This is a genomic window from Nevskia sp. (assembly GCF_051860985.1).
Classification (GTDB): domain Bacteria; phylum Pseudomonadota; class Gammaproteobacteria; order Nevskiales; family Nevskiaceae; genus Nevskia.
Window position 1 is genome coordinate 117437 of sequence record NZ_JBIMKV010000011.1, and the last position, 45510, is coordinate 162946.

Genomic DNA, 45510 nt, shown 5'->3' on the forward strand with positions numbered 1-45510 from the left:
TGGTGATGTCGACGTTCGAACCCTCCAGCGCGCCGCTCTGGATCAGTCCGAAGTTCGAGGTGTTGGCCGAGCCGCGAATCACCGGACCCGAGCTGTAGGTCTCGCCCCAGGAGGTGTCGCCGAGCTGCTGCAGTCCCTGCGGATTGGCGAAGTTGGCCATCGCCAGCTTGCCGAGCCGGGTGGCCTGGCCGTTGGTGAAGCGCGCCTGGACGATGCCTTCCTGGGTGACCTCGATGCCGCTGAGGCGGCCGGTGGCATAGCCATCCTGGGTCAGGCTGTTGACCGAGAAACTGTTGCCGTACTGCGTGCTGTTGCTCAGGTCGACCGTCATCGTCACCGGGCTGGAGCCGGTCGCAGTCGCGTAGGCCGGCAGCGTGATGCGGCCATCGGTCGGCGTGCTCAGCGAGCCATCGGCGTTGAAGGTCACCGTCGTGCCGGTGCCGACATCGGTGCCGTCGATCCGCGTGTGCACGGTCCACTCGTTGGCGGTGGTGCCGGACTTCACGAAGTACAGGTTGGCCGGGTGGCCCGTGCCCAGCGAGTCGTAGATGGTCACCGACGTGGTGTTGTTGTAGCTGGTCGGATCGCTGGCCGAGAACGGCGTGGTGGCCGGGGCCGTGGCCTCCGCCGGCAGGTTGACGCCGGTGTTGAGCAGCGTGGTCGCGTTCGGCGGATTGTCCGAGGTCGACAGCTGGATATCGGACAGGCTGGCGGTATCGAAGGCGGTGCCGCCGGCGACCGGCGGATATGCCTGAAGCCGCGCGCCGGAGCCGTTGACGATGAAGCCGTTGCGGTCGGTGCCGAACTGGCCGGAGCGCGTGTAGCTGACCGCGCCGTCCTTGGCCAGCGTGAACCAGCCGGTGCCGCTGACCGCCAGGTCCAGCGAATTATTGGTGACGCTGATCGCGCCCTGGGTGAACTGCTGCGCGACCTTGGCGACGCGCACGCCGCCGCCGACGGCGGTATCGGTCACGCCGTAGGCATTGGACAGGAAGAAATCGGCGAACTGCGAACGCGATTCCTTGAAGCCGACGGTGTTGGCGTTGGCGATGTTGTTCGAGGTCACCGCGAGATCGGCGGACGCGGCATTCAGGCCGGTCAGGGCAATGTTGAAGGACATGTCAGCGGACTCCGGTCGAGGCGGCGGGAACAGCGTGGGCGGCGGCGCGCAGCGGCGCGGTCAGCGATTCGACCAGCTCCGACAGCTCGGCGCGGCGCCGGCGGCGGCCGACCTGCGGGATGTCGAACAGGCCGGGAATGCGGTGCGGCGGCGTGAGGCTCGGCCGCGGGCTGTAGAAATTCATGGCGTGGCTCCGGACAGGAAAACGGGGTTCAGATGATCTGGCGGACGTTGCCGAACGGCACCGCGCCGAGGCCGGCCAGGTTCAGGCTCAGGCCGTTGCTGCCGAGCGACACGCTCTGCACCAGCCCGGCGGCCAGCGTGGTGGCCGATTCGCTGGCGCCGTTGCGGGTGATCGTCGCGCGGATGCCGTAGCTGCCCGAAGGCAGGGTGTTGCCGCCGGCATCCTTGCCATCCCAGTTGAAGTAGCTGGTTCCGGCCGGCTGGGCGCCGTAGTCGAGCCGGCGCACGACGGCGCCGCTGGCATCGACGATCTCCACCGCCACCTGCCCGCCGCTGGGGACATCGACGCCGCCGCTCAGGCCGGCTTCGCCATCGAGATAGCCGGTCTTCGACGGATACAGCACGCCGTGGCCGACCAGCCCGGAAGCCTGCAGCGACTGGCTCGAGGTCAGCGACGACGACAGCGAGGTGAAAGAATCCTGCAGGCCCTGGATGCCGGACACCGTCGAGAACTGGGCGATCTGGCCGAGGAACTCGTTGGACTCCAGCGGCTTCAGCGGGTCCTGGTTCTGCAGCTGCGTGGTCATCAGCTTGAGGAAGTCGGCCTGGCCGAGCGACTCAGCCTTCTTGTCGGCGGTCTTCAGGCTCAGGCCGAGATCGGAATAGGGATTGCTGCCAACGGCGGTGGTCATGGCGTTCTCGTGGAATTCGGGGGCGTTCAGCGGCCGAGCGACAGGGTGCGGCTGGCCAGTTCCTTGGCGGTGTTCATCACTTCGACGCTCGACTGGTAGGAGCGCGAGGCGGAAATCATGTTGACCATCTCCTCGACGACGTTGACGTTCGGCGCGTAGACGTAGCCGTCGCCATCGGCCAGTGGATGGCCGGGCTCGTAGCGCTTCTCCGCCGGCGCCTGGCTTTCGACCACGCCGAGCACCTGCACGCCGGGCGTGCCCTCGCCGCCGGCCTCCATCGCGGCCTTGAACATCGGCAGGCGCGCCTTGTAGGCGCCATCGGCGCTGCCGCTGATGGCATCGGCATTGGCCAGGTTGGAGGCGACGGTATTCAGGCGCAGCGATTGCGCACTGAGCGCGGAGCCGGCGATATCGAAGATCCTGAAGCTGGACATGGCGTGGCTCCCCGAAGAAGGACTACTGACCGGTGATCGCGGTCATCAGGCCGCGAATGCGGCCATCGGCGAACTGCAACGAGGCCTGGTAGTGCAGCGCGGCGTCGGCGAACTTGGCCTGCTCCACCTGCACGTCGACGGTGTTGCCGTCGACGCTCGGCTGGGTGGCCACGCGGTAGGCCAGCGCCGCGTTGCCGCCGGCATCCGGCAGGTTGTCGAGCGTCAGCGGGATGTGGCGCGGATCGGTGGTCAGCACGCGCGGCGCACTGCCAGCCGGCAGGTTCCGGGACGCGCTGGACAGCGCGGTGGCGAAATCGATGTCGCGCGCCTTGAAGCCGGGCGTATCGGCATTGGCGATATTGGCCGACAGCACTTCCATGCGCCGCCGCTGCACGTTCATGGCATCGGCGTGGATGCCGAAGATGGGGTCCGTTTGGGCCATGCTGTCCTCCCGCGTTTGCGTTCGGAAGCCTCGTTACAAGCCCTGTGCCAGCGGCGATCGGCGACGGAAAAGTGACGCCGCCGGCTCGGCTTCAGGCAGATTCCAACACCACGGCCTTCAGATGGTCGAGCACGCTGGTGGCCAGTTCGTCGGCGCTGAACTTGGCGATGAAGCGGTCCGCGCCGACCCGTTCGGCCATCGCGCTGTTGAACACACCGGACAGGCTGGTGTGCAGCATCACGTAGAGGTTCTTCATCTTCGGATCGCGGCGGATTTCCGTCGTCAGCCGGTAGCCGTCCATGTCTGGCATCTCGACGTCGGAAATCATCATCAGGAGCGAGTCGGTGATCGGCTCGTCCTTGGCCGCCAGCGCCTGCAGATAGCGCAGCGCCTCGCGGCCATCGTTGACCATCGTGCATTCGATGCCGAGCTGGTTCAGCGTCTTCTCGATCTGGTTGCGGGCAACGCGGGAATCGTCGACCACCAGCACCCTGCGCCGCGACGCGCCGATGCCGGCCGCTTCTTCGCGGATCGACTCCGACAGCGCCGCCTGCACGCCCACGACATCGCTGAGCACCTTCTCGACGTCGATGATCTCGACCAGTTCGTTGTTGTACTGGGTGATCGCGGTCATGTAGCCGCCCTCGCCGGCCCCATCCGGCGGCGGCCGCACGTGCTCGACGTTGACGTGGATGATCCGCTCCACGGCCCGCACCAGGAAGCCCTGCACCGAGCGGTTGTATTCGGTGACGATCACGTGCGCGGCCTGCTCGTCGCTCGGCTGGCCGATGGCCCGGCTGAGGTCGATGACCGGAATCATCCGGCCGCGGATGTCGGCCACGCCCTTCACCAGCGGATGCGAGGACGGCAGCCAGCTCAGCGCCGGCTTGGGGATCACCTCCTGCACCTTGAACACGTTGATGCCAAAGATCTGGCGCTCGTCGAGACGGAACAGCAGCAGCGCAAGGCGGTTGTGTCCGGCGAGCTGGGTGCTGCGATCGATGCTTTCGAGCAATCCGGAGGCCATGTCGGGGTCCAGTGGAGAAGGGGCAGGTGTTCGGCCAGCGCCGCTGCAACTTCGGTTCCCGCCGGGGCTGTGGCTGTCGGCGCCGCAAAAACGGCGCGAATCGGCGTGGCACGCGGCTTGTAGCGCCGGTGGCGATATCCGAATCCACCGTGCTCCCGACCATGAACCGCCGCGCATCATCGAAGGCTTTCTTCATCGCCCTGCTGGCCGCCGGGCTCGGGCTGGCGCTGAACTTCGTCGCCGCCGCCGCGGAAACTGGCATCGAGGCCATCAGCCGGATTCGCGAAGCGGCCGAGCGCCACGTCGCCGCGCAAGTGCTGCCGAGCGCCACGGTCAGCGCCGAGGCCCTTGACAATCGCTTGCGGCTGCCGGCCTGCAGCGGCCCGCTGGAAGCCTCATCCGCCAATCCGGCGGCGCGCGGCGCCTGGAGCATCCTGGTCAGCTGCCGCGATCAGGGCACGCAGCTGTGGGCGGTGTTCGTGCCGGTGAAAGTGGCGGACCTGCGGCCGGTCGTCGTGCTGGCCGGCAGTGTCGCGCCGGGACAGCCGATCGCGGCCGAGCTGCTGCGCATCGAGAAGCGCGACGTCGCCACCTTGTCTGCCGGTTATCTGTCGTCGGTCGACGAAGCCGTCGGCCGCAGCCTGCGTCGGCCGGTCGCCCCCGGCGCAGCGCTGACCCCCGACGCGCTTGCGGTGGTCCGCCTGATCCGCCGGGGCGATCTGGTCACCCTGGTCGGCCGCAGCGGCGGGCTGGAAGTGCGGGCACAGGGCAAGGCGCTGGCCGATGGCGGCAGCGGCGAACGGATCGCAGTCGAAAACCCGTCGTCGCGGCGCGTCGTCCAGGGCGTCGTCCGCGACGGCGGCACCGTCGATGTCGGCATCTAGGACCAGTAAGTTTTTGCCATGAGCGCCGACGCGCCATCGTTAAAGTTCCGCAGTCGGGCGTCGATAGCGGTTCCAAGCAGCGCCGCGTGCGCGTTCGGAGTCCGCCATGAGCATCAAGATCGACCTTCCCGGCAGCAATCCTCTTCGCCCGACCGCGCCGGCGAAATCGTCGGCCGGCGTGTCCGGCACCAGCAGCAGCCAGCCGGTGGCCGCCACCGGCGCCGGCGACCGCGTGCAGCTGACCGGCGATGCCGTCAGCCGTCAGCAGATCGACCAGGCGCTGGCCGCCGTGCCGAAGATCGATGCAAGCCGCGTCGAGCGCCTGAAGTCGGCGCTGGCCAGCGGCAGCTACATCCCCAATCCCGCATCGATCGCCGCCAAGTTCGCGCGCATGGAGTGGGATCTCAACCCCGCGTAAATCCGTCCGAGGTCACGCCATGAACGAATCCAGCCTGACGATTGCAGAAGTGCTCGACGCGCAGATCCGCTGCGCCCGTGAGCTGATCACCGTGCTGGATGACGAACATGCCGCGCTGACCGGCCGCTCGATCGAGGCGCTGGAAGCAGCCTGCGAAGCAAAGGCCGCCGCAGCGCAGACGCTGCAGCGGCTGGGCGATCGCCTGCAGATCCTGTCCGGACCGCGCCGCTCCGGGCCGGAGTTCGAGGCCTGGCTGGCCCGCCATCCTGATGGCGCAGCACTGATCGACGCCTGGCGCGTGCTGATCGGGCTGGCCGGCCAACTGGCCGACGGCAATCGCCGCAACGGCGTGCTGCTGGAAGTGCGCGAGCAGCAGGTCAAGACCGCGCTGGTGGCGCTGTCGCCGGAACCGCCGGCGACCTACGGCCGCAGCGGTTATCGGCCCAACCTGCCGCAGGGGCGCGTCTACAGCCGCGCCTGAATCGCCGGCATCAAAAAAGCCGCCGCGACGTTCGATCGTCGCGGCGGCTTTTTTTCAGCGGCCGTCGTCAGTTGAAGGCCAGCAGCGTGTCGCCGAACTCGACGTGCAGCGGGAACGCCATCGCGCAGGCGGTATGCGCGCAGCGGGCCGGCTCGAACACCGTGCGCGCCAGAATCGCGTCCAGCCCGGCCACCGAGCCCTGCGCCGGCATCATCTGCCAGGACACCTTGGTGACCCGGCCGCGGGCATCGACCTCGACCATCGCTTGCAGTTCGCCGCGCAGGTTCTGCTGGCGCTGCAGCGTCGACAGCTCGCTCGCCAGCGGGCCCAGCCCGCCGGCCGGAAATGGCGGCTCCTCGTGGGCGCGCAGATCGTCGTACTGGTTGCGCACCAGCTCGACCTCGCTGCTCGACAGCTGCGCCCAGCTGCGATCCAGCGGCAGTGCGCGATAGCTGACCGGGGCCACCGGGCTGCCGGTCACCGAGACCGGCTTTAGCATCCGGTAGGCCGATTCATCAGCCAGCGCCGGCCGTGCCAGCACCAGCATCGACAGCGCCGCACTTGCGGCCAGCCACGTGTTGTTTTTCATGTTTGCCGCTCCTCGCCAGATCATCGGGGCAACCGCCGAAGCGCCGCATTCCGGGGCCCGATGGCGAAGATGTAGTCGGCCTTCATCGACGAGTCAACAAACTGAAATATTACTGTCACATTGTTGTGCTAGCGCCGCCGGAAACCGACGCCTGATCGGCCGGCCACGATCGCCGCCAGACACGAAGTTTTCGCGGCAAGCGGCTGAATCGACAAAGGATTCATAACTTCGAACCGACGCAAAAAAGCCCGCTCGAACAGCGAGCGGGCCGAGGCCGGTGCAGCAAGTACCGCCGGCGATTGTGACAGTCGCTGCGCAGCTCAGCCGACGGCAGGACGCCCGACGCAGTCGTAGACGAAGCCTTCGCCGCGGACCCAGGCCGGGTCGTACATGTTGCGGCCGTCGATGATGATCGGCTGCTTGAGCAGCGACTTCAGCCGCGCGAGGTTCGGGCTCTGGAACGCGCGCCATTCGGTGCAGATCACCAGCGCATCGGCGCCGGTAACCGCTTCCAGCGCCGAGCCGACCAGCTTCAGGTCGGCGCGGTCGCCGTAGATCTTCGCGGTTTCGTGCATCGCCACCGGATCGTAGGCCTGCACCCGTCCACCTTCGGCCCAGATCGCTTCCATCAGTACCCGGCTCGGCGCTTCGCGCATGTCGTCGGTCTTCGGCTTGAAGGCCAACCCCCAGACGGCGATGGTCTTGCCGCCGAGCGCGCCGAGATGCTTGACCAGCTTGTTGTGCAAGGTGGTCTTCTGGCGGTTGTTGACCGCTTCCACGGCCTTCAGAATCTTGGCGTCGAACTGCGCGTCGGCCGCGCTCTTGACCAGCGCCTTGACATCCTTCGGGAAACACGAGCCACCGTAGCCGGCCCCCGGGTAGATGAAGTGGAAGCCGATGCGCGGGTCGGCGCCGATGCCGATGCGCACCTTCTCGATGTCGGCACCGATGTTCTCGGCCAGGTTCGCCAGCTCGTTCATGAAGCTGATCTTGGTTGCCAGCATCGCGTTGGCCGCGTACTTGGTCAGTTCGCTGGACTTCACGTCCATCACGATCACGCGGTCGTGATTGCGGTTGAACGGCGCGTACAGAGCCTGCATGGCTTTCGCGGCACGCGGGTTGTCGGCGCCGACGATGATGCGGTCCGGCTTGTTGAAATCGCCGATGGCATCGCCTTCCTTCAGGAACTCGGGGTTGGACACCACGTCGTAATCGAGCGACGTGGCGCGGGCCGCCAGGGTTGCCTTCATCGTCGCCCGGACCTTGTCGGCAGTGCCGACCGGTACCGTCGATTTCGAGATCACCACCCGGTACTCGCTCATGTGGGTGGCGATGGTGTCGGCCACCTTCAGCACGTACTTCAGGTCGGCCGAGCCATCTTCGTTCGGCGGCGTGCCGACCGCGATGAACTGATACAGGCCGTGGGCGACGCCTTCGGCGGCATCGGTGGTGAAGCGCAGGCGGCCTTCGGCGGCGTTCTTCAGCACCAGCTCGGTCAGGCCCGGCTCGTAGATCGGGATGACACCGTTCTTCAGGCCGTCGATCTTGGCCTGGTCGACATCCACGCACAGCACGTCATTGCCGACATCGGCAAAGCAGGCCGCAGTGACCAGGCCGACATAGCCGGAGCCGAAGATGGTGATATTCAAGACACGCGTTTCCTTGCAGTGAAGAGATGAGGGCAGCCCCGCCCATTCCGGGCGGCCGGATGTTACCACCCGTCTTTTGAGCGGCCGTGACCGGGTTGTCGACGATGCATGCTTGAGCGACGATCGTTGACCTGTATTGATCCCTGCCGATGAACACCAACAAGCGAATCCGCGACTGCCGGCTGGCCATGCGCCATGCCCGCGACTACCCGACATGGCGCGAAGCGGCATTGGCCTTCGATGACGCCAGCGGTTTCAACGACTGGAAGCATGAAGACGAATCGCCGGACTACGACTGGCAGCTGATCCGCAGCCGCCTGACCCAGATCCGCCAGTACCGCGACACCCGGCAAGTCGTGAAGCTGATGCGCCACCTGCGCCAGGGCCTGCACTGGAATCTCGGCAACAGCGCCAACGCGGCGCTGTACAGCCACGCCTACATCGGCACCAAGCGGCTGATCGAAACCTATCTGGCGGAAGTTGTCGCGGCGCTGCAGTTCATCGCCGACGGCCAGTTCCCCGAGTTGCCGGCCGATGAAAAGCTGCGCTTCTTCCGCGAAACGACCGCCTCGTTCGGGCGTTCGGCGCTGATGCTGTCAGGCGGTGCGACGCTTGGGCTGTTCCACGTCGGCGTGGTCAAGGCGCTGGTCCGCGAAGACCTGCTGCCGGATGTCATTTCCGGCTCCAGCGCCGGTTCGATCGTCGCCTCGGTGGTCGGCACGCGCGGGCCGGACGAGCTGGAATCGCTGCTCGATCCCGACAACTCCTACTACCACTTCTGGACGCCGCTCGGCTTCGGCGACATGCTGCGCAGCGGCGCGCTGATGGACCAGAAGCAGATTGCGCTCGGCATCGCCCGCAACACCCATGACCTGACGTTCGAGGAAAGCCACGCCCGCTCCGGCCGCATCGTCAACATCACGGTGTCGCCGGCCGGCAGCAACCAGCAGCCGCGCCTGCTGAATTACCTGACCACGCCGTACCTGTACCTGCGCGAAGCGGTACTGGCCTCCAGCGCCGTGCCGCTGCTGTTCCCGCCGGTACAGCTGATGACCAAGGACGAGCACGGCGAGCGGGTGCCGTACATGCCCTCCCTGCGCTGGACCGATGGCTCGCTGAAATCCGACCTGCCCGGCATCCGGCTGCGCCGGCTGCACAACGTCAACCACTTCATCGTCAGCCAGACCAACCCGCACGTGATCCCGTTCCTGCGCGACATGCACCGCGACGGCGGCTTCACCGGCGCGGTGCGCGACGCCGCGTTCGGCGCCATCCGCGGCAGCGCGCAGTCGGTGCTCGGTCTTGGCCGTTTCGGCCTGCCGCTGCCCGGCGTACGCCAGCAGCTCGACAATGCCTCGTCGATCCTCGACCAGGACTATCGCGGCCACATCACGATCCTGCCGAAGGTGACGGTCTGGCGATACGCCCACGTCACCGCCAATCCGAAGCTGGAGGCGGTGACCCGCTTCATCCTCGAAGGCGAGCGCGCAACCTGGAAGCGGATCGCGATGATCCGCAACCAGTCGATGATTTCGCAGACCCTGAACCGCTGCGTGAAACGCCTGGAAGCCGAAGCGCTGCAGCCGAAGCAGCGGCGGTTGAAGATCGTGCCGAAGAGCTGAACGGCCCCGATATCCCGACTTCATTCCGGCGCAAGCCGGAATCCAGAATCCCTCGATAGCCAGTCAATGAGCGGTCTGCCGAGGGAGCACAGGCTGGCCACTGGATCCCGGCTTTCGCCGGGATCACAGGCGCCACGCATCAGCCCCGCAGCGGCCCCAGCACGGCGTCGTTGTCGGCGCCCAGCTTCGGCGCCCGGCCGTTCACGGCGGTGGCGTTGTCGAAGAAGATCGGCAGATTGAAGGCCGGCTTGCCGCTGTCGTCGACGATCATGCCGCGCGCGATCACCTGCTCGTTGTTCAGCACTTCCTCCGGCGTCAGGATCGCCGAGACGCAGGTGTCCTCGTTGGCCATCAGCGCTTCCCACTCGTCACGGCTGCGGCTCTTGAACAGTGCCACCAGCTCGGCCCTCAGCACGTCGCCCTGCTTGCCCGGCACCGGCGGCAGCTTCTTGAGGTCCTCGCGGCCGGCCAGCCGCAGGGTTTCGTGGAAGAACTTCATTTCCAGCGAGCCGACGGCCAGGAACTTGCCGTCCGCGCATTCGTAGACGCCGTAGTTCGGCAGCGCGCCGCTGAGCATGTCGCGGCCCCTCGGCGCCGATTTGCCAAAGGTGCGCAGGCTGTTCAGCGACAGCACCTGCAGTGCCAGCGTGCCGTCCATCATGCCGACGTCGACGAAGCTGCCGACGCCGCTGGCCCGGGCGCCGATGATCGCGGCCAGGATGCCGATCGCGCAGGTCAGCGCGCCGCCAGCCAGATCCGCGACCTGCAGGTTGCCGACGGCGGGCGTGCCTTCGAAACCGGGGGTCATGTCGAGCTCGCCCGAATAGCCCCGGTAGTTCATGTCGTGGCCCGGGCGATCACGATACGGGCCGGTCTGGCCGTAGCCGGTCAGCGCCGCGTAGACGAGCTTCGGGTTGATCGCCTTCAGCACCTCGTAGCCGACACCGAGGCGATCCATCACGCCGGGCCGGAACGATTCGATGACCACGTCGGAATCGGCTACCAGCTTCTTGAACAGCGCCACGTCCTCGGCGAGCTTCAGATCCATGGTCACCGACTTCTTGCCGCGGTTGACCAGCGAGAACAGGTCGGCCGACATGCCGCGCGCGCCGTCGCCGCCCTTGGGGTCTTCGATCTTGATCACCTCGGCGCCCATTTGCGCCAGATACAGCGTGCAGAACGGCCCGGGCAGCAGGCGGGACAGATCGAGCACGCGGATGCCGTGCAGCAGCGGATTCTGGGTCATCGGATTCGGTCGGATGGAGAGCGGAGGGGCCGGGCTGTTCGCCCGCCGTGATTTTACATACAGTCTGGACGGTATCCGTAAACGATGACTCGATGACCGCCCCAGCCCGCCCGCGCCGCACCCAGGCCGAACGCAGCGACCAGATGCGCAAGCGCCTGCTCGAAGCCACCCTGCAAAGCCTTGCCGAGAACGGCTACGCCGGTTCCACGCTCAGCTCGATCGTCCGCCGCGCCGGCGTGTCGCGCGGTGCCCAGGTCCATCACTATCCGAACAAGCAGGCGCTGATGCTCGACGCCGCCGAAGACCTGCTGCGCCGCACCTACCGGCAGCTCGGCGAGATGCTGCTGTCGATCCAGGACGAAGGCGACCGGCTGGCGCGGCTGGTCGATGCCGCCTGGGACCAGGTCTTCTCGACGCCGCTGTTCAATGCCTACAGCGAGCTGCTGATCGCCTCGCTGCGCGATCCCGATCTCGCCGAAGCGCTGAAGGAACGGCTGAAACGCGTGCAGGGCGTCTACGCGCCGGCGGTGGAGCACTACTTCGAGCCCATCAGGGAAACAAGCGCCACCAAGGCCGATATCCACGCGATGTTCCTGCAGCTGAGCTTCTTCCTGGTCGGCCTCGCCACCCAGGCGCATCTGATGGACGACCGCGCCTGGGTGCAATCGCATCTCGACCTCTGGGCGCGGCAGGCGGCATTGATCATGCGTGCGCGAAAGGGCGTCCGGCAGCCGCCGCCGCGGCCGGAAGCGTGGCCGCGCAAGGATGCGCCTGCGCCCCGCTAGAATCCGACCTCCACGACGCGAGCCCGCGTCTCCATTCGAACCGCTTCGCATGAATCCCGCACAGCGCCTGCATGCCCTTGGCCAGAGCCTCTGGCTCGACAACATCACCCGGACGATGGTCGCCGACGGCACGCTCGCCCGGTACATCGACACCATCGCCGTCACCGGCCTGACCTCCAACCCGACGATCTTCGAGCAGGCGATCGCGAAGGGCAGCGCCTATGACAGCGCGATCAAGGCCAAGGCCGCCGCCGGCATCGATCACGAGGCGCTGTTCTTCGATCTGGCGATCGAGGACCTGAGCGCTGCCGCGCAGCTGTTCCGGCCCGAGTTCGAACGCACCCGGGGTGTCGACGGCTGGGTGTCGCTGGAAGTCAGCCCGCTGCTCGCCGACGACACGGCCGGCACCGTCCAGGCGGCGATCGCGCTGCATGCCAAGGCGGCGCAGCCGAACCTCTACATCAAGATTCCCGGCACACCTGCGGGACTCAAGGCCATCGAAGATGCGATCGCTGCTGGCGTGCCGGTCAACGTGACGCTGCTGTTCTCCGCCGATCAGTACGCCGCTGCGGCCGAGGCCTGGCTGCGCGGCGTCGAACGGCGGCTGGCGGCGGGGCTCGACGGCAATGTGTCGTCGGTGGCCTCGGTGTTCGTCAGCCGCTGGGACGGCGCGGTGAAGGATGCGCTGCCGGCCGCCCTGCAGAACCAGCTCGGGCTGGCGATGATGGGCCGCTGCCACCGCGTCTACCGCGAACTGCTGGCCTCGCCGCGCTGGCAGAAGGTCGTCGCGGCCGGTGTCGCACCGCAGCGCCTGCTGTTCGCCAGCACCAGCACCAAGGACCCGGCGTTGCCGGACTGCTACTACGTCGATGCGCTGGCGGCCCCGGACACCGTCAACACCATCCCCGAAAAGACGCTGCTGGCCTATGCCGAACGCGGCAATCCGGGGGCGGTGCTGGCCGATGACGGCGGCACTGCCGAAGCGGCGCTGGCGGCGATCACGGCGGCCGGCATCGACATAGGCGCGCTGGCCGTGAAGCTGCAGCGCGACGGTGCCGCCTCGTTCGTGAAGAGCTGGAACGACCTGCTCGGCTGCCTCGCCGCCAAGGCCTGACCGCGTTTTAGTTCAGCGCCGCCAGCGCCGTGCGGATCTCGGCGCGGCGGCCGTTGTCGGCGTCCTCGCGGCCGACGCGCGGCGCTGCCGCCAGCGCGTGCTCGAGCCTCGCCTTGCCGGCCTCGCGCTCGCCCTGGGCGACCAGCAGCTCGCCGTAGAAGTAGTTCGGATCGATGCCATCCGGATTCAGCTTCAGTGCCTTTTCCAGATAGCTGCGCGCCAGCTTCTTGTCGCCGAAGGCCAGCGGCCAGCCGGGTGCTTTCGCATACAGGCTGCCGAGCGAGGTATAGACCGAACCATCGAGTGCTGCCGGATCGATTTTCTCGGCCGCCTGCAGGTGCTCGCGCGCCTGCTTGATCAGCGATAGCGCGGTCAGGCTGCTGGCGAACTTGGCGTGGCTGGATTCGATGATGCCCTGCCAGATCAGCGGCTCGGCGCGGCCCGGCAGCTCGGCCACGGCTTTCGCGGCCTGCGCTTCCAGCGCCTGGAAGGCCGGCTCGCGGGCCGCGCCTTCCGGTGCGTAGAAGGCCTGCGCCCAGCCGTGCTGGAGCGCGACCACCGACGGCGGCGGCGCATCGGCGCGGCTGCCGCCGGCCAGGGTCAGCAGGACGATCACCAGCGCCAGCGCGCTGACTCGCCAGAACGGGGTGTTGAAGCGGTGAAGGGTCTGCGGGTTCATCGCGACGTCTCCGTGCGGATGGAAAGTGAAACTGCGGAGGGATTCAGATAGGCGCGCATCTGTCGCGCCTGCCGGCCGAGCGCCTTGTCGACCAGGCGCGGCAGCAGCTTGTTGAGCCAGACGAAGAAGCGTTCCGGGCCGCCGAGCACGCGTTCGCGGGTGCCCCGCTCGATCGCCGCGACGATGGCGCGCGCGACCTGCTCCGGGCTGTCCTCGTTCATCCCCGTGGCGGCGGCCATGATCTCGACCGCGCCCTCGTTGAGCGCCGTGCGGGTGTAGCGCGGTGCGACGTAGACGAAGGCAATGCCGTCGTCGGCCAGCTCGCGGCGCAGCGCTTCGGTCAGGCCGCGCAGCGCGAACTTGGTGGCCGAATAGGCGGCGAAGCAGGGAAAGCCGATCGAGCCGAACACCGAGCCGACGTTGACCACCATCGCCCCGCGCCGGCCGCGCAGCAGCGGCAGCGCCGCCTGGATCAGCCGCATCGGCGCCAGCACGTTGGTGCGCCACAGGGTGTCGAGCACGCTGTCCGGCGTTTCCTCGAAATGGCCGAACCAGGACTGGCCGGCGCAGTTGACGACACCATCCAGCGCCCGGCCGCCCTGGCCGGCGGCGGCGACGACCGCCGCGACACCGGAAGCGCCGGACAGGTCGCCAGCGGCGATGCCGACATCGGCCGACGGATGGCGCTGCAGCAGGTCGGCCGCCAATGCGGCCAGCCGCCGTTCGTTGCGGCCGGACAGCACCACGGCGTGGCCGTGGCGGACGAGTTCGCGGGCAACGGCGCTGCCGATACCGCCGGAAGCACCGGTCAGGAGAAAGCGACGGACGGAGTCGGACATGGGCGATGGGCCTCGGAAATGGTGGTGAACAGGTCGCCGTACAGGCGGTAGAAGCGTTTGGCGGCGTGAATCACGGCGCGCTGGTCGTCCGGGCGGTCGAGCTGGTCGACCAGGGCCCGGAAGAAATCGACATGGCCGACATCAAGCGCGCCGTGGCTGCTCAAGTAGGTGAACGCGCGAGCCGGCAGTTCCAGCGCCCGGGCCAGCGCGCCGGCTGCCTCGGTGGCGAGCGCCGTGCTGGTGCCTTCCAGCACGTGGACCATGCCGAGCAGGCCGACCGGATTGCCGCGCTGCACGGTGTCGTAGGCGTAGGCCACCATCATTTCGGTGGCGAATGCCGGCTCGCTGTGGCGGGCGGCATCGGCATCGCCGCCGGCGGCGCGGATGTCGTTGAGCACCCACTCGTGGTGGCCGTATTCCTCTTCGATGTAGTGCACCAGCTTGCCGCGCAGCCATTCGGCATCGCGGCCCAGCCGGGCGCCGGCGGCCATCATCAGCGGCACCGTGTGGCGCACGTGGTGATAGGCCTCGGTCAGGAAGGCGCAGTACATCGGCCGCGTCACGCGGCCGGCCAGCGCATCGGCGAACAGCGGCTGGGCCATCAGGGTCGCCCGTTCGACGGCGGTGTCCGCCATCAGGGTGTCGTAGAAGCTCATGGGGTTTCGGTTTCCTCGTGGAGTGCAGCCAGCCGCGCGCCATAGGCCGCGACGATCGCGGCGCGGCGGGGCCGGCCATTGGCAGTGAGTTGCTGGTTGGCGGTGGAAAACGGCGCGTCGGCACGCAGCCAGCGGCGCACCCGCGCGTAGTCCGGCAGCAGCGCGTTGACGGCGGCGAGCGCGGCGTCGATGGCCGCATCGCTGGCGGTGGAGGCGATCACCGCCGACAGCGACGGCTGGCCGTCGCCGAACACCGCCGCCTGCGGAATCGCGGCGGCCTCGGTCAGTTCGCGCTCGATCCATTCCGGCGACACGTTGCGGCCGAACGCGGTGACGATCAGGTTCTTGCTGCGGCCATCGAGATGCAGGTAACCGTCGGCGTCGAAGTGGCCGAGGTCGCCGGTCGCCACCGGGGCATCGGCGGCGCGCTCAGCTTCGCCGACGTAGCCGAGAAAGCCGCGTCCGCTGACCACCAGTTCGCCGCGATCGCTGACCTGCACGTCCAACCCAGGCAGCGGCCGGCCGACGCTGCCCGGCCGCGCCGCGCCCGGCCGGTTCAGCGCCACCACCGAGCTGCATTCGGACAGGCCGTAGCCCTCGTAGACCGGTAGCCCGAGCGCCACCGCGCGATCGATCAGCCGAGGCGACACCGATGCCCCGCCGACCGCGACCACGCGCAGGCTCGGCGGCGCCGAGGCACCGGCCTCGATGGCCCGGACCAGCGCCAGCAGCTGCTGCGGCACCAGGATCAGCGTGTTTGCCGACGCGGCCTGCAGCTGCGCCAGCAAGGCCTGTGGCTGGAAGCCGCTGGCGCCGGACAGTCCGACGGCGGCCAGCGACGGCAGCCGCGTCTCGGCACCGGCCAGCAGCGGCGCGTACACGCCGCCGATGTTCTCCAGCAGGGTGGCCAGCGGCAGCGCCGCCAGATGGACATCGCCCGGCCCGGCGCCGACGGCGGCGGCCAGCGCCCGCGCCTGGGCCAGCTGGGTCTCGGCATCGAGGCAGACACCCTTCGGCGCGCCGGTCGATCCGGAGGTGTAGGTGATCTTCGCGGTTCCGGCCGGCAAGGTCCGGGTGCTGGCCCACGGCAGGCGGATGCGCTGCAGCCGACCGCAGCCGGCCGGCAGCGGCAGCGCCTCGCGCGGCAGCGACGCCAGCGGCTCGGGCAGCGGCAGCGCCGGGTCGACCAGCAGGCTCGTCACGCCGGCGTCGCGCAGCGCATGGGCAGCCTGCGCGGGGCTGAAGAACAGCGGCAGCGGCACCAGACTGCGGCCGGCGGCCAGCATCGCCAGATCAGCCAGCGCCCAGTGCGGGCCGTTGTCGGCGATCAGCCCGACGGTACCGGTGTCGTCGCGGCAGGCATCGGCCAGCGCGGCGATCGCGCCCGGCAGTTCGCCGTAGCGCAGCGCGCCGCGCTCGCCGCGCAGCGCCACTGCCGCCGGCTGCTGCGCCGCATGGCGGGCCAGCACCTCGAACAGGACGCGGCTCATGGCGCGCCGACCAGGGCCAGCGGCGCCAGCCGCGCCCGCAGCTCGCGCGGCGAGACCGTTTCCTGGCTCAGCAGCCGGCGGCCGGCGCCGATGTCGCCCAGCATCACGGCCGGGTTCATCGCGTAGTACTGGCCCCAGTCGGCGCGCTGGTCTTCCGGCAGGCATTCGATGCGTGCCGTCGCCAGTTCGCACAGCGGCAGGCCGAGCCGGCCGAAGGCATTGCGCAGCGGTGCTGCGCCGGTGAAGGCGATGAACTCGTGTCCTTCGGCCAGCAGCCAGGCGGTGACTGCCGGAATCAGCGCCCGCAGCGCCCCCGGCGTGGCGCCGGCCAGGTTGCCGATCTCGACGATGTGGCCGCGTGCGGCCCGGCGGCCGAAACGGTCCAGCGCGCAGGCTTCGATCGGCTGGTCGAGGTACTGCTCGAGGAACAGCGGCCCGGCATCCGCCACCCGCACGCCGTAGGCGGCGACCAGGGTGTCGCCGGCGTCGATGGCGCCGAACAGCCGGGGCAGGAAGTGCCGCAGCCGGGCGCCGTGGATCTGCTGGTAGCGGCTGGCGATGAAGGCTTCCAGCGTCGGCCGCAGCCGGGCATCGGCTTCGACCAGACGCGGGCCGACGAGGCTGTCGCGAACATAGCGGGGCGATGGCAGTGCGAACCGGTCATCGGCGCTGAAGCGGGCGGTGGAAGACATGGCGGCAGGCGTTCCGGAAAAGGGGCTCGCCTTCTCTTCCGCAATCCGCCGGCCAGCCGCTCGCCGGCCGGAGCAACAGCCATTTACGCCAACATCATCAAGGGTTTATCCGGAATGCTCTGGCCGCCATGACGATCGTTGCCAGCCGACAAGTCTTGCAGCCCTGCAAGAGTTGTCTGCAAGAAATGTAGGATCGCGCCGGCCGCTCAGGGCGGCGGACAGGCCGGCGCCGCACCGGGCGGATGCAGCGCGCCGGCCGGGTCGATCAGCAGGATCACCCGCACGGCGCTGTCGTCCGGGCAGGCGCCGCGATAGCCGATCGCGCCCGGCGTGGCGGCCACGAAGCGGCTGACGGCGGCTTCCGACCCCAGCACGTGCGGCGGCGTCACGCCGAGGAAGTACTGCTGGTTCCAGTAGGCATCGAGCGCTTCCGGCTCGACGCCCAGCACGGCCCGCGAAAAGCGCCGACGCAGCGGCTGGTCGGCCGGCAGGTTGACCGGGATGTAGCGGCGTCCATCGCCATCGACCTGGGTGCGCCGCCGGTAGATGCGGGCCAGGGCGGCGCTGTCGATGCTGGCCTGCTGGCCCGCCTCGGCGATCACCGCGATCCACGGCTCGTCGGCGGCAGCCGTTGCCGCCAGCCCGGCGCTCGCCAGCGCCGCCGCCAGCCACCGCAACGCCGGCGGCATCAGAACAGCACCGCGATCGAGGCACGGAAGCCTTCCGGCAGCCGCGCGGCGTTCTCGACCGCATGGCCGTACTCGGCCTTGATGACGAAGGCCGGATTCGGCCGCCAGGCGACGCCGCCCAGCCACAGGCTCAGGTCGCGCGCCGCGCCACGCTGGTGGAAGCCTTCGTTGCGGCCGATCGCGAACCAGTCACCGACCAGCGGCAGCACCGCCTGCAGGTACCAGCCGCTTTCGTCGCCGGCGCTGGCACCGCCTTTCAGCTCCCGATAGGTGAACTCGCCGCTGATCTCGGCGCGGCCGAGCAGCCACTGGGCATCGACGCCGAGCAGCTGCTTGCGGATCTCGCGGTTGGAGGTCTGCTCGAAACTGACCCAGGACAGGCCGACGTCGAACGTGGGCCACAGCGGCGTCGACAGCCGCAGGCCGTAGGCTTCGGTGAAGGTGTCGAGGTCGTCGCGCCGGAACAGCTCCTTGCCGGGCGAGACGTACAGCGAATACTCGATGCCGGCCGGCGTCAGCGGCAGCACGCCGTAGGCCATCGCGCCGGTGGCATTGGTCGGAAAGGTCGCCTCGGTGATCAGCGGCCGCGACGTCGTCCAGGTCAGCGGCGCGGCGTGGCGCAGGTTCCAGCGCCCGACCGGCGTCAGGAACTTGCCGGCGCGGAACTTCAGCGCATCGCGCCAGGCGTAGTCGACATACAGGCGTTCGGAAATCAGATCGGCGTCGCCGGTCCTCACACCGCCCTCGCCCCAGCGCAGCGGCTCGCTCAGCTCGGTTTCGGAGAAGAACCGCCAGCGGCCGCCGCCGTCCCACCACAGGAAGGCGCTCAGCGCATCGACCGCGACCCGGCCGTTGTCGGCGCCGCGCGGATTGGCGTAGCCGGCTTCGGCATAGCCGCCGAGCGTGAAGCCGGTGTCGCCGAGCGGCAGGCCGTGGCCGAGCGCGTAGCGCTGCGCCATCGGGTCCTGGCCGATCGGCGGCGGGGTCTCGTCGGCACGCACGGCGGCGCAGACGAGAGCGAGGATGGCGAACAGTGCGGCAGCGGTTCGGAAGATCACCGGCGAACGCTAGCGGCTGTCCGCTGGCCGTACAACCGTGGCGACGTCGATAATCGCCGGGTGTCGATCCGCAAGCTCCTGCTCCTCGCGTTCATCGTCGTCGGCATGCTGCCGGCGGCGCTGGTGATGTGGCTGGCCGCCAGCCGCAGCGAAGCGGCGCTGCAGCAGCAGATCGAGGACGCCGCCGCGCGGGTTGCCGCCGCCACGGCCGGGGATCTCGACGACCTGCTGCGCGAACGCGCCCAAAACGCCACCACCTGGACCCATGTCGAGGTCATGCAGGACCTGCGGCTCGGCGATCTCGACAAGCGCCTGTCCGGCTTCCTGGCCGAGATGTACCGCCGCTACGGCAGCGTCTATGCCGGCCTGCATGCGGTCGACCGCGACGGCCGGGTGATCGCCAGCAGCGACCCGGCGGCGATCGGCACGCGGCGGCCGGCGATGCCGGCGTGGCTGGCACTGCGCCTGCCGGGCGGCCCGGTGGCAGTAGCGCCGCCGGCGGCCGATCCGGCGCAGCGGCGGCTGAGCCTGGCCACGCCGATCGACTCTGCCTTCGGCGACGGCACCATCGGCACGCTGTGGCTCGACCTGCCGTGGTCGACCTTCGCCGAACAGCTCGACCCGCTGGCCGGCAACGGCCGCGAGATCGCCGTCAGCACCGCCGATGGCCGGCTGCTGGCGGTGTCCGCCGGCCTGCGTGCGCGCGGCCACGATTTCGGCCAGCCGATGCCGGCCGATCCGGCGGCGCTGGCCGAAGGCCCGGCGATCATCGCCCGCGCCGATGCCGGCTTCACCGGCTGGACGGTGTGGATCATCGAATCGCGCGCCGTGGCGCTGGCGCCGGTCCGGCAGATGCTGCGCCGCTTCGCGCTGCTGCTGGTGGCAACGCTGCTGGTGATCCTGGTCGCCAGCATCGCGGTGTCGGCGCGCATCGCCCGGCCGGTGCAGGCGCTGACCCGCTACACGCGCAACTACCTGCAGCCCGGCAGCGGCGCCCCGCCGCCGGAAGCCGGGCCGGCCGAAGTCCGCGCGCTCGGCCGCAGCTTCGGCGAACTGGTCGGCCAGCTGGAGGAATCCCAGGGTGCGCTGATTCGCGCCTCGCGACTGGCCGCGCTTGGCGAGGTCACCGCGCTGATGGCACACGAGGTACGCACGCCGGTCGGCATCCTGCGTTCCTCGGCGCAGATGCTCGGCGACGAGCCGCAGCTGGGTGCTGATGCCCGCGAACTGCTGGCGATCATCGTCAGCGAGACCGAACGTCTGAACCGGCTGGTCGCCACCATGCTCGACCAGACCCGCATGCGTGCGCCGCTGCTGGCCGCCTGCGATTTCCACGCGATCGTCCGCCACGCGATCAGCCTGCTGGCAGCGCAGGCGCGCGACCGCCGGGTAACGGTCGGCTTCGAGGCCGCCGCGCTGCGGCCGCAGATCGACGCCGACGCCGAGCAGCTGACCCAGGTGCTGCTGAACCTGGTCGGCAATGCGCTGCAGATCGTCCCGGCGGGCGGCCGGGTACGGATCGGCACCGCCGACGAGCCCGGCCGGCTGGTCTGCACCATCGACGACGATGGCCCCGGCATTGCGCCGGAAGATCGCCAGCGGCTGTTCGAGCCGTTCGTGCACAAGCGCGAGGGCGGCGTCGGGCTGGGTCTGGCCGTGGTCCGCCAGATCGTCCGCGCCCATCACGGCGACGTGGTGGCCGAAGCGGCACCGCTCGGCGGTGCCAGAATCCGCTTCTGGCTTCCCTGCCCTCCGACTGCCCGATGACCGCTTCCCGCCGTGTGCTGATCGTCGATGACGAACCGAACATGCGTCGCGTGCTGGAAATCATGCTTGGCCGCCGTGGCTACCGGACCGATGCCGCCGCCGACGGCGAGGAAGCCTGGGAGCGCCTGCGCGATGGCGGCTACGACCTCGTCTGCAGCGATCTGCGGATGCCGCGCCTGGATGGCATCGAACTGCTGCGGCGCATGCGCGACCAGGGCCTGGACCTGCCGCTGATCCTGATGACCGCGCACGGCAGTCTCGACAGCGCCGTGGAAGCGCTGCGTCTCGGCGCCTGCGACTATCTGCTGCGGCCGTTCGACATCGAGGCGCTGGAACTGGCCATCGACCGCGTGTTCGCCACCCGCGGCCTGCTGCGCCAGAACGCCTACCTGCGCGACGAGGCGGCGCGGCCGGTGCAATCCGGCCTGCTCGGCCGCAGCGCGCCGATGGTGGCGCTGCGCGAACAGGTGGCGAAGGTCGGCCCGACCCGGGCCAGCGTGCTGCTGACCGGCGAGACCGGCACCGGCAAGGAGGTGGTGGCGCGCGCGATCCATCAGGCATCGGAGCGGCGCGACGCGTTGTTCGTCGCGGTGAACTGCGCGGCGATTCCGGCCGACATGCTGGAAAGCGAGCTATTCGGCCACGAGAAAGGCGCGTTCACCGGTGCGCAGAAGCAGCGCATCGGCAAGTTCGAGCTGGCCCAGGGCGGCACGCTGTTCCTCGACGAACTGGGCGAGATGCCGATCGCGCTGCAGGCCAAGCTGCTGCGGGCGATCGAGGCCGGCGAGATCAGCCGGCTCGGCAGCAATGATCCGGTGACGCTCGACGTGCGGCTGATTGCAGCCACCAACCGCGCGCCGCGCGAGGCGATCCGCGACGGCCGGCTGCGTGAGGACCTGTATTTCCGGCTCAACGTGTTCGCGCTGGAACTGCCGCCGCTGCGGGCGCGACGCGAGGATGTCAGCCAGCTATTCGCGCATTTTCTCGGCCTGCCGGAAACCGGACTGCCGGCGGCCGTACTCGATCACCTGGCCAGCTATGGCTGGCCCGGCAATGTCCGCGAGCTGCGCAACATGGCCGAGCGGGCGCGCATCCTGGCCGGCACTTCGGCGCTGGCGCCCCGGCATTTTCCGCTGCCGGCCGAGCCGGCCATCCCCGAGGCGCCGGCGGCGGCGGTACTGCCGGACGATCTGGCGCTCGACCCGGCCGTGGAAACGCTGGAACGCCGCTACCTGGAGGCGGCGCTGAAGCTCAGCGGCGGCAACAAGGCACGCGCGGCGCAGAAGCTCGGCATCAGCGAGCGGACCATCTGGTACAAGCTGAAGAAGTACGGCCTCGGCGACTGATGCCGGCCAGAGGCGCCGCTCACATCGTGTGCGTGGCCCGCTCGGTGTTGACGCCCGCCAGGTAGGACTCGATCTTGCGCTGGGTGTCGCCGTTGTCCTGCATGCTGAACTGCACGCCAATGCCCTGCTGGCGCTTGCCCTGGGCATTGCGCGGCGTCAGCCAGACGATCCGGCCGGCGACCGGAATCCGCTCCGGGTCTTCCATCAGGGTCAGCAGGATGAACACCTCGTCGCCAAGCCGGTATTCCTTGTTGGTCGGAATGAACAGCCCGCCGTTCTTGATGAACGGCATGTAGGAGGCATACAGCGCGTTCTTGTCCTTGATCGCCAAGGTCAGGATGCCGGGCGAAGCCGGACCGCTGCGGGGCGGAGGTGTGCTCATGACTGGGCCTGTTAACAATTGCTTTGGTCGCTGCGTTGCAGGTCAAAAAGCCGCCGGGCGAGGCGCGAACCGTAGGCCATAGCCCTCCTATGGGCAAGGTTCGTAACGAAGTCCGGCGGTTTTTTGGCCGCAACCCTTCTGGGCGGGATCGCTTTTGCCCATTGCTACCTCTCTCGTCGCGCCAATGGGTCGACCATTGGCCGCTCCTCGTTCGTTGCACTGGGCAAAAACGACCTCCGCCGCAGCGAGCAAAGTAATTGTTAGCAGGCCCTATCGATTCTGGGCAGGCCGCCCGGCCCGTGCAAGCAAGGCCAGCCAGCCGATCAGCAGCGATTCGATCAGCAGCTTCCGGTCTGCCGCACCGTGCAGACGAGGCAGGCTGGCCTGCACCTCGGCGATGTAGCGATCGAGCAGTTCCGCCGGCAGCCGGGTCGCCAGGCCGACCAGCACCGCGTCGTCATCGGCGGTCGCGGTGATGCGCAGCCGCAGCAACCGGCCCAGCCAGCCGTACAACCAGTGCAGCCAGCCGACCGGATCGGCGTCGTTGATCGCGGCGGCGATCAGCGCCGGCTCGCCCCGGCCGTTGACCAGATCGAGGAGCCCACGCGACCAGTCGCTGCGCAGCGCCAGTCCGGCGCCTTCCAGCAGTGCCGCAGCCTTCAGCGGGGCGCCGAAGGCATGGTCGAGTGCCGCGCTCAGGGTCGCGTCATCGTGCTTGCCGCCGGCGGTCTTGCGCAGCCAGTCGAGCGCGACCTCGCGGCCCGGCGCCGGCAGCCGCAGGCGCTGGCAGCGGCTGCGCAAGGTTGCCGCCAGCGCCTGCGGCCGGGCGCTGATCAGCAGCAGATGGCTGCCCGGCGTCGGCTCCTCGATGGTCTTAAGCAGCGCGTTGACGCCGTTGACGTTGAGCGCATCGGCCGGCTCGATGATCGCCACCTTGGCCCGGCCGTCGTACTGGGTCATGGTCAGCTTTTCGCTCAACACCCGGACCTGCTCGATCGAGATGTCGCGCTTGCCGTCTTCGACCTGTACCGGGAAGTAGCCGGAATGGGCGCCGCTGGCGACCTGCAGGCAGTCGGCGCACTGGCCGCAGGCGCTGCCGTCGGCCGCCGGCTGCCTGCACCAGAGTGCCGCGGTGATGCAGCCGGCGAAGTGGCGCTTGCCGGCGCCGTCCGGCCCGGCCAGCAGCAGTGCATGCCCGAGACGCTGTTCGCCGATCGAGCTGGCCACGGTGGCCCAGACCTCGCGCTGCCAGGGCAGCGGCTTCATGGCAGCGCCTCGACCTGGGCCGCAAGCTCGGCGGCCACGGTATCGGCATCGCGCGCGGCGTCGATCACCCGGTAGCGGGCCGGCGCCGCTGCCGCGCGTGCCTGGTAGGCCGCCCGAACCCGCTGCATGAAAGCCAGCGACTCGGCATCGAAGCGGTTGTTGCCGCTGCGCTCGGCGATCCGCTTTAGACCAATCTCCGGCGCGATGTCGAGCAGCAGCACGCAGTCCGGCTGCAGGTCCCCGAGCACCAGCCGCTCCAGCGCCGCGATGTCGGCCGGATCGACGCCGCGCCCGGCACCCTGGTAGGCGTAGCTGGCGTCGACGAAGCGGTCGCAGATCACGTCGCGGCCATCGGCCAGCGCCGGCCGGATGGTCGCCTGCAGATGGGCGGCCCGGGCCGCGAAGATCAGCAGCAGTTCGGTCGTCGCGTCAACGCCTTCCGGCCACTGGCCGAGCACCAGCGCGCGGATCGCCTCGGCCAGCGGCGAACCACCGGGCTCGCGGGTCAGGAGCACGCGGCGGCCGCGTGCTTCGAGGTGATCGCGCAGCCGCCGTGCCTGGGTGGACTTGCCGCCGCCCTCGCCGCCTTCGAGCACGATGAACCGGCCGCGTGTCACTTCGGCGCTCCGCCGCCCAGCTGGTAGCGCTTCACCGCCAGGTTGTGCTCGGCCAGCGTGGCCGAGAACTGGTGGCCGCCGTCGCCACGGGCGACGAAATACAGCGCATCGCCCTCCGCCGGATGCAGCGCGGCGTGGATCGCCTCGCGGCCCGGCAGGCAGATCGGCGTCGGCGGCAGGCCATCGCGGGTATAGGTGTTGTACGGCGTGTCGGTGATCAGGTCGCGGCTGCGGATGTTGCCGTCGTAGGCCTCGCCGATGCCGTAGATCACCGTCGGATCGGTCTGCAGCCGCATGCCGAGTTGCAGGCGACGGACGAATACGCCGGCGATCTGCGGGCGCTCGGCGGCGATGCCGGTTTCTTTCTCGATGATCGAGGCCATCACCAGCGCCTGCTCCGGCGCGTCGTACGGCAGATTCGGCGCCCGCTGCGCCCATTCCTCGGCCAGCACCCGGTCCTGGGCGGCCAGCGCATTGCGCAGGAAGGCGACATCGCTCATGCCGCGCGTGTAGCGGTAGGTGTCCGGGAACAGGCGGCCTTCCGGTGCCTGGTCGGGGCGGCCCAGTGCCGCCATCACGCCGGCGGCGTCGAGCTCGGCCGGCAGGCTGTGGCTCAGCGTCGGCGCGGCGCGGACCCGCTTGAGGGCATCGGCGAAGCGCCAGCCTTCGATCAGCTGCAGCTCGTGCAGCACGGTCTTGCCCGACACCCACAGCGCCAGCAGATCGCGCGGCTTGAGGCCCGGTTCCAGCGCGTATTCGCCGGCCTTGATCGCCGAAGCCAGCCCATCGATCCGCGCCTGGGCCGCGAGGTAGTAGGCCTGCCGGGTGCTGGCAAACAGGCCGCGTGCGCGCGCCTCGTTGATCACCCTGGGCAGGCTGCTGCCGGGCGCGATCTCGAAATTCAGCGGGGCTTCGATCGCCAGCGGCGTGTCGAGCTGACGCTGCGCATCCAGCCACAGCGCCACGCCCAGCAGCGCGGCCAGCAACAGCAGCCGGACCAGCGTGCCGAAGGCGCGCCGGATCGGATTCCGCTTGGCGGCAGGCTGACTCATCGTGGCTTATCGGGTGTTCGACGGAACGAGATCGGAGGGATGGGCCAGCAGGCCCTGCAGGTGCCGCGTCACCGGCCGCTGCGCTTCATAGCAGTGGCCATCGATGGCGCGCAACGGCCAGATGCCGATCAGGCTGCCGCTCAGGAAGGCTTCGTCGGCGGCCAGCAGTGCCGACCACGGCTGGCCGCCGATCCGGCAGTCGATGCCGGCCGCCGCCGCCAGCGCCAGCACCCGCGCGCGGGTCACGCCGGCGACGCCGCAGCGATCCAGCGCCGGGGTGTGCAGCACGCCGTCGCGCACCCAGAACAGGTTGGCACGCGTGGCGCAGACCGGATGGCCCCGGTCGTCGCCGAGCAGGGCTTCGTCGACACCGTCCGGCCAGCTACGACTGGCCAGCACCTGTTCGAGCCGGTTCAGATGCTTGATGCCGGCCAGCAGCGGCTGCGCGGCCAGGGTCACCGGCGAGCGGATCGCGCGGATGCCGTCGATTGCCCGCCCGCCTGCCGAGGCTGGCGGCGGATGGACGACCAGCAGGCGATCCGCCGCATCGGTCTGCGGCCGGTAGCCGCGACGCTCGCCGGCGCGCAGCAGCAGCAGCTTCACCGTGGCATCGCCGAAGCGCGACGCAGCGGCAAGGTCCGACTGCAGCTGCCCGATCGGCGGTGGCGCGATGCCGATCGCCGTCGCATCGGCCAGCAGCTTCGCCAGCTGCATGTCGGCCGCGATCACCGTGCCGCGCTGCTGCAGCAGGGTGCGGAACACGCCGTCGCCGTAGTGCAGGCCGCGGCTCAGCGCTGGGATCGCCGACACCGGCTCGCCGTTCCAGAGGATGGCCAGCGCCTCGCTCACGCCGAGGCGCCCAGCGCCAGCAGCAGGCCGCGCGCCTTGGCCCGCGTTTCGGCCAGCTCGGCCACCGGACGCGAATCGGCGACGATGCCGGCGCCGGCGCGGAAGCTGACCGTGTCGCCCTCGCAGACCAGCGTGCGGATCAGGATGTTGGTGTCGAGCCGGCCGCAGCGCGACAGATAACCCATCGCGCCGGTGTACGGGCCGCGGCCGACGCCTTCCAGCTCCGCAATGATCTCCATCGCCCGCACCTTCGGCGCTCCGGTGATGGTGCCGCCGGGAAACACCGCGCGCAGCGCCGAACCGGGCCCGACGCCCGGCCGCAGGCGGGCGCGGACGTTGGAGACGATGTGGTGCACGTGAGCGTAGCTTTCGATGGTCATCAGCTCGCTGACCTCGACGCTGCCGGGCACCGCGATGCGGCCCAGGTCGTTGCGTTCGAGATCGATCAGCATCACGTGCTCGGCCCGCTCCTTGAGGCTGGCGATCAGGCGCTCGCGATCGCGGGCGTCCTCGGCTCGGTCGCGGGCATGGGTGCCGGCAATCGGCCGGGTCTGGGCCCAGCCGTCGGCCACTTCGATCAGCCGCTCCGGCGAGGAGCTGAGCACCGTGCTGTCGCCCCAGCGTGCGAGCCCGGCGAACGGCGCCGGATTCGCCTGACGGAGCTGCGCATAGAGCGCGCCGGCATCCACCGGCTGCGTGTAGCGCGCCTGCCAGCGCCGCGACAGGTTGGCCTGGAAGATGTCGCCGGCCTGCAGGTAGTCGAGCACTCGCTGCGCGCCTGCGACGAAGCGATGCTCGTCGTCCTCGGCAATGGCGACCGGCTGCTGGCGCATCGCTGCGGCATCGGAGTCCAGGGCCTGACAATCCTGCTCGATCCGCGCCAACACGGCCTCGCTGCCTTCGCTGATCGCCAGCGCGGTGCCGTGCAGGCGGTCGATGATGATGGCAGCGGTGCAGCGCACCGCCAGCGCATCCGGCAGGCGGTGCGGGGACGGCGGCAGGCGCAGCCTCGGTTCGGCCCAGCGCGCGGCCTCGTAGCCCAGCAGCAGGAACCAGCCGCCCACGAACGGCAGATTGGTCCCGGGCACCGGCGGCACCGCGGCAGCAGCGTCATCGAGCCGGGTGAAGAAATCGGCATCGCCGGCGCGCGCTTCGATCGCCTCTCCGGGATCGGCGAACAGCAGGTCATAGCGCCCCGCCAGCGGGTGGGATGCGACCGATTGCAGCAGGAACGGGTAACGCGCCGGGAACCGGCGGTGCAAGGCCAGCAGATCCACCGTTGCTGGCAGTGCACGTCGAAGCATCGCGGTTCCGGTGGGGCAACGTGCCGGCGACAGCCGGCGGCACGTCAGATGCGGCGAAACACCACGGTGCCGTTGGTGCCGCCGAACCCGAAGGAGTTCGACATCGCGATGTCGATGCGACGCTCGCGCGGCGCATTCGCGCAGTAGTCGAGATCGCAACCTTCGTCCGGGTTCTCGAGATTGATCGTCGGCGGCGCCACGTTGTCGCGGATCGCCAGCACGGAGAAGATCGCTTCGATGCCGCCCGCTGCACCCAGCAGATGGCCGGTCATCGACTTGGTGCCGCTGATCGCCACCTTGTAGGCGTGCTCGCCAAGCGCCGTCTTGATGGCGTCGCTTTCGGCGACGTCGCCCAGCGGCGTCGACGTGGCGTGGGCGTTGACGTGATCGATGTCGGACGGGTTGAGCCCGGCATCGCGCAGTGCATTCTTCATGCAGCGCGCCACCTGCGGTGCGCCCGGCACCGGCTGGGTGATGTGGAAGGCGTCGCTGGTCATGCCGAAGCCGATCAGTTCCGCATAGATCTTGGCGCCGCGCGCCTTGGCGTGCTCGTAGTCTTCCAGCACCAGCACACCGGCGCCGTCACCGAGCACGAAACCGTCGCGGTCGCGGTCCCACGGCCGTGAAGCCGTGGTGGGGGATTCATTGCGGGTCGACAGCGCCCGCGAGGCGCAAAAGCCGGCGACGCCGGCCGGCGCGGAACCGGCCTCGGCACCACCGGCGATGACTACGTCGGCATCGCCGTACGAAATCATCCGATGGGCCATGCCGATCGAGTGCGAGCCGGTCGTACAGGCCGACACGATGCCGAAGCTCGGACCGTTGAGTCCGAGTTCGATCGAGATCGCGCCGGACACCATGTTGATGATGCAACCGGCCACGAAGAACGGCGACACCTTCTTCACGCCACCAGGGCCGTTAAGAAGGGTGCACTGGTCTTCGATGGTGCCGATGCCGCCAATTCCGGAACCGACGATCACCGCGATGCGCTCGCGGTTGGCATCGGTGATTTCAAGACCGGAATCGATGACCGCCATCTTTGCGGCCCCAAGGCCGTAGTGGATGAACGGATCGTTGCGGCGTGCCTCCTTGGGCCCCATCCACTTCAGGGTATCGAAGCCCTCCACCAGCCCGGCGAACCGCGTCGGGTAGGTCGAGCAGTCATAAGCAGTGATGGGCTTGATGCCGCTGCGGCCTGCAAGGACATTCGTCCAGGCCGTTTCGACATCCGATCCGACCGGAGAAACAATACCGAGGCCGGTAACGACCACTCGACGTCGCGTCATGAGCCGAAAGGCAGGTGAAAGTGGGTGGGGACGCTGGAGCTCAGGCGAATCAGGACGCCTGGTTGGTGTGCGACTTGATGTAGCTGAGGACGTCGCGGAAGGTCACGATCTTCTCGGCTTCCTCGTCCGGGATGTCGATCTCGAATTCTTCTTCGAGAGCCATCACCAGTTCCACGGTGTCCAGCGAGTCGGCGCCGAGATCTTCGACGAACGAGGCTTCGGGCGTGATCTGGTCTTCAGCCACGGAAAGCTGTTCGGCAATGATCTTTTTGACTTTTTCTTCAAGACTGCTCATCGGGACTCCCTCGGAGTTGTGGGGCAAAAGCGGGGCTAGTGTAAGAGATTCAAGCGCGTTGCTGGCAACAACCTGCCGCGTTCGTCGGGCAAGTGCGTCGAAACAGTTTCAAATCATGTACATGCCGCCGTTGACGTGCAGGGTTTCACCGGTCACGTAGGCAGCGTCATTGGAAGCGAGAAATGCGACCGCAGCGGCGATGTCGTCGACCGCGCCGAGCCGCTTGATGGCCACCTGTTCGATCAGCGCGGCGCGCTGCTCGTCCTTCAGGCCCTTGGTCATGTCGGTGTCGATGAAACCCGGCGCGACGACGTTGACGGTGACCCCGCGCGAGCCGATCTCGCGGGCCAGCGACTTCGAGAAACCGATCAGGCCGGCTTTGGCGGCGGCGTAGTTGGTCTGCCCACCGTTGCCCATGGTGCCGACCACCGAACCGATCGAGATGATGCGGCCGCTTCTCGCCTTCATCATGCCGGGCACCACGGCGCGGCTCAGGCGGAACACGCTGGACAGGTCGGTTTCGATGACATCGGCCCAGTCGGCGTCCTTCATCCGCAACAGCAGCGTGTCACGGGTGACACCGGCGTTGTTGACCAGGATGCCGATCGGCCCGAATTCCTTGGCGACGCTGCCGACCAGGGCATCGACCGCCGCCGGGTCACGGACGTCGAGCACGCGGCCGACGCCGCCGCTGCCGGCCAGATATTCGGTGATCTGCGCGGCACCGCTTTCGCTGGTGGCGGTGCCGATCACCTTCACGCCTTCGCGCGCCAGGCGCTCGGCGATGCCGCGACCGATGCCGCGGGTGGCACCGGTGACCAAGGCTACTGCGCCCGCCGAAAACCGGCCGGGATGTGCTGTGCTCATGCCTGCTCCGTCTCTGCTGTGAAAAGTTGTCGGCCCTGTGCGTAGCCATCCGGTTCGCCGATGGCGATCGAGGCAAAGGCACCCGGCGCCACGTTGACGATCCGCTTGTTGATCGTTGCAAGCACCTTGCCGGGGCCGCACTCGAGCAGCGCGGTGACACCGTCGGCCTCCAGCTTCCGGATCGTCTGCACCCAGCGCACCGGGCGATACAGCTGTTCGACGAGGGCCGTGCGAATGGCATCCGGCTCGCTCCGCGAACTGCCATCGAGGTTGTGCAGCACCGGAATCGCCGGCGTGCGGATGACCAGCTGCCGCAGCCGTTCGCCGAGCTGCTCGGCGGCACCGCGCATCATCGAGCAGTGCGACGGCACCGACACCGGAATCGGCATCACCTTGCGGATGCCGAAGGTCTTGGCATTGGCGACCAGCCAGTCGACCGCCGGCTTGCTGCCGGCCACCACGACCTGCCCCGGCGCGTTGTAGTTGGCCGGCTCCAGCACGCCGTCGCCGTCGTAGGCTGCGCAAGCCTTCTCGACCACCTCGTCATCGACGCCGATCACCGCCGCCATGGCGCCGACGCCCTGCGGCACCGCCGCCTGCATCAGCCGGCCCCGCAGCTCGACGAGCTTCAGGGCATCGGCGAAATCGATCGCGCCGGCCACCACCAGCGCCGAGTACTCGCCGAGGCTGTGGCCGGCCATCGCCGCCGGCGGCGGCAGCGCCTGGGATTGCCAGAGGCGGGCCACGGCGACGCTGGCCGCCAGCAGCGCCGGCTGGGTCCGCTCGGTACGGTTGAGCTCCTCGATCGGCCCCTGGCGGGTCAGCTCGATCAGGTCCTGACCCAATACGGCGGAAGCTTCGCGAAGGGTGTCGTCAATCACCGGATGCTCGGCGGCAAGCGCAGCCAGCATGCCGACTTCCTGGGACCCCTGGCCCGGGAACAGCAAGGCATATCTCATTTTTTATCGGATCTCGTTTGGGATGCTTACGCTGTCATGGCGCGGCGGCAGGCGTCGGCGGACGCCGGAACGAACCTGCTGCCAGCCCGTAGATGGCCGCCGAAAAGGCGCCGTAGAGGTGCGACTCCGCCACCACGGCGCCGCCGATCAGGGCCTGTTCTGACGCGGGCGCGCCAATCATCAGCTCCCACACGATACGCGCCCCGAGGAAAGCGAGACAAGCGATGGCGAAACGATCGCCAGCGGCGATCTGCCGGCCGAAGCCAAGTGCGAACAGGCCGTAGAGCAGACCCGACAGACCGACGTAATACGACAGGCCCTGAGTGAACAAATGTAGGCAGATCGACATGCCGATCCCGATCACCAGCAACCGCGCCACCCAGACCTTCGGCGCCACCCGTTCCGGGCACAGCAGCACCAGCAGCGCGACGCTCAGCGCGTTCAGGAACCAGTGCCACCAGCCCAGGTGAACGAAGTTCGCCGTCAGCAGTCTCCACCACTGTCCGCCGTCGACGGCCACGCGGTCGTAGCGCAGCCATTCGGTCACCGGATCGCCGCCCAGCGCGAGCAGCGCCGACAGCACCACGATCGCCATTGGCGGCGCCCAGACGGCGGGAGTGGCTGCGGAGGCCTCTGGTATCATCGTTGTCATTGTTCTTGTTGCATTCTCGTGGGACTCCAACACCTTGCGCATCATGAAAAACCGGACTTACGCGCAGCACTCGCGCGGCTTCACGCTGATCGAGATCATGGTCGTTGTCGTGATCATCGGCATCCTCGCGGCGATCGTGGCACCGAACATCTTCGACCAGCCTGGGCGGGCCCGGCAGGTCAAGGCCAAGCAGGACATCGCGGCGATCGAGACGGCGCTGAACCTGTACAAGCTCGACAACTTCAACTACCCGAGCACCCAGCAGGGGCTTGAGGCGCTGGTGGCGCCGCCGCAGGGTGATCCGCCAGCCCGCAACTGGAAGCCCGGCGGCTACCTTAAGTCGGTGCCGAAGGACCCCTGGCAGAACCCGTACCAGTACCTGAGCCCGGGCGTGAAGGGCGAAGTCGACGTGTTCAGCCTCGGTGCCGACAACAAGCCGGGCGGCGACGGCGAAGCGGCCGATATCGGCAACTGGGCCGCCACCCCGTGACATCGGGCGCTGTGCGGGCGCTGCCCGCCAGCGCCGACGGCCGTCTCCGCCAGCGCGGCTTCACGCTGCTGGAGCTGCTGGCCGTGATCGTCATCATCGGCATCATCGTGACCTTCGCCAGCCTGTCGATCGGCAACCGCGCGCTCGATGACCGCCTGGAAGCGGAAGCCAAGCGGCTGGAACAGCTGCTGCGGCTGGCGGAAGACGAGGCCGATCTCAAAGGCATCGCGATCGGCCTCGTGTTCACCAAGGACGGCTACCGCTTCCTGACACCGAGCAGCACCCAGAGCTGGGACGACTACGCGCAGAGCGGCGTGCTGCGCAGCCGCGCGCTGCTGCAGCCGTTCTTCGCCGAGCTGCGCATGGAAGGGCGGCTGATTCCGCCGTTGCCGTCGGCCGGCGAGGCCGAGACCGCGCCCGCCAAGCCCGGTGCCGGCGCGGCATCCGACGACGAGAAGGACGAGGCGAAGAAGCTCAAGCCGCAGGTCCTGCTGCTGCCCGGCGGCCAGATGACGCCGTTCACGCTCGACCTGAAAGCGCCCAACTACCCCTCGTATTTCCGCATCGAGGGCGACCTGCTGGGCCGCGTCAGCCGCGAGCGTCGGCAGCTCACGCCGGGAACCGAGCCATGACGCGGCACCGGGCGCGCGGCTTCACGCTGATGGAAATGCTGGTCGCCGTCGGCGTGCTGGCGATCGCGCTCGGCGCCATCATCGGCAACGCCGCGCGCTATGCCGACAGCGCCGCCGGCCTGCGCGACAAGTCGATCGCGCTGTTCGTCGCCCGCAACCGGATGGCCGAAATGGAGCTCTCGCCGGCCTGGCCGGCGACGGGTCGCGCCAACGAGGACGTCGAGATGGGCGGCCTCAAGTGGACCTGGCGCACCGAAGTGAAAGCCACGCCCGATCCGAACCTGCGTCGCGTCGATGTGCGCGTGGAGAAGAAGGGCGACAAGTCCGGCGCCGCATTCGCCACCCTGAGCGGCTTCATCTCCAACGTCGGCAAGCAGGCCTCGCCATGAGTCGCCAGCGCGGCTTCACCCTGCTCGAACTGATCGTGGTGATCGGCATCTTCGGCGTCTTCGCGACGATGGCCTACGGCGGTCTGAACACGGTGCTGAGCGCGCGCGCCAAGATCGAGCAGAACCTGCAGCGCACCGAAGAATACGACCGCGCCTACCTGCGCCTGCGCAACGACCTGCAGAACGCCGTGCCGCGCCCGGTCCGCGACGGCAACGGCGAACCGCAGCCGGCCTTCGGCTACGACAGCTTCAGCACCCGCGTCGAATTCACCCGCGGCGGCTGGCAGAACCTGATGGCCCTGCCCCGCTCGACGCTGGAGCGGGTCAGTTACGCGCTGGAGGAATCCGAGACCGCCGACCGCTCGCGCGGCGCGCGCCTGCTCGACAAGCGACTGGTGCGGCGCAGCTGGTACGTGCTTGACCGCGCGTCGCAGACCAAGCCGGTGGAAGTCACCGTGCTGGATCGCGTGCAGTCGCTGGACTGGCGCTTCTTCGACCGCAGCGGCCAGCGCTCCGAGACCTGGCCGCCGTCCAACGGCACGCCGGTGACGCCGGGAGCCACCTTCCCGACCCCGACCGCCGTCGAACTGACCCTCACCACCCGCGACTGGGGCGAGCTGCGGATGATGTTCCGCGTCGGCGCGGAGGGTGCTGCCCGCTATGCCGAACTCAGCAAGCCGCCACCACCACCGGCACCCGCCCCCGGCCAGCCAGGCAACCCGGCGAATCCCGACGGCAACAACCCGCCGCCCAACGAGCCTGAAACACCGCCAACCGAATGAGCAGGGGCAAGACCTTCCGCCAGCGCGGCGTGGCGCTGATCACCGCGATGTTCGTCGTGGCGCTGGCGACGATCGCCGCCGTGACGATGTTCGAAAGCTCCAACGTGGCCGTGCGCCGGGCATCGAACATGGTCGAGTCGGAAGCCGCGCTCTGGTACGCATTCGGCGTCGAGTCGTGGACCAAGGGCATCCTCAAGCAGGACGCCAAGAACAATGACATCGACTCGCTGGGCGATATCTGGGCGCGGCCGGTGGATTTCCTGCCGATCGACAACGGCTCGCTGCGCGGCCGCGTCGAAGACCTGCAGGGCCGCTTCAACTTGAACAACCTGGCGACCCCCGACCCCAACCAGCTGAAGATCTACCTGCTGCAGTTTCAGCTGCTGCTCGACGCCATCGGTGGCGAGGACGCCGCCAAGGCCACCGGCATCGGTGCCGCGATCCGCGACTGGGTCGACGCCGACAGCGAACGGCTGGATCTCAACGGTGCGGAAGACAACGAGTATCAGGGGCTTGATCCGCCTTACCGCGCCGCCAACCGGCCGATGCAGAGCGTCTCGGAACTGCTGCAGGTGCGCGGCGTCACGAAGGGCCTGTACGCGGCGCTGAAGCCGTATGTAGCGGCGCTGCCGACGATCGGCACCCGCATCAACGTCAATACCGCACCGCCGCAGGTGCTGGCGGCGCTGTCGAAGACCGTGGATCGCAGCGTGCTCGCCAAGTTCGTCGAATCGCGCATCGGCTCGCCGGCCAAGACCGCGCAGGAAGTGCTCAACGGCGGCGCCAACAGCTTCCTCGGCGCCGACAACAACCTGAAGCCGGAAACCCAGATCGACGTCCGTTCCCGCTACTTCGGTCTGACCGCCGAAGTGTTCATTGGCAGCGGCCGGGTCGCCCTGTACAGTGTTTACATTCGGCCTGAAGGTGGCTCAGATCCGGTCGTGATCGCCCACGCCACCGACGCTGACTGATCCCGAAACGACTGACCGAATCCCTTGCGCGACACCCTCTACATCCGCCTGCGCGATACCGCTCCGGACGCGCCGACAGCGTACGCGCTTGTCCATTCGGATACGCCCGACAGCCCGGCACCCCGCCCCAGCGTGATCGTCCAGGAACTGCCGCTGGACCAGGTGCTTGTGCTTGGCAGCGGCCGCCGCGTGGTGGTGTTCGTGCCCGGGGTCGATGTCCGGCTGACCCGCGTCACGGTGCCGGCCCGGCAGGCCGCCAAGGTGCTGCAGGCCGCGCCGTTCGTGCTGGAAGACCAGTTCGCCGAGGACGTCGACACGCTGCATTTCGCGATCGGCGCCCGCCAGCCGGGTGGCAGCTTTCCGATCGCCGTGGTGGCCCGCGCCCAGGTCGACGAATGGCTGGCGCCGTTCACGGCGGCCCGGGTTCGCGTCGCCGCACTGGTGCCGGACACCCTCGCCCTGCCGTGGCAGAACGAAGGTCCGTGGAGCGTGCTGCCGGACGGCGGCCAGGTGATCGTCCGCAACGGCCCGTACGCCGGCTTTTCCTGCGTGCCGGATGATTTCGAGCTGCTGCTGCAACTGGCCGAAAACGGCACGCCGGCAGCGCTGCGCATCCTGGTGTCGCGTAACGATGCCACCGACTACACCGGCCTGAACCGCGCGCTGGAACTGCTGCCCGGCTTCGAGCATCCGCTGGAAGCGCTGATCCGCTACTGGAAGCCGGCGCAGTCGATCGACCTGTTGCAGGGCGCCTATTCGCAGCGCGACGACCTGCAGCGCTACTGGCAGCCGTGGCAGCGTGCCGCGCAGCTGGCGGCGGTTGCCGTGCTGCTTGGCCTGGGCCTCAACATCGCCGACTCGGCGCGGCTCCGGCGTGAGGTCGCCACCCAGCAGACGGTCAACGAAGCAACCTTCCGGCGTCTGTTCCCACGCGAGACGCGGATCATCAATCTCGACGCCCAGGTCGAACAGCAACTGCGCCTGCTGCACAGCGGCGCCAGCCAGGGCGGCCTGTTCGAACTGATGCAGTCGGCGGCCAGCGGCCTGTCCGAGAACCCTGGCCTGACCTTGCGCAACATCCAGTTCCGTGAAGGCGCGCTGTTCCTCGACCTGTCCGGCACCGATCTGCAGGTGCTCGAACGGCTGCGCGGCTGGTTCAACAACCATCGCGGCGCGAAGCTCGATGTCGAATCGGCGGACTCCAACGAGAACGGCGTGCAGATCCGCCTGAAGCTGACTCCGGTGGCGGCATGATGGCAACGCTGCGGCAACGTCTTTCCGGCAGCGGTCTGTCGACGACGCTCGGCACCCGGCTGGCGCCGCTGCGCGCCCGCTATGAAGCGCTGCAGCCGCGTGAACAGGTACTCGTCGGCATCGCAGCGGTGCTGCTGGTGATCGCGCTGCTGTACTCGGCGATCTGGCAACCGCTGGCGCGGGCGCGCAAGCAGCTGGCCGACGATCTGGAAGCCGCCCAAGCCGTGGCGATCAAGCTCGCTCAGGCCGAGGCCGATCTCCGCGTCGCCGCCCCGCAGAGCGCGCCGATCGTCGGCGCCGATGTCTCGCTGCTGACGGCGGTCGACCAGGCCGCCAAGAACGGCACCCTGAAAAAGCCGCCGTCGCGGCTGCAGCCGGACGGCGACAACACCGCCCGCATCTGGTTCGAGGATGTCGAGTTCGACGTGCTGCTGCGCTGGATGCAGGAACTGCAGTCGCGCTATGGCGTGACCATCGACGTGGTCGACATCGAAAAGCGCGAGACCGCAGGCCTCGTCAACGCCCGGCTGTCAGTGCTGCGCGCGCCATGAAAACCCGCAATCTGGTGTTGATCGGCGTGCTCAGCTTCGTCGGCTTCGTGGTCGCCGGCGCACCGGTGGCATCGGTCTGGCCCCGCCTCGCGCCACGCCTGCCATCGCTGAACCTGGCCGGGCTGTCCGGCACCGTGCTGGCCGGATCGGCCTCGGCGGTCAGCGTCAACGGCAAGGCTGTCGCCCGGCCACTGCACTGGTCGTTCAGTCCGCTGGCGCTGCTGGCCGCCCGCCTCGGCTTCAACGTCGAAGGCGAACTCGAAGGCTTGCAGTTCGACGGGCGCGTGGCGCGCACGCTCGGCGGCGACCTGGTGGTCGATGCACTGCACGGCAGCGGCTCGCTGAAAGGCCTGCTGAACCTCACCGGCGATGTCTTCCTGCCGGTCGATGGCAGCGTTGCGCTGAGCCTCGACAGCCTGCGGCTGGTCGGCAATTTCCCGAAGCAGGTCACGGGTGACCTGCAGCTGAGCAATCTCCGCTCGACCCTGACCCGCGACGGTCAGCCGATGGGCGATTTCACGATCAGCATCCGCACCGAGGCTGACGTCATCGTCGCCCGGGTCGAGCCGACCGCCGGCCCGCTCGACGTCGGCGGCGAGATCCGGGTGATGGCCGACCGCAGCTACGAAGTCGACCTGAAGGTGAAAGCCAAGCCCGAAGCCACGCCGGCGATCCAGAACCTGGTCCGCACGCTCGGCCAGGCGGATACCGAAGGCTATTTCCGGGTCAAGACGCGGTCGCGGTTCTGATGGCGGCCCGTCATCACATCACCGTGGCCTGCGTGGTGCGGCGCGATGGCCGTTTCCTGTTCGTCGAGGAATCGGTCGGCGGCCGGACGGTGCTCAACCAGCCGTCCGGCCATTGGGAAGACGGCGAGACGCTGGTCGACGGCGCGATCCGCGAAGCGCTCGAGGAAACCGGCTGGGATGTGCGGCCGACGGCCCTGCTCGGCATCTACGAATACGAGCCGCCCGGCCTCGGCTACGGCTTCCTGCGCTTCGCGTTCCTGGCCGAAGCGGTTCATCACCACGCCGATCGACCGCTGGACGACGGCATTTCAGCCGCCGTCTGGCTGACGCCGGACGAGTTGCGGGCCGCCGCCGGCCGTCACCGCAGCCCGATGGTGCAGCGGGCCGTCGACGATGCGCTGGCCGGCCGCCAGCTGCCGCTGTCGATGATTGCCCACCTGCACGATTGAGCGCGGTTCAGAAGAACACCATCTTGGCGCCGACGGCGAGCAGTACCGCCGAGATCGCGCCACGAATGACGCGATCCGGCGCATAGGACGCCCCCAGCGAGCCGACCAGGATGCCGGGCACCGAACCGACCAGCAGCGAGCCGAGCAGCGCGACATCGACGTTGCCCATCATCAGGTGCCCGGTGCCGGCCAGCACGGTCAACGGAATGGCATGGACGATATCGGTGCCGACCAGCGATTTCGGGCTCATCCGGCGCGGATACAGGTACAGCAGCATGACGGCGCCGAGCGCGCCGGCACCGATCGACGTGAACGTGACCAGAAAGCCGAGGATTGCGCCGCACACCACCGTCGCCACCGGCTGCGCCGCCTTGAAGCGTTCCGGGCTGCCGGCGCGCAGCCGTTCGCCGAACCGATGAAAGCGGCTGCGGAACAGCGCTGCGATCGAACTGAGCATCAGCGCACTGCCGAGTCCGACCACGATCAGCGCGTTGTGGTTGCGCCCGACGCCGCTCAGCCACAGCCAGAGCAGCGTCAGCAGCGAGGCGGGGATGCTGCCGTAGAACATCCGGCGCAGCACCGGCCAGTCGATGCTGCCGGTCTTGCCATGAACGGCGCCGCCGACCATCTTGGTGATCGCGGCGAACCAGAGATCGGTCCCCACCGCGACGCCGGGTGCGACGCCGAACAGCAGCACCATGATCGGCGTCATCAGCGCGCCGCCGCCGACACCGGTCAGGCCAACCAGCACGCCGACGCCGAAACCGGCGACGGCGTTGATCCATTCGAAGGTCATCGGCAATTGCCGGCGATCATCGAGGCGACGAGTCGCCGACAAGCCGGCGCAGTCGGCACCGCTTGGGCACGGCAGGCAGGTTTCAGCATCAGGCCAGCCACCGGCTCACGGCGTGCCGGGGCGCACGACACGCGGCGCGACCGTCGCGTGTATTTATTCCAAAAGATCAATTCAAATGGCTCGTAAAGACGATTTTACGATAATGGCATCCCTGGCAAGCCTGCGGAAGCACCGCGAGTGACAAGTTCTCGAGTCGAAGGCGCGCACGTGGTCGTCGGCCTGTCCGGCGGCGTTGATTCCGCCGTGGCTGCCTACCTGCTGAAGGAGCAGGGTTACCGGGTCTCGGCGCTGTTCATGGTCAACTGGACCGAGGACGAGGCGGGCTACTGCAGCTCTGCCGAGGATTTCCAGTCTGCCCGCGCCGTCGCGGCCGAGCTGGACATCCCGCTGCATCGGGTCGATTTCTCGGCCGAATACCGGCGTCGCGTGTTCGATCTGTTCCTGGCCGGCTATGCCGCCGGCAAGACGCCGAACCCTGACCTGCTGTGCAACCGGGAAGTGAAGTTCCAGCCGTTCCGCGAGCACGCGCTGCGACTCGGCGCCGACTGGGTGGCGACCGGCCACTACGCGCGCATCGATCACGGCCCCGCCGGACCGCGCCTGCTGCGGGCCGCGGATGACAACAAGGATCAGACCTACTTCCTCGCCGCCGTGGCGCGCGAGCATTTCGAACGCGTGCTGTTTCCGCTCGGCGGGCTGACCAAGCCGGAAGTCCGCGCCATCGCCCGCGACGCCGGCCTGCCGAACCACGGCCGCAAGGATTCCACCGGCATCTGCTTCATCGGCGAGCGCGAGTTCCGCGACTTCCTCGGCCAGTACCTGCAGCCGCAGCCCGGTGCGATCGAGGACGACAGCGGCACCGTGCTCGGCCAGCACCAGGGGCTGTCGTTCCACACGCTCGGCCAGCGGAAGGGGCTGTCGATCGGCGGTCAGCGCGGCGCCCGCGAAGCACCGTGGTACGTCGTGGCCAAGGACCCGGCACGCAATGTGCTCGTCGTGGCGCAGGACGCCGAACATCCCCGGCTGATGACCACGCAGATCACCACCGAGCCGTTCCACTGGGTACGCCGCCCCGAAGCCCTGCCCGAGCGCCTCACCGCCCGCATCCGCCATCGCCAGGCGCTGCAGCCCTGCGCCATCGCCGCACTCGACGGGACGCGGGTGTCGTTCCGCTTCGAGCAGGCGCAGCGGGCCGCCGTAGCGGGCCAATACCTGGTGCTGTACGACGGTGAGGAATGCCTGGGATCGGGGGAAATCGTCGCCGGCTGAGCGGCAGCCGGCGGTGATCGTCGGAAGCCGGCGCGGGCTGGCGTCAAAACATGAACCAGCTCACAGATCAAAGTAATCTTGGCGGACGACAGGGATGGCTCTGCTAGACTTTCGACCGCGTGTTTGAGCGCAAAATCAAACAGATGGCGATCCTGGTGTGATCGGTTTCACGCCTTGGTCGAATGGCTGTCACCGAGCGGACCTACGCTGTCCACCTTGTGCCTTGCGAGTTGATGAATGAACAGAACGATTCCAGCAGCCGCCTGCCTCGCTGCCCTCCTGAGCCTCGCCGGCTGTGCGACCACGTCCGAGCCGCCGCGCATGCAACTGCTGCAGCGCTACGACGCCCGGGTCAGCAATGACGGCATCCGGATCGCGCCGAGAACGGTGCGTTCGTGGATCGAAACGGTCGGCTCGGAAAGCTCGTCGGCAACGCTGATGGCGCGCGTGCAGCCGAACCAGTCGATCGGCGGGCTGGCGCTGACCGCCAACGGCGAATCGCTGTTGTTTTCGGTCGTCGAAACGATCAACAGCGAGGACGGCGACGAGAAGAAGCATGGCAAGCAGAACGCCGAGGCCAAGCGCCGCGCCGAGGAACTGGCCAAGCAGGGCGGCGTCACGCTCGGCCTTGCCGACGACGGCCGCAAGGTGCAAGCCAACATCCGCATGATGAAAGCGGTCCAGGGCGGCGGCATCACCACCATCACCAACGGCAGCTGGACCGACGTGCAGCCGGCCGTCGGCCCGGGGGGCACCGTCACCTTCGCCGCCAACCGCATGCGGCCGAAGGGCGTCGACCTGTTCCGCATCTCCTCGGATCGTCCGGGCGGCGTGTCGGTGGTCCGTCAGGGCAGCGAGGGCCTGAGCTCGAATCCGTCGCTGGCCCGTGACGGCACCATGGCCTACGAGTTCCGGCCGATCTATCCCGGCATGGTCGGCGAATCGACGCCGCAGATCTGGCTGCAGGGCGGTTCGGCGGCCTACCCGACGCAGCTGCGCGAAGGCAGCGAGCCATCGATCTCGCCGGATGGTGCCGAAATCACCTACATCGGCACCGACGGCCAGCTGTGGACGATGCCGGTGTCCGGCCAGAATCCCGTGCAGCTGACGACCTCCAAGAATCCCTCGAACCCGGCAGCGCCGGGACAGGTGATGACCAAGCACAGCCCGGTTTGGACGCCGGATGGCGGCAGCATCGTGTTCGTCGCCGCCGACGGCAAGGACGAGCAAGGCCTGCCGAACTACGACATCTGGCTGATCCCGAAGTCCGGCGGCATTCCGAAGCAGCTGACCTCGAACGGTTCGGAAGAACGCAATCCGGCGCTCGACCCGGAGCAGGAATGGGTCTATTTCGTGTCTGATCGCGGCTTCCGCGAAGGCATCTGGCGCATCCCGTTCCCGACCGGGCAGTGATTGCCGGGGTTCCGCCGCCGCACTGCAACGGATGTTTCGATTGACCGCGACAAGGCTACGCTGTGCATGACATGAGGCACGACAGAATCTCCGTTTTCCCGTTGACCAGCGTTCGCCGCAGCCTGGCTGTTGCCGTCATCGCCGTGGCCGCACAGGCGCTGCCGGCGCTGGCGGGCGGCACGGTCGCCTTCGTGGCGGCGGAAGCGGATTACCCGGCGCTGTCGAAGCTGCCTTCAGCGATTCCGGACGCCGAGATCGTCGCCGCCGCGCTGCGGGAATCCGGCGCCACGGTCTATTTCGCCGAGAACATCGACGCCTCTACGCTGAAGTCGCTGGCTGGCGAGTTCCGCGCCGCTGCCGAGTCAGCCGGCCGCGTCATCGTCTACTTCTCCGGCCACGGCGCCAATGTCGGCACCCAGTCGCTGCTGCTGCCGGTTGATCTGCCGTCGCTCGACGAACGCGATCTGAGCCGTTACGGCGTGCCGCTGGAGCAGCTGCTGCCGGTCGCCGGCAGCCGCGAGATCGTGCTGTTCCTTGACGACTGCTGGGCCTTGCAGCCGCAGCGCGACCCCGCCAGCGCCACCGCCTGGACCTGCATCGACGAAAGCCCGCGCATCGCACCCGCCGCCACGGTGGTGTCGCGCAGCGTCAAGCGCCAGCCGACGCTGACCAGCCGCGTGGAAAGCAGCTTCGGCATCGCCGTGGCCGCCGCCATTGGCAGCCCGGCCTTGCGCGATCCAGCCCTGCTGGCCAGCGAAGCCCGCAACCGCTACAGCGCGGCGACCGGAACTTCGCTGGCCGTTCAGTCGACGGTCGCAGGCGCGCCTTCGGCCACCGTCGCTGCCGCGCCGGCCGCGAGCGCCGCACCGCTGGTGCTGGCGGCGGCAGCAGCCCCGCCAGCCACCGCGATCGGCGCACTGCCCTCGCCGGCCGCCATCCCGGCCGTGCCGCCACCGGCGCCGCCGGCCGGTGCAGCACTGGCTGCCCCCGCTCCGAGCGCAGCGCCCAACGTGCTGCCGGCGGCTGCCGCCCCGGTTGCCGTCGTCGAAGCCGCACCGCGTCCCTACGATGCCGGAGCCGCTGCACCGGCCGGCAGTCCGCGGGCCGCCGCCGTCGAAGCCGCCGTCAGCATCCTGCGCAAGCTCGTGCAGGCGGGGCTCAACGACTACGTCGACATCGAGATGCTGATCCAGGGCCTGCAGGCGGGCTTCGACACCAACATCCTGCCGCCGCGCTCGGAAGCTGATCTGCTGCTGTCCAGCAAGCTGGTGCCGAACCTGGTCAGCGCCGGCGTGCCGGCCAGTTCCGAAATGGTGTCCGACCACCTGGTCGCCTACAGCTTCCAGCTGGGCCGCCAGCAGGCGCATGAACTGCTGGAATCCGGCCGTTACCGGGCGATGCCGGATCTGCAGGTATTTCGCGAAACGCTGAAGTCGCCGCCGATGGATGCGGTCGCCAGCAGTTCGTCGGCCGGCATCGGCAAGTCACGTGCCGCGCAGCCGATCAAGGATGTCTATCTGGCACGCAGCGAGGCCGAGCAGTTCATGATGACCAACGGCCAGCGCAGCGACGTCAGCAGCCTGCCTAGCGGCCTTCAGTACCAGTCGATCACCACCGGCAACGGCCGGCTGCCGCTGCGGCGCAATACCGTGCGCCTGAACCTGACGATGTCACTGAAGAGCGGTGACGTGATCCAGGATTCCCGGCGCACCGGCGCGCCGCTGGAAACGCCGATCAACAGTCTGATCAAGGGCCTGCAGGAAGGCCTGCTGCTGATGCGCGAAGGCGGCCGGATGCGGCTGTTCGTGCCGAGCCGCCTCGCCTACGGCGAAGCCGGCAGCGGCGCCATCGGACCGCATGAAGTGGTGATCTGCGACGTCGAGCTGCTCGAAGTCATCAAGTAGGCAAGGCTCGCGGCGCCCTACTTGACGACCCGCAGCAACCGGAAGCCGACTGCCGGATCGGCCCCCGCGTAAGGTTTCAGCGTATTCGGCGAGCAATCGGCACCAGCGTCCTGGAAACTAGCGCCGGCCACCAGGTGGCGGCCCTTATCGGTGACGATCTCGGCCGCGTTGCCGATGATGTTGACCGCGCCCTTGGCCTGACCAATCTGCTTGTCGACATTGTTCAGCCGCGCTGCCGGATTGCGCGAGCCATCCGGTGACAGTCCAGCGCAGTTCGCGGTCGCCAGCACATTCGGGCGAATCTCGCGTGCCGCCGTCTGCCACTCGTCGGCGGTCGGCAGGCGGAACGTATGGCCGGTCAGTGCCGACAGCTTTTCCGCGAACCGTCGGGCGTCGTCCGCGCTGACGCCGGTCACCGGCAGGCGCGGGGCGGCGCTCATCCCCACCCCCATGACGATGCTGTACAGCTCCACCGACACTTCCTGTTCCTGGATGAACAGCGTGTCGAACGGCGCACTGGCGCCCAGCCGGTAGGCGCGCAGGCTCTGGCCGGCCACCGTATCGGTGCAGGATTTCTGTGCCGTGCAGGGGTCGTTTCCGGACAAGGCGGGCGATGCTGGTGCCGGCGCCGGCACTGCGGCAGGAGCCGGCGCGGCACCGGCCGCCACCGGTGCGGCTTGTCCGGCGCTCGTACGCCGCAATTTTTCCAGCGCCGCCCCGAAGCGGGTCTTCAGCGCGGCGCGCTCGTCGGCGGCTGCCACGCCGAGCTGGGTCAGTGCCAGATCGAGCGTGATGCCGGCCTGCACGGCCTGCTCGCCGGTCAGCGTGCTGCCCGCGACTACGGTGTCGGACAACTCGCGCGCCTGGATCAGCTCCGCCTTGATGCGCTGGGTGTTCTGTACCGCGCCGAGATCCACCCGCCGCGACAGCTGGCGGATGTTGGCCAGCAAGGCCGCTTTCAGCTCGATCGCCGCCGGCGTGTCCTTCAGCACCGACACCGCGTCTATCTCGCCGCGCGCCTGCTCCAGATACTTGCTTGCCACCTTGTCGGCCAGCAGCTTGGCGCGCTCCGAGCCCAGCTTGTTGGCCTTGCGCAGCTTGAGGATTTCGCTGCGAGCGTCATCGAGCTTGTTGCCGGCCAGTGCCGCATCGACCAGCCGTTCCGATGCCGCCAGCAGCTTGTCGTCATCCGCCGAGACGTTCGGACTGACCGCCACTTCCGGCTCGCCAGCCTCGTCATTGCGCGCCTGCAATGCGGCCCGACGCGTCGGATCGGCGCCGTAGACCACTTCGATGTCGCCCAGCACGCGTTCGAGGGCCGGCAGGTCCTTCTTCTTGGCGCTGCCGACCGCCGTATCGAACTTGCGCAGCACGTCGGCGCGGAAGCGCCGCTCGAGCCGCTTGTCATCACCGGCTACCGCCAGCTGGCGCAGCACGCGCAGCGTCGACGGCTCGTCGGCCGACAGGCTGAAGAGCGCCGAACGGTCAGCCGTGTCCAGCAACTGGTAGAGCGGCTCGGACAGGCTGTCGATCCGTTCCGCCAGCGCCCGATTGGGGCGGGTGAAGATGTCCAGGTTGGCCTTTCGCAGCATCGCCAGCGCCGCTACCCGCTCGTCGCTGAAAACATCGGCAGCGGCGGCCGCTTCCGAACGCGCAAGGAAGTAGCGCTCCGCCGGACCGCCCGGCACCAGCAGCGCCTCGCGATCGGAGGCATCCAGCTGCAACAGCAGTTCGACCGTGGCCGCCGGTGCCGCGCTGTCCGGCTGGGCCAGTGCCGCGTCGACCTGTTGCTGCAGGCGGCGATGACCCGTGCCGTTCCAGACCGCCACCCCCACCACCGACAATGCGATGACGCCAGCGGCCGCCCCGCCCAGCAAGGGCCCGCGCGGCAAGGCGCGCGCGCGCTGGTAGCCGGTCTGCAGCATGTCGCGCGCCTGCCGAAGCGCCGCGTCGACCGCCGAGCCACGCTGCTCCGCTGCCGATTGCGATCGCCGGGGCGCGCTCAGATCGGCCAGCACCGACGGTGGCACGTCCGTGGTCGACGGCGAGAACGCCGGCTGCGAGGCGCCGTCGAGCGCAGCATGAGCCTCCTGCTCCGCCTGTCGCCGCGCCGCGCGCTCGAGTTCGATCCGCTCGGCTTCGGCGCGCTGGCGCGCGGCTTCTTCATCGGCGGCACGCTGACGGGCCAGCGCTTCCTGACGGGCGCGCTCTTCTTCGGCTGCGCGACGTTCGGCTGTTTCCTGCTCTTCGCGCAGGCGCTGCTGCTCGGCCGCACGCGCCGCCGCCTGCTCGCGTTCGATCCGCTCGGCTTCGGCGCGCTGGCGCGCGGCTTCTTCATCGGCGGCACGCTGACGGGCCAGCGCTTCCTGA

Annotated in this window: 50 protein-coding genes (1 of these 50 running past the window's edge); 21 read left to right on the forward strand and 29 right to left on the reverse strand. The window is 68.8% G+C overall.

The window, feature by feature from the left end; genetic code table 11:
* From flgE to ACTIGJ_RS12575, 6 genes are all read right to left on the reverse strand, one after another.
* Nucleotides 1–1120 carry the 5' portion of a flagellar hook protein FlgE gene (flgE, locus tag ACTIGJ_RS12550; protein ID WP_439640659.1) on the reverse strand. The gene continues 104 nt to the left of window position 1, outside the view, so only the first 1120 of its 1224 coding nucleotides appear in the window; it begins with the start codon at nt 1118–1120; its stop codon lies off the left edge, out of view.
* A 1-nt stretch (nt 1121) separates the two neighbouring features.
* Nucleotides 1122–1304 (reverse strand): hypothetical protein, encoded by a 183-nt coding sequence (locus tag ACTIGJ_RS12555; RefSeq protein ID WP_439640660.1) that lies wholly within the window; start codon nt 1302–1304, stop codon nt 1122–1124.
* A gap of 28 nt (nt 1305–1332) precedes the next feature.
* Nucleotides 1333–1995, reverse strand: coding sequence for a flagellar hook assembly protein FlgD (locus ACTIGJ_RS12560; RefSeq protein ID WP_439640661.1), 663 nt, complete (start codon nt 1993–1995; stop codon nt 1333–1335).
* A 26-nt stretch (nt 1996–2021) separates the two neighbouring features.
* Nucleotides 2022–2429: a flagellar basal body rod protein FlgC gene (gene flgC / locus ACTIGJ_RS12565; protein ID WP_439640662.1), complete on the reverse strand. Its 408-nt coding sequence runs from the start codon at nt 2427–2429 to the stop codon at nt 2022–2024.
* 22 nt (nt 2430–2451) lie between these two features.
* Nucleotides 2452–2871 (reverse strand): flagellar basal body rod protein FlgB, encoded by a 420-nt coding sequence (flgB, locus tag ACTIGJ_RS12570; RefSeq protein ID WP_439640663.1) that lies wholly within the window; start codon nt 2869–2871, stop codon nt 2452–2454.
* Nucleotides 2872–2962: 91 nt separating this feature from the next.
* On the reverse strand, nt 2963–3898 hold the full coding sequence (locus ACTIGJ_RS12575; protein WP_439640664.1) for a chemotaxis protein CheV: 936 nt from the start codon (nt 3896–3898) through the stop codon (nt 2963–2965).
* A gap of 161 nt (nt 3899–4059) precedes the next feature.
* Between ACTIGJ_RS12575 and flgA the strand changes: the two genes are divergently transcribed.
* The 3 genes from flgA (at nt 4060) to flgN (ending at nt 5681) form a co-directional block, all read left to right on the forward strand.
* A complete protein-coding gene (gene flgA, locus ACTIGJ_RS12580; RefSeq protein WP_439640665.1) occupies nt 4060–4782 on the forward strand; it encodes a flagellar basal body P-ring formation chaperone FlgA in 723 nt (240 codons plus the stop codon).
* Nucleotides 4783–4888: 106 nt separating this feature from the next.
* A complete protein-coding gene (gene flgM, locus ACTIGJ_RS12585; protein ID WP_439640666.1) occupies nt 4889–5200 on the forward strand; it encodes a flagellar biosynthesis anti-sigma factor FlgM in 312 nt (103 codons plus the stop codon).
* A gap of 19 nt (nt 5201–5219) precedes the next feature.
* Complete coding sequence (gene flgN, locus ACTIGJ_RS12590) at nt 5220–5681, forward strand: flagellar export chaperone FlgN (RefSeq protein WP_439640667.1); 462 nt, start codon at nt 5220–5222, stop codon at nt 5679–5681.
* A gap of 67 nt (nt 5682–5748) precedes the next feature.
* On the opposite strand, the gene ACTIGJ_RS12595 is transcribed toward flgN, so the two are convergent.
* Nucleotides 5749–6270: a hypothetical protein gene (locus ACTIGJ_RS12595; protein WP_439640668.1), complete on the reverse strand. Its 522-nt coding sequence runs from the start codon at nt 6268–6270 to the stop codon at nt 5749–5751.
* A 320-nt stretch (nt 6271–6590) separates the two neighbouring features.
* The gene (locus ACTIGJ_RS12600; protein ID WP_439640669.1) at nt 6591–7919 is read right to left on the reverse strand and encodes a UDP-glucose dehydrogenase family protein; all 1329 of its coding nucleotides are present in this window, start codon (nt 7917–7919) and stop codon (nt 6591–6593) included.
* 149 nt (nt 7920–8068) lie between these two features.
* On the opposite strand from ACTIGJ_RS12600, the gene ACTIGJ_RS12605 reads away from it, so the two are divergent.
* Nucleotides 8069–9541 carry a DUF3336 domain-containing protein gene (locus ACTIGJ_RS12605; protein WP_439640670.1) on the forward strand — a complete coding sequence of 491 codons (1473 nt, stop codon included), beginning with the start codon at nt 8069–8071 and terminating at the stop codon, nt 9539–9541.
* A 139-nt stretch (nt 9542–9680) separates the two neighbouring features.
* Here ACTIGJ_RS12605 and ACTIGJ_RS12610 read toward each other — a convergent pair whose 3' ends face one another.
* Entirely contained in the window at nt 9681–10787 is a 1107-nt protein-coding gene (locus ACTIGJ_RS12610) for a CaiB/BaiF CoA transferase family protein (protein ID WP_439640671.1), read from the reverse strand.
* A 92-nt stretch (nt 10788–10879) separates the two neighbouring features.
* On the opposite strand from ACTIGJ_RS12610, the gene ACTIGJ_RS12615 reads away from it, so the two are divergent.
* Together ACTIGJ_RS12615 and tal are read left to right on the forward strand one after the other, a co-directional pair.
* Nucleotides 10880–11572, forward strand: a complete 693-nt coding sequence (locus ACTIGJ_RS12615) for a TetR/AcrR family transcriptional regulator (RefSeq protein WP_439640672.1) — start codon at nt 10880–10882, stop codon at nt 11570–11572.
* Between the two features lie 49 nt (nt 11573–11621).
* Complete coding sequence (tal, locus tag ACTIGJ_RS12620) at nt 11622–12686, forward strand: transaldolase (RefSeq protein WP_439640673.1); 1065 nt, start codon at nt 11622–11624, stop codon at nt 12684–12686.
* Nucleotides 12687–12693: 7 nt separating this feature from the next.
* Here tal and ACTIGJ_RS12625 read toward each other — a convergent pair whose 3' ends face one another.
* From ACTIGJ_RS12625 to ACTIGJ_RS12655, 7 genes are all read right to left on the reverse strand, one after another.
* Entirely contained in the window at nt 12694–13365 is a 672-nt protein-coding gene (locus ACTIGJ_RS12625; RefSeq protein WP_439640674.1) for a tetratricopeptide repeat protein, read from the reverse strand.
* Complete coding sequence (locus ACTIGJ_RS12630; RefSeq protein ID WP_439640675.1) at nt 13362–14204, reverse strand: SDR family oxidoreductase; 843 nt, start codon at nt 14202–14204, stop codon at nt 13362–13364. The genes ACTIGJ_RS12625 and ACTIGJ_RS12630 overlap by 4 nt, the downstream gene beginning before the upstream one ends.
* Nucleotides 14174–14860: a TenA family transcriptional regulator gene (locus tag ACTIGJ_RS12635; RefSeq protein WP_439640676.1), complete on the reverse strand. Its 687-nt coding sequence runs from the start codon at nt 14858–14860 to the stop codon at nt 14174–14176. Before ACTIGJ_RS12635 ends, ACTIGJ_RS12630 begins: the two co-directional genes overlap by 31 nt.
* On the reverse strand, nt 14857–16350 hold the full coding sequence (locus ACTIGJ_RS12640) for an AMP-binding protein (RefSeq protein ID WP_439640677.1): 1494 nt from the start codon (nt 16348–16350) through the stop codon (nt 14857–14859). Before ACTIGJ_RS12640 ends, ACTIGJ_RS12635 begins: the two co-directional genes overlap by 4 nt.
* Entirely contained in the window at nt 16347–17042 is a 696-nt protein-coding gene (locus ACTIGJ_RS12645) for a thermostable hemolysin (RefSeq protein ID WP_439640678.1), read from the reverse strand. The genes ACTIGJ_RS12640 and ACTIGJ_RS12645 overlap by 4 nt, the downstream gene beginning before the upstream one ends.
* A 206-nt stretch (nt 17043–17248) precedes the next feature.
* Nucleotides 17249–17731 carry a hypothetical protein gene (locus ACTIGJ_RS12650; RefSeq protein ID WP_439640679.1) on the reverse strand — a complete coding sequence of 161 codons (483 nt, stop codon included), beginning with the start codon at nt 17729–17731 and terminating at the stop codon, nt 17249–17251.
* The gene (locus ACTIGJ_RS12655) at nt 17731–18789 is read right to left on the reverse strand and encodes a hypothetical protein (protein WP_439640680.1); all 1059 of its coding nucleotides are present in this window, start codon (nt 18787–18789) and stop codon (nt 17731–17733) included. Before ACTIGJ_RS12655 ends, ACTIGJ_RS12650 begins: the two co-directional genes overlap by 1 nt.
* A 60-nt stretch (nt 18790–18849) precedes the next feature.
* On the opposite strand from ACTIGJ_RS12655, the gene ACTIGJ_RS12660 reads away from it, so the two are divergent.
* Together ACTIGJ_RS12660 and ACTIGJ_RS12665 are read left to right on the forward strand one after the other, a co-directional pair.
* Nucleotides 18850–20556: an ATP-binding protein gene (locus ACTIGJ_RS12660; protein ID WP_439640681.1), complete on the forward strand. Its 1707-nt coding sequence runs from the start codon at nt 18850–18852 to the stop codon at nt 20554–20556.
* On the forward strand, nt 20553–21902 hold the full coding sequence (locus tag ACTIGJ_RS12665; protein WP_439640682.1) for a sigma-54-dependent transcriptional regulator: 1350 nt from the start codon (nt 20553–20555) through the stop codon (nt 21900–21902). The genes ACTIGJ_RS12660 and ACTIGJ_RS12665 overlap by 4 nt, the downstream gene beginning before the upstream one ends.
* A gap of 19 nt (nt 21903–21921) precedes the next feature.
* Here ACTIGJ_RS12665 and ACTIGJ_RS12670 read toward each other — a convergent pair whose 3' ends face one another.
* The 11 genes from ACTIGJ_RS12670 to rrtA all read right to left on the reverse strand — a co-directional run bounded on the left by ACTIGJ_RS12670 (nt 21922) and on the right by rrtA (nt 31374).
* Nucleotides 21922–22284: a PilZ domain-containing protein gene (locus ACTIGJ_RS12670; protein WP_439640683.1), complete on the reverse strand. Its 363-nt coding sequence runs from the start codon at nt 22282–22284 to the stop codon at nt 21922–21924.
* Nucleotides 22285–22554: 270 nt separating this feature from the next.
* Entirely contained in the window at nt 22555–23550 is a 996-nt protein-coding gene (locus ACTIGJ_RS12675) for a hypothetical protein (RefSeq protein ID WP_439640684.1), read from the reverse strand.
* Nucleotides 23547–24167, reverse strand: a complete 621-nt coding sequence (tmk, locus tag ACTIGJ_RS12680; protein ID WP_439640685.1) for a dTMP kinase — start codon at nt 24165–24167, stop codon at nt 23547–23549. Before tmk ends, ACTIGJ_RS12675 begins: the two co-directional genes overlap by 4 nt.
* The gene (mltG, locus tag ACTIGJ_RS12685; RefSeq protein WP_439640686.1) at nt 24164–25219 is read right to left on the reverse strand and encodes an endolytic transglycosylase MltG; all 1056 of its coding nucleotides are present in this window, start codon (nt 25217–25219) and stop codon (nt 24164–24166) included. Before mltG ends, tmk begins: the two co-directional genes overlap by 4 nt.
* Nucleotides 25220–25225: 6 nt before the next feature.
* Nucleotides 25226–26068 (reverse strand): aminodeoxychorismate lyase, encoded by an 843-nt coding sequence (pabC, locus tag ACTIGJ_RS12690; RefSeq protein ID WP_439640687.1) that lies wholly within the window; start codon nt 26066–26068, stop codon nt 25226–25228.
* Nucleotides 26065–27372, reverse strand: a complete 1308-nt coding sequence (locus tag ACTIGJ_RS12695) for an aminodeoxychorismate synthase component I (RefSeq protein WP_439640688.1) — start codon at nt 27370–27372, stop codon at nt 26065–26067. Before ACTIGJ_RS12695 ends, pabC begins: the two co-directional genes overlap by 4 nt.
* Nucleotides 27373–27416: 44 nt before the next feature.
* Nucleotides 27417–28658 (reverse strand): beta-ketoacyl-ACP synthase II, encoded by a 1242-nt coding sequence (gene fabF, locus ACTIGJ_RS12700; protein ID WP_439640689.1) that lies wholly within the window; start codon nt 28656–28658, stop codon nt 27417–27419.
* Nucleotides 28659–28707: 49 nt separating this feature from the next.
* Complete coding sequence (gene acpP / locus ACTIGJ_RS12705; protein ID WP_022975905.1) at nt 28708–28953, reverse strand: acyl carrier protein; 246 nt, start codon at nt 28951–28953, stop codon at nt 28708–28710.
* Nucleotides 28954–29061: 108 nt separating this feature from the next.
* Nucleotides 29062–29820, reverse strand: a complete 759-nt coding sequence (gene fabG / locus ACTIGJ_RS12710) for a 3-oxoacyl-ACP reductase FabG (protein WP_439640690.1) — start codon at nt 29818–29820, stop codon at nt 29062–29064.
* Complete coding sequence (gene fabD, locus ACTIGJ_RS12715; RefSeq protein WP_439640691.1) at nt 29817–30779, reverse strand: ACP S-malonyltransferase; 963 nt, start codon at nt 30777–30779, stop codon at nt 29817–29819. The genes fabG and fabD overlap by 4 nt, the downstream gene beginning before the upstream one ends.
* Before the next feature lie 34 nt (nt 30780–30813).
* Nucleotides 30814–31374, reverse strand: a complete 561-nt coding sequence (gene rrtA, locus ACTIGJ_RS12720) for a rhombosortase (RefSeq protein ID WP_439640692.1) — start codon at nt 31372–31374, stop codon at nt 30814–30816.
* Nucleotides 31375–31474: 100 nt separating this feature from the next.
* Between rrtA and gspG the strand changes: the two genes are divergently transcribed.
* Genes gspG through ACTIGJ_RS12765 form a run of 9 tightly spaced genes read left to right on the forward strand, consistent with a single transcriptional unit; the run spans nt 31475 to nt 37698 of the window.
* On the forward strand, nt 31475–31921 hold the full coding sequence (gspG, locus tag ACTIGJ_RS12725) for a type II secretion system major pseudopilin GspG (protein WP_439640693.1): 447 nt from the start codon (nt 31475–31477) through the stop codon (nt 31919–31921).
* Complete coding sequence (gene gspH, locus ACTIGJ_RS12730; protein WP_439640694.1) at nt 31918–32553, forward strand: type II secretion system minor pseudopilin GspH; 636 nt, start codon at nt 31918–31920, stop codon at nt 32551–32553. The genes gspG and gspH overlap by 4 nt, the downstream gene beginning before the upstream one ends.
* On the forward strand, nt 32550–32942 hold the full coding sequence (gene gspI / locus ACTIGJ_RS12735; RefSeq protein WP_439640695.1) for a type II secretion system minor pseudopilin GspI: 393 nt from the start codon (nt 32550–32552) through the stop codon (nt 32940–32942). Before gspH ends, gspI begins: the two co-directional genes overlap by 4 nt.
* The gene (gene gspJ, locus ACTIGJ_RS12740) at nt 32939–33724 is read left to right on the forward strand and encodes a type II secretion system minor pseudopilin GspJ (protein ID WP_439640696.1); all 786 of its coding nucleotides are present in this window, start codon (nt 32939–32941) and stop codon (nt 33722–33724) included. The genes gspI and gspJ overlap by 4 nt, the downstream gene beginning before the upstream one ends.
* On the forward strand, nt 33721–34695 hold the full coding sequence (gene gspK, locus ACTIGJ_RS12745) for a type II secretion system minor pseudopilin GspK (protein WP_439640697.1): 975 nt from the start codon (nt 33721–33723) through the stop codon (nt 34693–34695). Before gspJ ends, gspK begins: the two co-directional genes overlap by 4 nt.
* Before the next feature lie 24 nt (nt 34696–34719).
* The gene (gene gspL / locus ACTIGJ_RS12750; protein WP_439640698.1) at nt 34720–35949 is read left to right on the forward strand and encodes a type II secretion system protein GspL; all 1230 of its coding nucleotides are present in this window, start codon (nt 34720–34722) and stop codon (nt 35947–35949) included.
* Nucleotides 35946–36500, forward strand: a complete 555-nt coding sequence (gspM, locus tag ACTIGJ_RS12755; RefSeq protein ID WP_439640699.1) for a type II secretion system protein GspM — start codon at nt 35946–35948, stop codon at nt 36498–36500. The genes gspL and gspM overlap by 4 nt, the downstream gene beginning before the upstream one ends.
* Nucleotides 36497–37249, forward strand: coding sequence for a type II secretion system protein N (locus tag ACTIGJ_RS12760; protein ID WP_439640700.1), 753 nt, complete (start codon nt 36497–36499; stop codon nt 37247–37249). Before gspM ends, ACTIGJ_RS12760 begins: the two co-directional genes overlap by 4 nt.
* On the forward strand, nt 37249–37698 hold the full coding sequence (locus tag ACTIGJ_RS12765; protein WP_439640701.1) for an NUDIX hydrolase: 450 nt from the start codon (nt 37249–37251) through the stop codon (nt 37696–37698). Before ACTIGJ_RS12760 ends, ACTIGJ_RS12765 begins: the two co-directional genes overlap by 1 nt.
* Before the next feature lie 7 nt (nt 37699–37705).
* On the opposite strand, the gene ACTIGJ_RS12770 is transcribed toward ACTIGJ_RS12765, so the two are convergent.
* Nucleotides 37706–38494, reverse strand: a complete 789-nt coding sequence (locus tag ACTIGJ_RS12770) for a sulfite exporter TauE/SafE family protein (protein ID WP_439640702.1) — start codon at nt 38492–38494, stop codon at nt 37706–37708.
* 237 nt (nt 38495–38731) lie between these two features.
* Here ACTIGJ_RS12770 and mnmA point away from each other — a divergent pair, with 237 nt between their 5' ends.
* The 3 genes from mnmA to ACTIGJ_RS12785 all read left to right on the forward strand — a co-directional run bounded on the left by mnmA (nt 38732) and on the right by ACTIGJ_RS12785 (nt 43140).
* The gene (mnmA, locus tag ACTIGJ_RS12775; protein ID WP_439640703.1) at nt 38732–39823 is read left to right on the forward strand and encodes a tRNA 2-thiouridine(34) synthase MnmA; all 1092 of its coding nucleotides are present in this window, start codon (nt 38732–38734) and stop codon (nt 39821–39823) included.
* Between the two features lie 321 nt (nt 39824–40144).
* A complete protein-coding gene (locus tag ACTIGJ_RS12780; protein ID WP_439640704.1) occupies nt 40145–41236 on the forward strand; it encodes a TolB family protein in 1092 nt (363 codons plus the stop codon).
* A gap of 101 nt (nt 41237–41337) precedes the next feature.
* Complete coding sequence (locus tag ACTIGJ_RS12785) at nt 41338–43140, forward strand: FKBP-type peptidyl-prolyl cis-trans isomerase (RefSeq protein ID WP_439640705.1); 1803 nt, start codon at nt 41338–41340, stop codon at nt 43138–43140.
* A gap of 17 nt (nt 43141–43157) precedes the next feature.
* Here ACTIGJ_RS12785 and ACTIGJ_RS12790 read toward each other — a convergent pair whose 3' ends face one another.
* Nucleotides 43158–45170, reverse strand: coding sequence for a formylglycine-generating enzyme family protein (locus ACTIGJ_RS12790; protein ID WP_439640706.1), 2013 nt, complete (start codon nt 45168–45170; stop codon nt 43158–43160).
* Between the two features lie 51 nt (nt 45171–45221).
* Between ACTIGJ_RS12790 and ACTIGJ_RS12795 the strand changes: the two genes are divergently transcribed.
* A partial coding sequence (locus tag ACTIGJ_RS12795) for a hypothetical protein (RefSeq protein ID WP_439640707.1) occupies nt 45222–45510 on the forward strand: 289 nt, incomplete at its 3' end.

Coding starts and splice junctions, on each gene's coding strand:
- flgN (WP_439640667.1), top strand. CDS start 5,220: ATGAACGAATCCAGCCTGACGATTGCAGAAGTGCTCGACGCGCAGATC.
- ACTIGJ_RS12650 (WP_439640679.1), bottom strand. CDS start 17,731: ATGCCGCCGGCGTTGCGGTGGCTGGCGGCGGCGCTGGCGAGCGCCGGG.
- ACTIGJ_RS12670 (WP_439640683.1), bottom strand. CDS start 22,284: ATGAGCACACCTCCGCCCCGCAGCGGTCCGGCTTCGCCCGGCATCCTG.
- ACTIGJ_RS12630 (WP_439640675.1), bottom strand. CDS start 14,204: ATGTCCGACTCCGTCCGTCGCTTTCTCCTGACCGGTGCTTCCGGCGGT.
- gspM (WP_439640699.1), top strand. CDS start 35,946: ATGATGGCAACGCTGCGGCAACGTCTTTCCGGCAGCGGTCTGTCGACG.
- ACTIGJ_RS12770 (WP_439640702.1), bottom strand. CDS start 38,494: ATGACCTTCGAATGGATCAACGCCGTCGCCGGTTTCGGCGTCGGCGTG.
- ACTIGJ_RS12560 (WP_439640661.1), bottom strand. CDS start 1,995: ATGACCACCGCCGTTGGCAGCAATCCCTATTCCGATCTCGGCCTGAGC.
- ACTIGJ_RS12635 (WP_439640676.1), bottom strand. CDS start 14,860: ATGAGCTTCTACGACACCCTGATGGCGGACACCGCCGTCGAACGGGCG.
- ACTIGJ_RS12625 (WP_439640674.1), bottom strand. CDS start 13,365: ATGAACCCGCAGACCCTTCACCGCTTCAACACCCCGTTCTGGCGAGTC.
- flgC (WP_439640662.1), bottom strand. CDS start 2,429: ATGTCCAGCTTCAGGATCTTCGATATCGCCGGCTCCGCGCTCAGTGCG.
- acpP (WP_022975905.1), bottom strand. CDS start 28,953: ATGAGCAGTCTTGAAGAAAAAGTCAAAAAGATCATTGCCGAACAGCTT.
- fabF (WP_439640689.1), bottom strand. CDS start 28,658: ATGACGCGACGTCGAGTGGTCGTTACCGGCCTCGGTATTGTTTCTCCG.
- fabG (WP_439640690.1), bottom strand. CDS start 29,820: ATGAGCACAGCACATCCCGGCCGGTTTTCGGCGGGCGCAGTAGCCTTG.
- ACTIGJ_RS12575 (WP_439640664.1), bottom strand. CDS start 3,898: ATGGCCTCCGGATTGCTCGAAAGCATCGATCGCAGCACCCAGCTCGCC.
- ACTIGJ_RS12595 (WP_439640668.1), bottom strand. CDS start 6,270: ATGAAAAACAACACGTGGCTGGCCGCAAGTGCGGCGCTGTCGATGCTG.
- ACTIGJ_RS12640 (WP_439640677.1), bottom strand. CDS start 16,350: ATGAGCCGCGTCCTGTTCGAGGTGCTGGCCCGCCATGCGGCGCAGCAG.
- rrtA (WP_439640692.1), bottom strand. CDS start 31,374: ATGGCGATCGTGGTGCTGTCGGCGCTGCTCGCGCTGGGCGGCGATCCG.
- mltG (WP_439640686.1), bottom strand. CDS start 25,219: ATGAGTCAGCCTGCCGCCAAGCGGAATCCGATCCGGCGCGCCTTCGGC.
- tal (WP_439640673.1), top strand. CDS start 11,622: ATGAATCCCGCACAGCGCCTGCATGCCCTTGGCCAGAGCCTCTGGCTC.
- fabD (WP_439640691.1), bottom strand. CDS start 30,779: ATGAGATATGCCTTGCTGTTCCCGGGCCAGGGGTCCCAGGAAGTCGGC.
- ACTIGJ_RS12610 (WP_439640671.1), bottom strand. CDS start 10,787: ATGACCCAGAATCCGCTGCTGCACGGCATCCGCGTGCTCGATCTGTCC.
- ACTIGJ_RS12765 (WP_439640701.1), top strand. CDS start 37,249: ATGGCGGCCCGTCATCACATCACCGTGGCCTGCGTGGTGCGGCGCGAT.
- ACTIGJ_RS12645 (WP_439640678.1), bottom strand. CDS start 17,042: ATGTCTTCCACCGCCCGCTTCAGCGCCGATGACCGGTTCGCACTGCCA.
- flgB (WP_439640663.1), bottom strand. CDS start 2,871: ATGGCCCAAACGGACCCCATCTTCGGCATCCACGCCGATGCCATGAAC.
- gspJ (WP_439640696.1), top strand. CDS start 32,939: ATGAGTCGCCAGCGCGGCTTCACCCTGCTCGAACTGATCGTGGTGATC.
- gspK (WP_439640697.1), top strand. CDS start 33,721: ATGAGCAGGGGCAAGACCTTCCGCCAGCGCGGCGTGGCGCTGATCACC.
- ACTIGJ_RS12675 (WP_439640684.1), bottom strand. CDS start 23,550: ATGAAGCCGCTGCCCTGGCAGCGCGAGGTCTGGGCCACCGTGGCCAGC.
- flgA (WP_439640665.1), top strand. CDS start 4,060: ATGAACCGCCGCGCATCATCGAAGGCTTTCTTCATCGCCCTGCTGGCC.
- ACTIGJ_RS12555 (WP_439640660.1), bottom strand. CDS start 1,304: ATGAATTTCTACAGCCCGCGGCCGAGCCTCACGCCGCCGCACCGCATT.
- ACTIGJ_RS12605 (WP_439640670.1), top strand. CDS start 8,069: ATGAACACCAACAAGCGAATCCGCGACTGCCGGCTGGCCATGCGCCAT.
- ACTIGJ_RS12780 (WP_439640704.1), top strand. CDS start 40,145: ATGCAACTGCTGCAGCGCTACGACGCCCGGGTCAGCAATGACGGCATC.
- gspI (WP_439640695.1), top strand. CDS start 32,550: ATGACGCGGCACCGGGCGCGCGGCTTCACGCTGATGGAAATGCTGGTC.
- ACTIGJ_RS12665 (WP_439640682.1), top strand. CDS start 20,553: ATGACCGCTTCCCGCCGTGTGCTGATCGTCGATGACGAACCGAACATG.
- ACTIGJ_RS12695 (WP_439640688.1), bottom strand. CDS start 27,372: ATGCTTCGACGTGCACTGCCAGCAACGGTGGATCTGCTGGCCTTGCAC.
- ACTIGJ_RS12760 (WP_439640700.1), top strand. CDS start 36,497: ATGAAAACCCGCAATCTGGTGTTGATCGGCGTGCTCAGCTTCGTCGGC.
- flgM (WP_439640666.1), top strand. CDS start 4,889: ATGAGCATCAAGATCGACCTTCCCGGCAGCAATCCTCTTCGCCCGACC.
- ACTIGJ_RS12615 (WP_439640672.1), top strand. CDS start 10,880: ATGACCGCCCCAGCCCGCCCGCGCCGCACCCAGGCCGAACGCAGCGAC.
- gspG (WP_439640693.1), top strand. CDS start 31,475: ATGAAAAACCGGACTTACGCGCAGCACTCGCGCGGCTTCACGCTGATC.